The sequence below is a fragment of the Rhizobium sp. P1_B8 genome (assembly GCF_056406515.1).
Window position 1 is genome coordinate 1 of the sequence record NZ_JBFTZZ010000025.1, and the last position, 54,093, is coordinate 54,093.

57 protein-coding genes (1 of these 57 only partly in view) are annotated in these 54,093 nt (G+C 62.1%); 25 read left to right on the forward strand and 32 right to left on the reverse strand.

Translation table 11 applies throughout. From position 1 onward, the window contains the following. Window positions 1–165: 165 nt before the first annotated feature. The 7 genes from omp10 to AC1D2N_RS25595 form a co-directional block, all read right to left on the reverse strand. Window positions 166–534 carry an outer membrane lipoprotein Omp10 gene (gene omp10, locus AC1D2N_RS25565; protein WP_018243526.1) on the reverse strand — a complete coding sequence of 123 codons (369 nt, stop codon included), beginning with the start codon at window positions 532–534 and terminating at the stop codon, window positions 166–168. A gap of 171 nt (window positions 535–705) precedes the next feature. Beyond that, the gene (locus AC1D2N_RS25570; protein ID WP_018243525.1) at window positions 706–2,157 is read right to left on the reverse strand and encodes a homospermidine synthase; all 1,452 of its coding nucleotides are present in this window, start codon (window positions 2,155–2,157) and stop codon (window positions 706–708) included. Window positions 2,158–2,352: 195 nt separating this feature from the next. Then, window positions 2,353–2,718, reverse strand: a complete 366-nt coding sequence (locus tag AC1D2N_RS25575; protein WP_026188523.1) for a nuclear transport factor 2 family protein — start codon at window positions 2,716–2,718, stop codon at window positions 2,353–2,355. A gap of 17 nt (window positions 2,719–2,735) precedes the next feature. Further along, window positions 2,736–3,020 (reverse strand): YciI family protein, encoded by a 285-nt coding sequence (locus AC1D2N_RS25580; protein ID WP_130759008.1) that lies wholly within the window; start codon window positions 3,018–3,020, stop codon window positions 2,736–2,738. A gap of 2 nt (window positions 3,021–3,022) precedes the next feature. After that, a complete protein-coding gene (locus AC1D2N_RS25585; RefSeq protein ID WP_028734968.1) occupies window positions 3,023–3,652 on the reverse strand; it encodes an aminotransferase class IV family protein in 630 nt (209 codons plus the stop codon). Continuing rightward, window positions 3,649–4,809, reverse strand: coding sequence for an aminodeoxychorismate synthase component I (locus AC1D2N_RS25590; RefSeq protein ID WP_130759007.1), 1,161 nt, complete (start codon window positions 4,807–4,809; stop codon window positions 3,649–3,651). Before AC1D2N_RS25590 ends, AC1D2N_RS25585 begins: the two co-directional genes overlap by 4 nt. Before the next feature lie 92 nt (window positions 4,810–4,901). Next, entirely contained in the window at window positions 4,902–6,758 is a 1,857-nt protein-coding gene (locus AC1D2N_RS25595; RefSeq protein ID WP_028734966.1) for a M3 family oligoendopeptidase, read from the reverse strand. Between the two features lie 310 nt (window positions 6,759–7,068). Here AC1D2N_RS25595 and AC1D2N_RS25600 point away from each other — a divergent pair, with 310 nt between their 5' ends. Both AC1D2N_RS25600 and AC1D2N_RS25605 read left to right on the forward strand, forming a co-directional pair. Further along, complete coding sequence (locus AC1D2N_RS25600) at window positions 7,069–8,613, forward strand: sigma-54-dependent transcriptional regulator (RefSeq protein ID WP_130759006.1); 1,545 nt, start codon at window positions 7,069–7,071, stop codon at window positions 8,611–8,613. Window positions 8,614–8,791: 178 nt separating this feature from the next. Next, window positions 8,792–10,639, forward strand: a complete 1,848-nt coding sequence (locus AC1D2N_RS25605; RefSeq protein WP_130717822.1) for a peptidoglycan L,D-endopeptidase MepK — start codon at window positions 8,792–8,794, stop codon at window positions 10,637–10,639. A 160-nt stretch (window positions 10,640–10,799) separates the two neighbouring features. Here AC1D2N_RS25605 and AC1D2N_RS25610 read toward each other — a convergent pair whose 3' ends face one another. From AC1D2N_RS25610 to AC1D2N_RS25620, 3 genes are all read right to left on the reverse strand, one after another. Then, window positions 10,800–11,063, reverse strand: coding sequence for a DUF2312 domain-containing protein (locus AC1D2N_RS25610; protein WP_008533181.1), 264 nt, complete (start codon window positions 11,061–11,063; stop codon window positions 10,800–10,802). Window positions 11,064–11,154: 91 nt separating this feature from the next. Then, window positions 11,155–11,460 (reverse strand): DUF1244 domain-containing protein, encoded by a 306-nt coding sequence (locus AC1D2N_RS25615; RefSeq protein WP_003582233.1) that lies wholly within the window; start codon window positions 11,458–11,460, stop codon window positions 11,155–11,157. A 15-nt stretch (window positions 11,461–11,475) separates the two neighbouring features. Further along, window positions 11,476–12,264: an N-formylglutamate amidohydrolase gene (locus AC1D2N_RS25620; protein ID WP_130759093.1), complete on the reverse strand. Its 789-nt coding sequence runs from the start codon at window positions 12,262–12,264 to the stop codon at window positions 11,476–11,478. A gap of 201 nt (window positions 12,265–12,465) precedes the next feature. On the opposite strand from AC1D2N_RS25620, the gene AC1D2N_RS25625 reads away from it, so the two are divergent. The 3 genes from AC1D2N_RS25625 to AC1D2N_RS25635 all read left to right on the forward strand — a co-directional run bounded on the left by AC1D2N_RS25625 (window position 12,466) and on the right by AC1D2N_RS25635 (window position 15,164). Continuing rightward, the gene (locus tag AC1D2N_RS25625) at window positions 12,466–12,951 is read left to right on the forward strand and encodes a DUF1036 domain-containing protein (protein WP_017967841.1); all 486 of its coding nucleotides are present in this window, start codon (window positions 12,466–12,468) and stop codon (window positions 12,949–12,951) included. Next, on the forward strand, window positions 12,951–14,390 hold the full coding sequence (gene pyk / locus AC1D2N_RS25630) for a pyruvate kinase (protein WP_018243516.1): 1,440 nt from the start codon (window positions 12,951–12,953) through the stop codon (window positions 14,388–14,390). The genes AC1D2N_RS25625 and pyk overlap by 1 nt, the downstream gene beginning before the upstream one ends. Window positions 14,391–14,528: 138 nt before the next feature. After that, window positions 14,529–15,164: a LysE family translocator gene (locus AC1D2N_RS25635; protein WP_047623119.1), complete on the forward strand. Its 636-nt coding sequence runs from the start codon at window positions 14,529–14,531 to the stop codon at window positions 15,162–15,164. A gap of 2 nt (window positions 15,165–15,166) precedes the next feature. On the opposite strand, the gene AC1D2N_RS25640 is transcribed toward AC1D2N_RS25635, so the two are convergent. The 3 genes from AC1D2N_RS25640 to AC1D2N_RS25650 are packed head-to-tail and all read right to left on the reverse strand — an operon-like array spanning window position 15,167 to window position 16,541. Next, window positions 15,167–15,724, reverse strand: coding sequence for a DUF4865 family protein (locus AC1D2N_RS25640; protein ID WP_130759005.1), 558 nt, complete (start codon window positions 15,722–15,724; stop codon window positions 15,167–15,169). Next, window positions 15,721–16,125: a cupin domain-containing protein gene (locus AC1D2N_RS25645; protein ID WP_028734963.1), complete on the reverse strand. Its 405-nt coding sequence runs from the start codon at window positions 16,123–16,125 to the stop codon at window positions 15,721–15,723. The genes AC1D2N_RS25640 and AC1D2N_RS25645 overlap by 4 nt, the downstream gene beginning before the upstream one ends. Then, a complete protein-coding gene (locus tag AC1D2N_RS25650; RefSeq protein WP_130759004.1) occupies window positions 16,122–16,541 on the reverse strand; it encodes a tautomerase family protein in 420 nt (139 codons plus the stop codon). Before AC1D2N_RS25650 ends, AC1D2N_RS25645 begins: the two co-directional genes overlap by 4 nt. A gap of 117 nt (window positions 16,542–16,658) precedes the next feature. Here AC1D2N_RS25650 and AC1D2N_RS25655 point away from each other — a divergent pair, with 117 nt between their 5' ends. Then, entirely contained in the window at window positions 16,659–17,555 is an 897-nt protein-coding gene (locus AC1D2N_RS25655) for a LysR substrate-binding domain-containing protein (protein ID WP_130759003.1), read from the forward strand. Between the two features lie 229 nt (window positions 17,556–17,784). After that, window positions 17,785–18,591: a phytanoyl-CoA dioxygenase family protein gene (locus AC1D2N_RS25660; RefSeq protein WP_130759002.1), complete on the forward strand. Its 807-nt coding sequence runs from the start codon at window positions 17,785–17,787 to the stop codon at window positions 18,589–18,591. A gap of 39 nt (window positions 18,592–18,630) precedes the next feature. On the opposite strand, the gene AC1D2N_RS25665 is transcribed toward AC1D2N_RS25660, so the two are convergent. Further along, a complete protein-coding gene (locus AC1D2N_RS25665; protein ID WP_130759001.1) occupies window positions 18,631–19,575 on the reverse strand; it encodes a GlxA family transcriptional regulator in 945 nt (314 codons plus the stop codon). 116 nt (window positions 19,576–19,691) lie between these two features. On the opposite strand from AC1D2N_RS25665, the gene AC1D2N_RS25670 reads away from it, so the two are divergent. After that, entirely contained in the window at window positions 19,692–20,489 is a 798-nt protein-coding gene (locus AC1D2N_RS25670; RefSeq protein ID WP_018445963.1) for an SDR family NAD(P)-dependent oxidoreductase, read from the forward strand. Window positions 20,490–20,507: 18 nt separating this feature from the next. On the opposite strand, the gene AC1D2N_RS25675 is transcribed toward AC1D2N_RS25670, so the two are convergent. The 3 genes from AC1D2N_RS25675 to AC1D2N_RS25685 all read right to left on the reverse strand — a co-directional run bounded on the left by AC1D2N_RS25675 (window position 20,508) and on the right by AC1D2N_RS25685 (window position 24,369). Then, window positions 20,508–21,482, reverse strand: a complete 975-nt coding sequence (locus AC1D2N_RS25675) for a threonine ammonia-lyase (protein ID WP_130759000.1) — start codon at window positions 21,480–21,482, stop codon at window positions 20,508–20,510. A gap of 156 nt (window positions 21,483–21,638) precedes the next feature. Beyond that, complete coding sequence (gene ggt / locus AC1D2N_RS25680) at window positions 21,639–23,375, reverse strand: gamma-glutamyltransferase (RefSeq protein ID WP_018243506.1); 1,737 nt, start codon at window positions 23,373–23,375, stop codon at window positions 21,639–21,641. A gap of 136 nt (window positions 23,376–23,511) precedes the next feature. Then, complete coding sequence (locus AC1D2N_RS25685) at window positions 23,512–24,369, reverse strand: helix-turn-helix transcriptional regulator (RefSeq protein ID WP_130758999.1); 858 nt, start codon at window positions 24,367–24,369, stop codon at window positions 23,512–23,514. Between the two features lie 116 nt (window positions 24,370–24,485). Between AC1D2N_RS25685 and AC1D2N_RS25690 the strand changes: the two genes are divergently transcribed. Continuing rightward, entirely contained in the window at window positions 24,486–25,202 is a 717-nt protein-coding gene (locus AC1D2N_RS25690) for an SDR family oxidoreductase (protein ID WP_130758998.1), read from the forward strand. A gap of 58 nt (window positions 25,203–25,260) precedes the next feature. On the opposite strand, the gene AC1D2N_RS25695 is transcribed toward AC1D2N_RS25690, so the two are convergent. The 6 genes from AC1D2N_RS25695 to AC1D2N_RS25720 all read right to left on the reverse strand — a co-directional run bounded on the left by AC1D2N_RS25695 (window position 25,261) and on the right by AC1D2N_RS25720 (window position 29,335). Then, window positions 25,261–26,316, reverse strand: coding sequence for an alpha/beta hydrolase (locus AC1D2N_RS25695; RefSeq protein ID WP_130759092.1), 1,056 nt, complete (start codon window positions 26,314–26,316; stop codon window positions 25,261–25,263). Between the two features lie 192 nt (window positions 26,317–26,508). Then, window positions 26,509–27,144: a tetratricopeptide repeat protein gene (locus tag AC1D2N_RS25700; RefSeq protein ID WP_018243502.1), complete on the reverse strand. Its 636-nt coding sequence runs from the start codon at window positions 27,142–27,144 to the stop codon at window positions 26,509–26,511. A 111-nt stretch (window positions 27,145–27,255) separates the two neighbouring features. After that, on the reverse strand, window positions 27,256–27,381 hold the full coding sequence (gene ykgO, locus AC1D2N_RS25705; protein ID WP_003566454.1) for a type B 50S ribosomal protein L36: 126 nt from the start codon (window positions 27,379–27,381) through the stop codon (window positions 27,256–27,258). A gap of 164 nt (window positions 27,382–27,545) precedes the next feature. Continuing rightward, window positions 27,546–28,622 (reverse strand): 5-(carboxyamino)imidazole ribonucleotide synthase, encoded by a 1,077-nt coding sequence (locus AC1D2N_RS25710; RefSeq protein WP_130758996.1) that lies wholly within the window; start codon window positions 28,620–28,622, stop codon window positions 27,546–27,548. Then, on the reverse strand, window positions 28,619–29,113 hold the full coding sequence (gene purE, locus AC1D2N_RS25715) for a 5-(carboxyamino)imidazole ribonucleotide mutase (RefSeq protein WP_011653459.1): 495 nt from the start codon (window positions 29,111–29,113) through the stop codon (window positions 28,619–28,621). The genes AC1D2N_RS25710 and purE overlap by 4 nt, the downstream gene beginning before the upstream one ends. 18 nt (window positions 29,114–29,131) lie before the next feature. After that, entirely contained in the window at window positions 29,132–29,335 is a 204-nt protein-coding gene (locus tag AC1D2N_RS25720; protein ID WP_017968168.1) for a YdcH family protein, read from the reverse strand. A gap of 228 nt (window positions 29,336–29,563) precedes the next feature. Between AC1D2N_RS25720 and AC1D2N_RS25725 the strand changes: the two genes are divergently transcribed. After that, complete coding sequence (locus AC1D2N_RS25725; RefSeq protein WP_003542831.1) at window positions 29,564–29,737, forward strand: YdcH family protein; 174 nt, start codon at window positions 29,564–29,566, stop codon at window positions 29,735–29,737. Window positions 29,738–29,943: 206 nt separating this feature from the next. On the opposite strand, the gene AC1D2N_RS25730 is transcribed toward AC1D2N_RS25725, so the two are convergent. Together AC1D2N_RS25730 and AC1D2N_RS25735 are read right to left on the reverse strand one after the other, a co-directional pair. Continuing rightward, window positions 29,944–30,204, reverse strand: a complete 261-nt coding sequence (locus AC1D2N_RS25730; RefSeq protein ID WP_003542830.1) for an ArsR/SmtB family transcription factor — start codon at window positions 30,202–30,204, stop codon at window positions 29,944–29,946. A gap of 180 nt (window positions 30,205–30,384) precedes the next feature. Then, window positions 30,385–31,149 carry a sulfite exporter TauE/SafE family protein gene (locus AC1D2N_RS25735; protein WP_064651175.1) on the reverse strand — a complete coding sequence of 255 codons (765 nt, stop codon included), beginning with the start codon at window positions 31,147–31,149 and terminating at the stop codon, window positions 30,385–30,387. Window positions 31,150–31,256: 107 nt separating this feature from the next. Between AC1D2N_RS25735 and AC1D2N_RS25740 the strand changes: the two genes are divergently transcribed. Further along, on the forward strand, window positions 31,257–31,910 hold the full coding sequence (locus AC1D2N_RS25740) for a thiamine phosphate synthase (protein ID WP_018243499.1): 654 nt from the start codon (window positions 31,257–31,259) through the stop codon (window positions 31,908–31,910). 10 nt (window positions 31,911–31,920) lie between these two features. Continuing rightward, a complete protein-coding gene (locus tag AC1D2N_RS25745) occupies window positions 31,921–33,003 on the forward strand; it encodes a tetratricopeptide repeat protein (protein WP_130758995.1) in 1,083 nt (360 codons plus the stop codon). Window positions 33,004–33,018: 15 nt separating this feature from the next. On the opposite strand, the gene AC1D2N_RS25750 is transcribed toward AC1D2N_RS25745, so the two are convergent. Next, entirely contained in the window at window positions 33,019–34,761 is a 1,743-nt protein-coding gene (locus AC1D2N_RS25750; RefSeq protein WP_130758994.1) for a chemotaxis protein, read from the reverse strand. Between the two features lie 339 nt (window positions 34,762–35,100). On the opposite strand from AC1D2N_RS25750, the gene AC1D2N_RS25755 reads away from it, so the two are divergent. The 10 genes from AC1D2N_RS25755 (at window position 35,101) to AC1D2N_RS25800 (ending at window position 46,764) form a co-directional block, all read left to right on the forward strand. Continuing rightward, the gene (locus tag AC1D2N_RS25755) at window positions 35,101–35,430 is read left to right on the forward strand and encodes an STAS domain-containing protein (protein WP_130758993.1); all 330 of its coding nucleotides are present in this window, start codon (window positions 35,101–35,103) and stop codon (window positions 35,428–35,430) included. Continuing rightward, window positions 35,427–35,795, forward strand: a complete 369-nt coding sequence (locus tag AC1D2N_RS25760; RefSeq protein WP_003552634.1) for a response regulator — start codon at window positions 35,427–35,429, stop codon at window positions 35,793–35,795. Before AC1D2N_RS25755 ends, AC1D2N_RS25760 begins: the two co-directional genes overlap by 4 nt. Beyond that, on the forward strand, window positions 35,792–37,849 hold the full coding sequence (locus AC1D2N_RS25765; protein WP_130758992.1) for a chemotaxis protein CheA: 2,058 nt from the start codon (window positions 35,792–35,794) through the stop codon (window positions 37,847–37,849). Before AC1D2N_RS25760 ends, AC1D2N_RS25765 begins: the two co-directional genes overlap by 4 nt. After that, window positions 37,846–38,358 carry a chemotaxis protein CheW gene (locus AC1D2N_RS25770; protein ID WP_018243494.1) on the forward strand — a complete coding sequence of 171 codons (513 nt, stop codon included), beginning with the start codon at window positions 37,846–37,848 and terminating at the stop codon, window positions 38,356–38,358. The genes AC1D2N_RS25765 and AC1D2N_RS25770 overlap by 4 nt, the downstream gene beginning before the upstream one ends. A gap of 33 nt (window positions 38,359–38,391) precedes the next feature. After that, a complete protein-coding gene (locus AC1D2N_RS25775) occupies window positions 38,392–40,098 on the forward strand; it encodes a methyl-accepting chemotaxis protein (protein ID WP_018243493.1) in 1,707 nt (568 codons plus the stop codon). Between the two features lie 247 nt (window positions 40,099–40,345). Beyond that, entirely contained in the window at window positions 40,346–42,268 is a 1,923-nt protein-coding gene (locus AC1D2N_RS25780) for a HAMP domain-containing methyl-accepting chemotaxis protein (protein WP_130758990.1), read from the forward strand. 162 nt (window positions 42,269–42,430) lie between these two features. Next, window positions 42,431–44,239 carry a methyl-accepting chemotaxis protein gene (locus tag AC1D2N_RS25785; RefSeq protein ID WP_130758989.1) on the forward strand — a complete coding sequence of 603 codons (1,809 nt, stop codon included), beginning with the start codon at window positions 42,431–42,433 and terminating at the stop codon, window positions 44,237–44,239. Further along, window positions 44,236–44,718 (forward strand): chemotaxis protein CheW, encoded by a 483-nt coding sequence (locus AC1D2N_RS25790; protein ID WP_018072866.1) that lies wholly within the window; start codon window positions 44,236–44,238, stop codon window positions 44,716–44,718. Before AC1D2N_RS25785 ends, AC1D2N_RS25790 begins: the two co-directional genes overlap by 4 nt. Before the next feature lie 30 nt (window positions 44,719–44,748). Then, a complete protein-coding gene (locus AC1D2N_RS25795; protein ID WP_130758988.1) occupies window positions 44,749–45,606 on the forward strand; it encodes a CheR family methyltransferase in 858 nt (285 codons plus the stop codon). A 60-nt stretch (window positions 45,607–45,666) separates the two neighbouring features. Next, complete coding sequence (locus AC1D2N_RS25800; protein ID WP_130758987.1) at window positions 45,667–46,764, forward strand: protein-glutamate methylesterase/protein-glutamine glutaminase; 1,098 nt, start codon at window positions 45,667–45,669, stop codon at window positions 46,762–46,764. 82 nt (window positions 46,765–46,846) lie between these two features. Here the strand turns inward: AC1D2N_RS25800 and AC1D2N_RS25805 are convergent, their stop codons facing one another. Both AC1D2N_RS25805 and AC1D2N_RS25810 read right to left on the reverse strand, forming a co-directional pair. Further along, entirely contained in the window at window positions 46,847–47,587 is a 741-nt protein-coding gene (locus AC1D2N_RS25805; RefSeq protein ID WP_130758986.1) for a 3-oxoacyl-ACP reductase family protein, read from the reverse strand. Window positions 47,588–47,661: 74 nt separating this feature from the next. Further along, window positions 47,662–48,240, reverse strand: a complete 579-nt coding sequence (locus AC1D2N_RS25810; RefSeq protein ID WP_130758985.1) for a TetR/AcrR family transcriptional regulator — start codon at window positions 48,238–48,240, stop codon at window positions 47,662–47,664. 218 nt (window positions 48,241–48,458) lie between these two features. Here AC1D2N_RS25810 and AC1D2N_RS25815 point away from each other — a divergent pair, with 218 nt between their 5' ends. The 3 genes from AC1D2N_RS25815 to AC1D2N_RS25825 all read left to right on the forward strand — a co-directional run bounded on the left by AC1D2N_RS25815 (window position 48,459) and on the right by AC1D2N_RS25825 (window position 51,509). Continuing rightward, entirely contained in the window at window positions 48,459–49,259 is an 801-nt protein-coding gene (locus AC1D2N_RS25815; RefSeq protein WP_018243486.1) for an inositol monophosphatase family protein, read from the forward strand. Between the two features lie 111 nt (window positions 49,260–49,370). Next, a complete protein-coding gene (locus tag AC1D2N_RS25820; RefSeq protein ID WP_130758984.1) occupies window positions 49,371–50,474 on the forward strand; it encodes a MotA/TolQ/ExbB proton channel family protein in 1,104 nt (367 codons plus the stop codon). Window positions 50,475–50,477: 3 nt separating this feature from the next. Next, on the forward strand, window positions 50,478–51,509 hold the full coding sequence (locus AC1D2N_RS25825; RefSeq protein ID WP_018445945.1) for a peptidoglycan -binding protein: 1,032 nt from the start codon (window positions 50,478–50,480) through the stop codon (window positions 51,507–51,509). A gap of 84 nt (window positions 51,510–51,593) precedes the next feature. Here the strand turns inward: AC1D2N_RS25825 and AC1D2N_RS25830 are convergent, their stop codons facing one another. The 4 genes from AC1D2N_RS25830 to AC1D2N_RS25845 form a co-directional block, all read right to left on the reverse strand. Further along, window positions 51,594–52,859, reverse strand: a complete 1,266-nt coding sequence (locus AC1D2N_RS25830) for an RNA polymerase sigma factor (protein ID WP_130758983.1) — start codon at window positions 52,857–52,859, stop codon at window positions 51,594–51,596. A gap of 7 nt (window positions 52,860–52,866) precedes the next feature. Beyond that, a complete protein-coding gene (locus AC1D2N_RS25835; RefSeq protein ID WP_026188521.1) occupies window positions 52,867–53,205 on the reverse strand; it encodes a YciI family protein in 339 nt (112 codons plus the stop codon). Between the two features lie 265 nt (window positions 53,206–53,470). Beyond that, window positions 53,471–53,659, reverse strand: coding sequence for a YegP family protein (locus AC1D2N_RS25840; protein WP_017968150.1), 189 nt, complete (start codon window positions 53,657–53,659; stop codon window positions 53,471–53,473). A 287-nt stretch (window positions 53,660–53,946) separates the two neighbouring features. Next, a protein-coding gene (locus AC1D2N_RS25845; RefSeq protein ID WP_018243480.1) for a Bug family tripartite tricarboxylate transporter substrate binding protein crosses the window boundary here: on the reverse strand, window positions 53,947–54,093 show its end. 846 nt of this gene lie beyond the right edge of the window; only the last 147 of its 993 coding nucleotides appear in the window; its start codon lies off the right edge, out of view — the gene reads right to left on this strand; it ends in the stop codon at window positions 53,947–53,949.

Genomic DNA, 54,093 nt, shown 5'->3' on the forward strand with positions numbered 1-54,093 from the left:
TGCCCGGCCCTTCGGGTTGGCTGAAACGGGCCGGCTGATCGACCGGCCGGCTTGGCCGTAGAGCTGGGCTACGACGCGCGCCGGCCGGTCGACCATCCGACTCCGTTTGAGCCAACAGAATGCTTCAATCTAACCCGGAAAGGCTCTAGCCTATCGCCTCATTTTTCAGCCGCGGCGGGAAAGCGTGAACTGTGCGCCGGAATCGGAGGTGCAATTGAGCTGGCTCGGGTTGACGAGGGCGCAATTGACCTTGGACTGGGTCTTGCGCACCAGCGAGGTCATGTTGATCTCCACCAGGGTCGGTGAGGTATTGATATAGGTACCCGAGGCAAGAAGCTGGTTGCTGTCGGTCGTGCGGGTGGTGAAAGTACCGCCCTGGAAGGTGGAAACGATGCCGTTCGGATCGCTCCAGTTGCCTTCGACGCCGGTAGCGGCGGGCGCGGTTGCAACCGGCAGGCGGCGCGGCTCTGATGAAACGCAGGCGGCAAGAGCAGCCGCTGCACCGACAAGAACGAGACCAGTTCTGATTTTCATAAGGCTTCTCCCGGCGAATCGGCGCGGCGGACACCCGCCAAGTTCGGGCAAAAGATGGCGCGCGCCCGGCATGAAGGCAAGCCTTGGAAGGGCAGCGGGCGGCATTTAGACAGCCGGCGTTACAAAAATGCCCGCCTTGCGGCGGGCATTGTCAAAGCCGTACAGGCGATCTCAGCGAACGAGAATGTTCCTGAACTGCCACGGATCCTTGGTGTCGATATCCTCGGGGAAGAGGCCCGGACGGCCGTCGAGCGGGGTCCAGTCGGTGTAGTGGCCCTCGACCGGGCCGAGATAGGGCATCTGCACTTCGAGGCAGCGCTTGTAATCGATCTCGTCGGCTTCGACGATGCCGGCATTCGGGTTTTCCAGCGCCCAGACCATGCCGGCGAGGACGGCTGATGTGACCTGCAGGCCGGTGGCGTTCTGGTAGGGCGCGATGCGGCGGGTTTCTTCCAGCGACAGGCGCGAACCATACCAGTAGGCATTCTTCTCATGGCCGTAGAGCAGGACGCCGAGTTCGTCGATGCCGTCCTCCAGCTCGTCCTCATCGAGAACGTGGTGGACCGGCTGCGGCGTGCCGCCATTGCCGAACATCTCATGCAGCGAGAGCACGGCGTCGTTGGCCGGATGGTAGGCATAGTGGCAGGTCGGGCGGAAGGTCACTTCGCCGTCCTTGTCGCGGACCGTGAAAAAGTCGGCGATCGAGATCGACTCATTGTGGGTGACGAGGAAGCCATATTGCGGGCCGGGCGTCGGGCACCAGGTCCGCACGCGGGTGTTGGCGCCCGGCTGTTCCAGGTAGATCGCCGCCTTGTTGCCCTTCTTGTGCTTCTTGGCGTTCTTCGGCATCCATTCTTCATGCGTGCCCCAGCCGAGTTCGGCCGGCTGCAGGCCTTCAGAAATGAAGCCTTCGACCGACCAGGTGTTCCAGAAGACGTTGAGCGGCTTCGGATGCTTGGTACGCTGGGTATCGCGCTCGGCGATGTGGACGCCCTTGACGCCGAGCTTCTTCATCAGCTTTGCCCAGCCTTCGCGATCGTGCTGGTCCGGTTCCTCGAATTTGAGGCCGGTATCGTTGGCAAGGTTGACGAGCGCCTGCTTGACGAACCAGGAGACCATGCCCGGATTGGCGCCGCAGGTGGAGACGGCGGTGGCGCCGCCCGGGTTCTTCGCCTTTTCCTTGCGCATGGTTTCGCGCAGCGCATAGTTGGTGCGGTCGGCATTGCTCATGCCCTTGTCGAAATAGAAGCCGAGCCAGGGTTCGACGACGGTGTCGATATAGGGAACGTCGAGTTTGCGGCAGAGCTTGATGATGTCGAGCGAGGAGGTGTCGACCGAGAGGTTGACGCAGAAACCCTGGCCTTCGCCTTCCGTCAGCAGCGGCTTCAGCAGTTCCTTATAGTTGTCCTTGGTGACATATTCCTTGATATGGCGAACGCCGTGCTTCTTCAGGATCTCCATGTCGGAAGGCTCTTCACGCGGGTCAATGACGACCATCCGGCTCTTGTCGAATTTGAAATGGCGCTCGATCAGGGGCAATGTGCCGCGACCGATGGAGCCAAAGCCGATCATCACGATCGGACCGGTAATTTCGGCATATACCGGATAATTCTGTTCCGTCATTCTTTTCTCCTGTGGAAGGGGACGAAGGCGTTCAGCCAGAGAATTGTTTTGAAATTGCCGCAGAGAGTGCGAGGTGACCGGCTCTAACCATAAAACGACGTCACAATAAAGAGCATTGAGGGGGAAAGGCCAAATATCGAGCGGCGATAGAGGCCGGCGAAGCCGTCCTGGGATCGGCAGCCAGCATGGCTTGGCTTAACCGATGACGGTGCCCTGGTGGAAGAGCATGCGCCAATGCCCATCCTCTTCCAGCCGCCAGATGGAACTGCGCAGCGTTTGCCTTTCGCTTTCGTCGACGTCCGTGTAAATGGCGCGATAGGTGACGAGCGCGATATGCTCGGCAAGTCTTTGGGTTTCGAAATGCTCGCCGCGTGACGTTCCCGTCCGATGCTCGGCCAAAAGAGCGGGCACGATCATATCGAAGGTATAGAGCCGTCCGGAACTGCCGATTTCCCGGAAATCGCGAGAGAGCAGCGCAGTCAGCATCTCCCGCGAGGCGCGAACCGATGGGTCGAAGAGTTTTTCCTCGAGTTCTTTCAGATGGGCGGCGAGATCATCCACAATCGGCTCCTGCAAATTCAGCGCTTCAGGATTTCCAGTCCTTCGACCGCCGTCGTCACGGCTAGCTCGGTGATTTCGTATTCGGCGACGCCGTGGATGGTGAAGGGATCGGTGGCGACATTGGCCTCGACCGCGGCGCGATCGCCGATTGCGAGGATGACACCGCCGGTGCGCGGCACCTTGCGGCCGGAGGCGAGAAACCAGCCCTTGGCATAACCCTCCTTCACCCAGGCCATGTGCGGCTCCATGTGCCTGTCGGCTTCATCGTTGGATTTTACATAGGTGAGCGCGAGAATGAACATGGTCAGCTCCTGACGAGGTTTGCGCGGATCAGGCCGCGCAGCGAGTTGCCGATATAAAGCGTGCCGGCATCGAGATCGGCAAGCGCGAGGCGGCCGACGCGGGCCTGGCGCCGACAGATGAGCTCGGTGCGCAGCACACCGGCGAGCAGGCCGCAGGAGATGGGCGGGGTGCGCAGGATGCCGGTTCCGTCGTCCAGGAAGATCGAGGTGATGGTACCCTCGCAGACTTCGCCGCGCTCGTTCAAAAGGATGACTTCATCGGCCTCATCAGGCCTATATTCGGCCCGCGCGGCCTCGTAGACGGCGCGGCGCGTGGTCTTGACGCGCAGCAGCCTGTCGGCGGAATTCAGACGGGTTTCGGCGAGGCGGGTGATCCAGGTCGTATCGGGCGCCAGCGGGAGGAAGGCGGCGCTCGTCACCTCGATGCGGCCTTGCGCATCGAAGGTCAGGCGGATGCGCAGCGGACCGGCAGCACCCGCAACGGCTTCGTCGAGCTTGGCCGCCGCCTCGATCGGCTGCGGGAAGCCAAGGCGACGGGCGGAGCGGGAAAGCCGGGCGAGATGCAGCCGCAGCCGAATGAAGCCCTCGCCTGGCTGCCAGCGCAGCGTCTCGATCAGCGAAAAATCGATCATCGCGCAATCCATTGGTCGCCGACGGCGAAGCGGGCCTTGAGCAGGCATTCCTCATATTCGGCCTCGGCGGTGGAATCGAAGACGATGCCGCCGCCGACATTGAAGACGGCCCTGCCGCCCTCAAAAATCGTGATGGTGCGGATGGCGACGGAAAAACGCATGGCGCCGGTGGGCGAGATCATGCCGATCGCGCCGCAATAGGCGTCGCGTGGGACATCCTCGAGCGCATGGAGAATTTCCATTGCCCGCATCTTCGGCGCGCCGGTGATCGAACCGCAGGGGAAGAGCGCGGAGAAGATGTCATGGATCGAAAGATCGGGGCGGAGCCTTGCCTGCACATGGCTCACCATCTGGTGGACGGTCGGATAGGTCTCGATGTCGAAGAGCTTCGGGACGTCAAGCGTGCCGACCTCGGTGATGCGGGAGATATCGTTGCGCAGGAGATCGACGATCATGCGGTTTTCCGCTTGCGTCTTGATATCGCGGCGCATGGCCTCGATGATTTCGGCATCCTCGGCGGCGGTCGCGCCGCGTTTCGCCGTGCCCTTCATCGGATGGGTCTCGATCCAGCCCTCTTCATCGGTGCGGAAAAAAAGCTCGGGCGACCGCGAAAGGATGACCGGACCGCCGAGATCGACCAGCGCGCCGTATTTGACCGGCTGGCGTTCGATCAGCGACCAGAAGGCGGCACGGGGATCACCGTTCCAGCGGGCCTCGACCGGCATGGTGAGGTTCGCCTGATAGGCGTCGCCGAGCCGCAGGTGCTTATGGAGGCGGTCGAAGCGCTCCTTATATACAGGGAAATCCCAGGCGGCTTTCGGAGCGGTGAGAAATTCCTCGTTTTCGGGGCGCTGTTTTGGTTGGGCAAGCGGATGTGTATCCGGCTGTGGAGCGTCGAACACACCGAAACAGAGCAGCGGGGTTTCGCGATGTTCACCGGTGAAGGGAGCGAGTTTCTCTTCGAAGAGGTATCCGGCCTCATAGGCCATGTAGCCGGCAAGCCATTTGCCTGCGGTCTTGGCCTGCTCCATCCTGATAAGGCCTGCAAAGAACTCGGCGCGCGTCCTGGCAAGGATGATCTCTGCCGGCTCGGCGAAAAGCATCACCTGTCCGGTCGCGTCGTCGCGGAACAGAATATAGGGTTGGGTTTCGGCCATCGGCGTCTTTTCTTGGAGTGCGATCTCCCTGGTCCGCCAGCCGGCGCCTCTCCCCGCTTGCGGGAAGAGGTTTGGCGTGGGGACAGGGCTGATCAGGCCGCTCGGTCCAACGCTTCCAACTCGTCGATCAGCCCTTCGATCATCGACAGGCCCTGGCTCCAGAACGACGGATCGGTGGCGTCGAGGCCGAAAGGCTTCAGCAGTTCCGAGTGATGTTTGGTGCCGCCGGCCCTCAGCAGTTCGAAATACTTCTCCTGGAAGCCCTTCTCGGCCTTCTGGTAGACGGCATAGAGCGAATTCACGAGGCAATCGCCGAAGGCATAGGCGTAGACGTAGAAGGGCGAGTGGATGAAGTGGGGGATATAGGCCCAATAGGTCTCATATCCCTCGGAAATGCTGATCGCCGGCCCAAGGCTTTCCGATTGAACAGAGAGCCAGAGTTCACCGATGTCGTCAGCTGTGAGTTCACCTGATTTGCGGGCGGTGTGGAGCTTGCGCTCGAATTCGTAGAAGGCGATCTGGCGCACGACCGTGTTGATCATGTCCTCGACCTTCTGGGCAAGCATCGCCTTGCGCTCGCGCGTGTCGGTGGTCTTTTGCAGAAGCGCGCGGAAGGTCAGCATCTCGCCGAAGACGGACGCGGTTTCGGCAAGCGTCAGCGGCGTCTGGCACATCAGCGCCCCTTGCGCGCCCGCGAGAACCTGATGCACGCCGTGCCCGAGTTCGTGGGCGAGCGTCATCACGTCGCGCGGCTTGCCCATATAATTGACGAGCACATAAGGATGGGCCGAGGGAACCGTCGGATGGGCGAAGGCACCGGGCGCCTTGCCGGGACGGACCGGGGCGTCGATCCACTGTTCGTCGAAGAAGCGCCTGGCGATATCAGCCATCTCCGGGGCGAAATTGCCGTAGGCCGAAAGCACCGTGTCCTTCGCCTCCGGCCAGGAGATGATGGCGCTGGAGGTTTCAGGAAGGGGCGCGTTGCGGTCCCAGAAATTCATCTGTTCCATGCCGAGCCATTTCGCCTTCATCTTGTAATAGCGATGCGAGAGGCGGGGATAGGCTTCGCGGACGGCCGCGGCCAGCGCGTCGACGACCTCGCGCTCGACGCGGTTTGCCAAGTGGCGGCTGTCGGCGATGTCCTCGAAGCCGCGCCAGCGGTCGGCGATCTCCTTGTCCTTGGCAAGCGTGTTGGTGATCAGCGTGAAGGTGCGGATATTCGCCTTGAAGGTTTCGGCGAGCGCCATGGCTGCCTTGCGTCGTGCCTCAGGATCCTTTTCCTGCAGCCTGTTCAGCGCCACTTCGAGCGGCACTTTCTCGCCATCGATGTCGTAGCGAAGTTCCGCCATGGTTTCGTCGAAGAGGCGGTTGAAGGCGGCGGCCGATGTCATCGACTTCTCGAGGAAGAGCTGTTCCAGCCTGTCGTCGAGCTGGTAGGGCTTGTCCTTCCTGAGGTCGAGCAGCCAAGGACGATAGTGCCCGGCGGCGGGGTCATTCGCCATGCAGGCGTCGACGACCGCGTCGTCGATGCGGTTCAGTTCCAGTGCGAAGAACAGGAGATGGCCGGAAAATTCGGTGATCTTGGCCTGTACGTCGCCGTAGAGCTTGCCGTTTATCGGGTTGGTGGTGTCGGAGAAATAGGTGAGGCCGGCAAAGGAGCCGAGGCGGCCGATGATGTCGTCCAGCGCCTCATATTCCTTCAGGGCCGCGCCGATGCCCTCAGCGCCGGTCTTCGTCGCCGCCTCAGTGAGTTTGCCCTTCCACTTTTCTTCAAAGGCGATTGCGGCCTTGCCGGCCTTTTCCATGTCGGCGACGAAGGCGGTGGAGGTAGCGGAGGGATAAAGATCCTGCAGCTTCCAGACCGGCAGATCGCCGAGCGCCGGGTCGGCGGCCCCAGCCGGTGCTGCTGCCGACAAATGAAGGCCGGCATGCGGGAGCGTGATTTTCATGGGCGCAATTCCTCTCCACTTTCATAACAGGTCTGATTGTCTAGCGCATCGGCCCGAAAATCGGAATCGATTTTCGGAAAGCATGATGCGTTGATTGAAAGTGTTACAGCGACCTTTGCGCGCCTGAAAGACGCGCGGCGCTGTCAGCGTGCCAAGGCCCGGCATCGCGGGGCTTTCGGTGCATGAAAAGGCTCGCTTCGGCACGAAAACGACCCGTTGCAATTGTTAAAATGCAATTGTTTCTCAAAACTGGATGTTCAAGCCTTCCTGTCAGAGTGCGCTTTATGGTTTCGCATGAAGTGAGGCGACAATGACCGGTTACAATGAGCTCAAGGGAGCAGGGCAAATCCTCGTGGTCGAAGACGACCCCGTGCAGCGCCGCCTGCTCAAGAACGCAATCGAGCGTCACGGCCATGTCGTGCACCAGGCGGAAAACGGCCGCATCGGCCTGGAAATGGTCAAACGCGACAGCGGCCTTTTCAATGTCATCGTGCTCGACCTGATGATGCCGGAGATGACCGGCCTCGAATTCCTCGACGCGCTTCACGAATTCGGCACGCAGATCCCCGTCATCGTGCAGACGGGGCAGGGCGGCATCGAAACTGTGGTGCAGGCGATGCGCGCCGGCGCCTTCGATTTCGTCGTCAAGCCGGTCTCGCCCGAACGCATCGCCACGTCGATCTCGAACGCGATGAAGCTCGACCAGCGCGAGGTGAAGGCGCGGGCCGGACGCCGGTCGCGCTCAGGCTCCGTCGGCTTCGACGATATCGTCTCGGCAAGCCCGGCGATGCTCCGCGTTATTGATCTTGCCCAGCGGGCGGCTCAGTCCAACATCCCCGTCGTGCTCGAAGGCGAATCCGGCGTCGGCAAGGAGTTGGTGGCGCGGGCCATCCAGTCCGGCGGAGACCGCTCGAACAAGCCCTTCGTCACCGTCAATTGCGGGGCGATCCCACATAATCTGGTCGAGAGCATCCTCTTCGGTCACGAGAAGGGCGCGTTTACCGGCGCGACCGAGCGCCACATCGGCAAATTCATGGAAGCCGACGGCGGCACCATCTTCCTCGACGAAATCGGCGACCTGCCGCTCGAGGTGCAGGTGAAGCTCTTGCGTGCCGTGCAGCAGGGCGAGATCGAGACCGTCGGTGCCCGCACCGCACACAAGGTCAATGTCCGACTGATCTCGGCGACCAACAAGGATCTGATCGAGGAGGTCAAGAACGGCCATTTCCGCGAGGATCTCTATTATCGCCTCAACGTCTTCCCGATCACCATTCCGGCGCTGCGCAAACGCAAGGAAGACATTCCGCATCTCGTGCGCGTCTTTGCCGACCGCTTCTCCAGCGAGCAGAAGAGTGGCCGCCGCATGACGGTGAATGCCGGCACGCTGGCTTTGCTGACCGCCTATGACTGGCCGGGCAATATCCGACAGCTCGAAAACGCGATCTTCCGCGCGGTCGTTTTGGCCGAAGGGCCGGAGCTGACCGAGGCTGATTTCCCGCAGATCGCTGCCCAGCTTCCGGAATATGACGTGGTGGATCATCTGGCGCTCGTTGCCGACAATACCGGCCTCGATCCCGACAATGGCTATGGCGAGGACTTCAGGGCGTCAATGTCGGCAGAGGTGCACCACCGCCTGTCCGAAGTCTCGGAAAACGCGATCGCCAGCGTCAATCCTGCCGGAGACGTGCGTAGGCTTGCCGATGTCGAGGAGGAACTTATCCGATTCGCACTCAAATTCTATCGCGGACAGATGAGTCAAGTAGCGCGCAAGCTTGGCATCGGCCGATCCACACTTTATCGCAAGCTCAAGGATTACGGCATAGACCCTGACAATCCCCAGAAAGATGCGGCTTAAGCGCTTTTCGTTAAGATTAAGGCAACCACGTTTTGTTACTAGTCATAAACCACTTGTTAGTGGTGCGTTCACTATGTAAAGAAAAGGTTGATCATGTGTGGCATTTTTGCCATCGTGTGACCGCATTTGACAGTCATCTGAGACAGTACGGGACATTGTCTGTCTGACGGGGATCGAGTTGCCGAATCTGAATGGGAATTCCAAGCCTTCGCGCTTGAGCTGGCGTTTGTTGTGCGCCGACATTTGCGGAAAGGCAATAAGGACGGTAGCGGCCGCCCTTCTTGCGCTCGCGGTTTCCTCACCGGTATTCGTTGGTACGCCTTCGCAGGCAGCGGGCGACACCCGCAGTCTCAAGCTCTATTTCATTCATACCGGCGAAAAAGCCGTCATCACCTACAAGCGTAATGGCAAGTTCGACCCCAAGGGTCTGGAGCAGTTGAACCGCTTCCTGCGCGACTGGCGCAAGAACCAGCCGACGAAGATGGATCCGCGCCTGTTCGACCTGATCTGGGAAGTCTATCGCCAGAGCGGTTCGAGGGATTACATCAACGTCGTCTGCGGTTTCCGCTCGCCGGGAACCAACGAGATGCTGCGCGGCCGCTCGCGCAATTCCGGTGTCGCCGAAAAGAGCCAGCATATGCTTGGCAAGGCGATGGACTTCTTCATTCCTGACGTCAAGCTGGCGACGTTGCGCGGCATCGGCATGAAGATGCAGGTCGGCGGCGTCGGCTTCTATCCGAAGTCGGGCTCGCCCTTCGTGCATATGGATGTCGGCGGCGTTCGCGCCTGGCCGCGCATGAGCCGCGACGAGCTTGTCCGGCTTTTCCCGAACGGCAACACCATTCATATTCCGGCTGACGGCAAGCCGTTGCCGGGCTACCAGCAGGCGATGGCCGATTATAAGCGCCGCGCCAGCGGCACGCAGATCCAGATCGCCAGCGCTTCCGAATCGGAATCGCCGAAGCACAAGACGCTGTTTGAAGCGCTCTTTGGCGGCGGAGCGGACGAGCAGGAAGACGAGTCGGACGATTCCACGCCTGTTGCAGTTGCCAAGGCGACGCCGCCGAAGGCCGAGCCCGCCCCGGCCGAGCCGCAGCCGACCGAGGTCGCCGATGTGAATGCGCCGGTGCCGCAGGTTCGACCGGCATTCAGCAACCAGCCGGCAGGCAGCGAAGTGGCGAGTGCGCTCGTCGCGCCGCCTTCGGGTAATGCTGCCCAGCAGGCTCTTGCGGCGGCCCTTCCGGCCGATCAGGCTCAGCCGCAGCAGTTCGCCGATCTTAGCGCCTACAGCATTCCGGTTCCCTCGCTTCTCGGCCCGCGCCGCGCGCCTGGCGACGCCGAGGTCGCGTCGACCGATCCCGTGCTGACGGGCGCGAATGGACTGCCGGTTCCGACGCCGATCGAACGCCCTTCCGTTGCCGAGAACCTTCTTGCCGCGGCCGATGCCGATCCGGAAGCAGAGGCCGACGAAGCCGATCAGGACGCACTGTCTCCTGCCGTGGCCGATGCGCTCGACCAACAGCGGAACGAAGGGGAAAGCCAGATCGCATCGAAGGCGCCGCCGGTCACGGTGGAGCAGGCGATCAACGCTGCGATGACGCAAAAGACGCCTGCCGCAAAGCCGCCGCTCGAGCTCGCAGCATTGGCACCGATGACCAAATCGGCAAGCTTTGGCGACAGCTTCGACGAACCGGCGGCCGAAAGCGCCGTGGCGCAAGGACTTCCCGCCAAGGGTGGTCGCCCGACGCAGAAGGAAGCCGCGGCAGCGGATGCCAGCCGCACGACGGTACGCACCGAGCCGAAGCTGACGGAAAAGATGATCTCGCAGTGGGCGCTTACCAATGCCCGCCTGGAAATGGCCTCCAAGCAGGTCAAGGCGCCGCGGTTCGTCAGCCAGACGATGCGGGCTCAGCCGACCGCCGTCTATGCCGAGGGCTTCAACATCAAGACCGCTTCGGTCGATCCAGCTCGCTTCAGCGGCACGGCGGTGAACTTCATGGAAGTGCGCAAGTTCAACACGAACTGAGCCCGCCGATTACGGAATTTTGAAACCGCCGGAGCGATCCGGCGGTTTTTCTTTTTGCTGTTTCGATCCGGCAAGGTGGCCGTTTGGCCAAGCGTGTTCTACGCAAAAGAAAAGCCGCCGAAAGGCTCGGCGGCTTGTCGATATCGGCGATGTCGGCGGATCAGCCTTCCGGCGGCGCCTCGATCATGCCGAGCGCGTGCAGGTAGGTGTCGAGGATTGCTTCCTCTTCCATGCGCTCCTGCTCGTCCTTCTTGCGCAGCGCCACGACCTTCTTCAGGATCTTGGTATCGAAGCCCATTCCCTTGGCTTCGCCATAGACGTCCTTGATGTCGTCGGCGATGGTCTTCTTTTCTTCTTCCAGCCGTTCAATGCGCTCGATGAAAGCGCGAAGCTGATCGCGGGCGACGCCATGAGCATCAGACATCGTGTTCTCCTGATTTTTCGGTGATCAATTTTGGATGCCAGTGACTGCCGCGAAGCGGCGTCGTGGTCAAGCCTGTTCGCGGCCAGCCAAGCTATTTGTGTGGATTGTTCAGTTCAAAAGCAGCCTTTTGCACAGGCGAGGCTTCGTTCTGGTGAAGATTCTTCCAGTCCTCATAGGGCATGCCATAGACCATCTCGCGCGATTCGTCCCTGGTCACCGGGACACCTTCGGCCTCGGCGGCTTCGCGATACCAGTTCGACAGGCAGTTGCGGCAGAAGCCGGCCAGATTCATCAGATCGATGTTCTGAACGTCGCTGCGTTCGCGAAGATGTGCGACGAGGCGGCGGAAGGCGGCAGCTTCGAATTCGGTCTGTTGTTCCTTGCTGAGCGCGGTCATCTTGCTTCCTTTCGTTCAATAGGGGCCGGTGCGCGACAGGTGAACGTCGTATCCGTGCAAGGCGGGATCGGCATTCATCGCCGCAAAGATCGGCGCCAAGCGTTCGGCCCACGCCGATATGCCGGTCTCGTCTGCGATCAGATCCTGGCGCACCTCGAGCAGCGCATGCGGAATGCCGGTGATCATGCAGTGACGGTACATGGTATCGCCCTTCAGCGCGCCGTCATAGGGTTCGTTGTCGCCGACGGCGAGATCGGGATCGGCGCGCAGCATGTCGAGCAGCGGGCCGACGGCGCGATGGTCGCTATCCCAGAGCACGGCGGCGTGCCAGGGACGGGCAATACCTTTCCAGGCCGGCGTGAAGGAGTGCAGCGACAGCACCAGCGGCGCCCTGCCGGTGGCATTCGCCACTCTGTCGATCGTGGCGGCCACGGCGTCGTGATAGGGGCGATGGAAGGTTTCGATGCGGTAGTCCCATTCCTGCGGCGTGATCGGATGATTGCCTGATATGACGGCGCCGTCTGAAATTTTCATGATCAGCGTCGGATCGTCTTCGCCGCGGTTCGGGTCGATCAGCAGGCGCGAAAAACCGCCGAGCACGGCGGGAACGCCGAGTTTTGCCGAAAGCTGCCGCGTCAGGCCCTCGATACCGATGTCATAGGCAATGTGGCGGGCGAAGGCCGCGTCGGGCAGTCCGAGCCGGCCATATCGCGCGGGAAGGCGGTTCATCGCGTGATCTGCGAGGATCACCATGCCTTTGTCATGTTTACCGGATAGGATTTCGAAAGATTGGAAGTCGTCCATCAGGGAGTTGCCGTTCGTCATTGCGCCGCCAGGCGCAGTGATCGCATGCGCCTGCGGCAGGTTCAAGCGCGGCAGGCGGGGAGAGGTTGCGCCCGACCCTCGACGGGTGGTTATGAAAGGAAATATAATCGATTAGCATTGCGTTGACTTTCGCTTGACGGCGGCGCAAGAAGACACGGATACGAATAACCGTGGAGCTATTTGGGAGCCGTGTTGATCCAAGCCGCGCCAAGTTTCCTCACGCGGTCCGGACCGCTGGTCCGTCTCGCTCTGTTCGCTCTTGCAGCCGCCATGCCGTTTTTCATCGCAGACGCCGCACGCGCCGATTTTCGCGTCTGCAACGGAACACAGAATCTCGTCGGCGTCGCGATCGGATACCGGGCCAAGGATGGCTGGGTGACTGAGGGCTGGTGGCAGGTGCCGGCAACGACCTGCGCCACGCTGATCGAGGGAGAATTGCAGTCGCGCTATTACTACCTCTATGCAGAGGACGCCGCCCGGGGAGGACGATGGACGGGTGACGTGCAGATGTGCGTGGCGGAAAACGAATTCAAAATCACGGGTGTGCAGGACTGTTATGCCCGCGGTTACCAGAAGATGGGATTCAAGGAATATGATACGGGCCGCCAGGGTAGCTGGATGGTTCAGCTCTCCGACACCCCAGGGACGCAAGAAAGCCAGAATTGATGAAGCGTAATCGCAAAGTTAAAATCCTCGCCACCCTCGGGCCAGCCTCCTCCGAGGAATCGATGATCGAGAAGCTGCACCAGGCCGGTGCCGATGTCTTCCGCATCAATATGAGCCATGCGAGCCACGACCTGATGCGTACGCTTATCCAGCGCATTCGCTCGGTCGAGGCGCGCTCCGGCCGGCCGATCGGCATTCTCGCCGACCTGCAGGGACCAAAACTGCGTGTCGGCAAGTTCGTCGACAGCAAGGTCGACCTGAAGCCCGGCCAGACCTTCACGCTCGACAACAACGAAGCGCTCGGCGACCAGAACCGCGTCTATCTGCCGCACCCCGAGATCCTCGAGTCGGTCCAGCCCGGCCACCGTCTGCTGATCGATGACGGCAAGCTCGCCCTGCGCGCAGAAAAATGCGACGGCAAGAGCATCGTCACCACTGTTATTTCAGGCACGCGCATCTCCGACCGCAAGGGCGTCAGCCTTCCCGATACGCTGCTCGGCGTCGGCGCATTGACGGATAAGGACCGCGCCGACCTCGATGCGGTGCTCGCCACCGACGATGTCGACTGGGTGGCGCTTTCCTTCGTCCAGCGTCCCGACGACCTTGCCGAAGTGCGCAAGATCGCCCGTGGCCGTGTCGGCCTGATGTCGAAGATTGAAAAGCCGCAGGCTCTTGAGCGCATCGAGGAAATCATCGAGCTTTCCGACGCATTGATGGTCGCCCGCGGCGATCTCGGCGTCGAAATGCCGCTCGAATCGGTTCCCGGCATCCAGAAGCAGCTGATCCGTGCCTGCCGCCGTTCGGGCAAGCCGGTGGTCGTCGCCACGCAGATGCTGGAATCGATGATCTCAGCGCCGGTGCCGACACGCGCCGAAGTTTCCGACGTCGCGACCGCCGTCTTCGAAGGTGCGGATGCCGTCATGCTCTCGGCCGAGTCGGCCTCGGGCGACTATCCCGTCGAAGCTGTCGCGACGATGGCGTCGATTGCCACCGCCATCGAGCGCGAGCCGCATTATCCCGGCATCATCTATGCCCAGCGTGCCCAGCCGGAAGCGACCGGTGCCGATGCAATCTCGCTTGCTGCCCGTCAGATCGCCGAGACGCTGAAGCTGTCGGCGATCGTCTGTTACACCTCGTCGGGTACGACGGGCCTTCGCGCCTCGCGTGAGCGTCCGCAGGTGCCGATCCTGGCGTTGTCGCCGATCATCAAGACGGCACGCCGCCTTGCCGTCGTCTGGGGCCTGCATTGCGTGGTCACCCATGACGCGACCGATCTCGACGACATGGTCAACCGCGCCTGCCGCATCGTCGCGGACGAAGGCTTCGGCAAGCCGGGCGATCGAATCATCATCTCGGCCGGCGTGCCGCTCGGCACGCCCGGTGCCACCAATATGATCCGCATTGCCTATATCGGCTCCGACGGCCAGAGCGGCGTCTGATCCAATCGCATCCCTTCGAAGCCCGCTGCCTGAAGAGGCGGCGGGCTTTTTCGTTGACGGGTCGGCATTGCCAAGCTTGGCGGCGCATGCAAGTTTCGGTCCCTGGAGCAGGACATGCTCTGGGTTCGGAGGAGCATCATGGATATCGTCACGCTTCTGGCTTTTGCAGCCGTTTCCTTTGTCGGCATCGCGACGCCTGGGCCAACGGTGCTGCTTGCGCTGACCAATGGTTCTCGGCATGGCCTGCGCCGGGCAGTTGCCGGCATGATCGGCGCGGTGCTGTCCGATTTCGTGCTGATCGGCGCCGTCGCGATCGGGCTCGGTGCGCTGCTCGCTGCGTCGGAATTCTGGTTCTCGATGCTGAAATGGGCAGGTGCCGCCTATCTCGCCTTTCTCGGCATCATGCTGCTGCGTTCGAAGGGCACGATCGATGCGGCGTTGAAGTCCGGAGCGCCTGTGGGTGCGACTTCGCCCTTCTCGATTGGACTGAAGAGTTTCATGGTCGCGGCGACCAATCCGAAGGGCTACTTGTTCTTTTCGGCCTTCCTGCCGCAGTTCATCGACCCGAGCCTGCCGCAGGCAACGCAATATGCGCTGCTTGCGCTGGTCTTTGCCGTGCTCGATTTCCTCATCATGTTCGGCTACGCCTTCTTCGGTTCGCAGGCGGTACGGTTCCTCAAGACCTCAGGCGCCATGTGGCTGGAGCGGGCCTGCGGTGGCGCGCTACTGGCGCTTGCCGGCTCGCTGGCATTGTATCGCCGGGCAACCGTCTGAGTTCAGGGTCGAGCCAGGGATAGGTGGCCGACGCGATAGGCCTGCGTGTGCTCGCCGATCTCGGGAACTTCTCGCCACAGTCTGAAGCACACCCGCGTCCAGGTGGTCGGTTCGAAGCCGGAGACGGAGGCGAGCGCGTCGCCTGTCGCAACGTCGGCACCAGCCTGCGCGCTTTCGGCGCGGCGGATATCGGCGAGCGGCGCATAAGGCTCTGTCTGCAGGACATCGCGTGTGGCGAACTTGGCTGAGGCGATATCAGCTGAGATTTCTGCCTGCCAGACGATCCAAGTCCTCACCTGTGGCCAGCCGAAGGCGCTGGTGAGAGCCTCGAAACCTGGGCCGCAGAGGAAGTCGCTTGCTCCTTCCGGCCTCTGCCAGAGATAGAAGGGCGCATAGAGATTGTCGTGGCTGCCGAACTCTCCCTTGCGGGCGCTGAGATAGGCTTTGAAACCGAGATTGGGAAAGCCGTCGAGCAACGGACCCTTGTCGCGGATGCGGCGGTCGATGATCGACATGTCGTAATCGGCGGGCAGGGTGAAGCTGTACTGCATGGTGATCATGACTGTCCCTCCACCGGTTGCAGCCATTCGACGACGCTGCCGTTTTCCGTCGGCTGGACGCTGATATAGCTGAAGGGGCTGTCGTCGGCGGCGCCATGCCAGTGACGCTCGCCGGGCGCAAACCAGACGGCATCGCCGGCGCGCAATGCTTCGATCGGACCGCCGTCGTTCTGCGCCAACCCATGGCCCGAAAGCACATAGAGCAACTGGCCTCTGGGATGCGTGTGCCAGCGGGTAATGGTGCCGGGATCGAGCGCGGCGCGCATTGCGGTGTTCTCGCCATCGGCGCTGCCTTCGAGCAGCATCTCGACCCAGAAGGGCGCAGTCGCGACGCCCTCCGGCGAGCGGATTGCCTTGCCGGGGCGCCTGATGGTCATGGTCTTCGGGTTCGAAGCGCTCATTGCCGGCCTCCAGCCACACGAAGCCGCCAGTCTGGGTCAGTCATCTGGGCAATGCCGTCGCCGAAGGACCAGTCTTCCGGCGCGCTGGTGCTGATGACGATCATCACATCCTCAGGCCGGAGGCCCGGCGATTGCGTCAGGAGATCGGCGAGCCGCCGATAGAGCGCCGCCTTCATCTCGCCGGTGCGAGGCCTGCCGATCGTGATCGAGATATAGACGAAGTCGTCCGAGCGCGGGCCGGCGAGATAGCTGCGATCGAAGATCAACTCGTTGTCGTCATGCTGGTGAATGGCCTGGAAGCGGTCGTTTTCGGGCACGTCGAAGGTCTCGACCAGGGCGCGCTGGATGTTGTCGGCCAGCGCCATGAGGTAGTCCGGCGACTTGCCTCTGCGAAGGGAAATGCGAACGAAGGGCATCGGGATCTCCATGGTTCAGGCCGTCCGTCGGCCTTGACAGCTGAACCATTGCACGGCACGATGATGCCGAAAATCAGAATTTTATGAACTAATGATCCTGAAAAATGGGATTATGTAATGCGACGGACGATCTTCGATCTCGATGTGCTTCGAACCTTTTCAACCGGCATGGAACTCGGCAATTTCGCCAAGGCGGCCGAGCGGCTCGGGCGTTCGACCTCGGCAGTGAGTGCGCAGCTGAAGAAGCTGGAGGAACAGGCGGGCACGCCGATCTTCCGCAAGGTGGGGCGCGGGCTGGCGCTGACGGATGCCGGCGAGACGATGCTTGGTTATGCCAGGCGGCTGCTGGAGCTCAACGACGAGGCGGCTGCGGCCGTCAACAGCGTCGAGCTGGAAGGTTGGGTGCGGTTCGGCCTACAGGAGGATTTCGGTGAGACCCTGCTGCCTGATGTGCTCGGCCGCTTTGCGCGCGCGCATCCGAAGGTCCGGATCGAAGCGCGGGTGGTGCGCAATGCCGAACTGCTCGAGCGCGTCACGTCGGGCAAGCTCGATCTGGCGCTTACCTGGAGCGATGGCACGCTGACGGCGCATTGCGAGCGGATCGGCGAAGTGCCGATGCGCTGGATCGGGCCTTCGGAGGGCCAGCCGGGCTGGCAAGCCGCAAGCGGCGAGCCGATGCCGCTTGCCTCGCTGGAGGCACCGTGCCTGTTGCGGAGTGCAGCGACCAAGGCGCTTGATGAGGCGGGCATCTCCTGGCGGCTCGCCTTCGTCAGTCCCAGTCTCGGCGGTCTCTGGGCCGCGACCGCGGCAGGCCTCGGTCTCACCATCCGCACGCCGATCGGCCTGCCGGCGAAGGTCCGCCCATTGGCGCCGGAGACAGTCGGCTTGCCGGATTTGCCGAAGCTCGGTTTGGTCCTGCATCGGGCGGAGGCCGAACCGCAGCCGGCTGCGGCCCGGCTTGCCGAGCTCGTGCTTCAGTCGGTGCATGGCGCGCTGCGCGAGGTGTCGGCTTGACCTCTCCGCATTGACCCCTCGGGCGCAAGCCTGTAGCCTCGAACCCCTATGAAGACGTTCACCCTCAATATCGCTTCGGTCTTCTTCTTGAGCCTCTAAGGCTCTGCCTTCGGGCATCAGAAGATGCGGCCGCTGACCAGCCTTCGTGGCTGGTGCGTTGCCGTGGATGTAACCACCCTGCGTCTGGCCAAGGAAAGAGCCGGCAGGTTTGGCGATAGAGAGATATTTCATGACATCAGATGTTTACTCGCCGGCACTGAGTGCTGCGCAGATCGAGCGATTCATCGAGGACGGTTTCGTCAGGATCGACGACGCTTTTCCCCCCGCATTGGCCGAGGAAGCCCGTGCCATCATGTGGCGTGACATTCCCTTCGCTGCGGATGATCCAAGCACGTGGACGCAGCCCGTCGTGCGACTTGCCGGCTATGGCGGCGGGCCGTTTGAGAAAGCCGTCAACACGCCGGTATTGCATTCGGCCTTCGACCAGCTCGTCGGCACCGGTCGCTGGGAGCCGCGCAATGGACTTGGCAGTTTTCCGGTGCGCTTCCCCCATCCCGATGATCCCGGTGATGCCGGCTGGCATGTCGACCTCAGCTTTCCCGGCGAGGATTCCGATCCGAACGAGCAACGGGATTTTTCTGCGTGGCGGGTGAACATCACCTCGCGCGGGCGGGCGTTGCTGATGCTTTTCCTGTTCTCGGATGTCGGAGAGGAGGACGCGCCGACCCGCATCCGCGTCGGTTCGCACAAGGATATCGCACGCCTCCTGGCACCAGCGGGCGAGGCGGGAATGGCGTACCTCTGGCTGGAGCATGTGGGGGAGGGCCGGCCGCTGGCGTTAGCGACGGGCCCGGCTGGCACGGTCTATCTGTGCCATCCGTTCCTCATCCATGCAGCGCAGATGCATCGCGGCAGGCAGCCGCGCTTCATGGCGCAGCCCGGCCTTGCGCCTGCTGAACCTCTCCGGCTCGAACGGGAGGACGGCGCCTATTCGCCGATCGAGATCGCGATCCGCCGGGCGCTTCAGCAACAGTAGCGAGGACAGAAAGCACCCAGCCCGTCGCAGGCTGGGTGCTCACATCTGCAGTTCCTGCTGGGCGTTGCGGCGTATTGCCTGCGGCGGCTGGCCAAAGGCGCGCAGGAAAGCGCGGCGCATACGCTCGCGGTCGGCAAAGCCGGTCTCGTCGGCGACGACGTCAATCGGATGGCGACTCTGCTCCATCATCAGCCGGGCGGCTTCGAGCCTGAGATTTTCCACGGCCTTGGCCGGTGACTGCCCGGTTTCGGCGCGGAAAGCTCGGCTGAATTGGCGGGGGCTGAGATGGGCGGCTTCCGCCAGTTCTTCGACCGAAAGCTGCGATTTCAGATTGCCGCGGGCAAAGTCGAGCGCCTTCTGGATGCGGTCGGATTTCGGCTCCAGCTCCAGCAGCGCGGAAAATTGCGACTGGCCGCCGGAACGGCGGTGATAGACGACAAGCATTCGGGCCACGGCGCGGGCGACTTCAATGCCGTGGTCTTTCTCGACCATGGCGAGTGCCAAATCGATCCCGGCCGTCATGCCGGCCGATGTCCAGACCGAACCGTCGATGATGAAGATGCGATCCTCTTCCACCTTGATCTTTGGATAACGCGCCTTCATTTGGCGGGCGAGATACCAATGCGTCGTCGCGCGCCGGCCGTCGAGAATGCCGGCTTCGGCGAGGAAGAAGGTGCCGGTGCAAATCGAAGCGATGCGGCGAGAGGCGCCAAGAGCCGCGCGAATGAAGCCGCTTTCGCCGGGGCTTGGCAACGCAATGCCGGGTGCGCCGGTGACAATCAGCGTATCGAATCCGGGATCGCCGAAGGGCTCGGTCTCGATCGTCATGCCGAGCGAGGTGCGCAGCGACCCCCCGGCTTCCGAGAGGTAGCGGATGTCGTAGACCTTCTCGCGGAAATGCAGATTGGTGAATTCGAAGGCCGACACGGCCGCCAGGCCCATGATCTGGAAGCCGGGATAGAGCAGGAAAGCGATGGTCTGCATGGCTAAGCTCCTATGTCCTAAAAGGTGGTATATATGACATTCAGGACGCTGACAATCCGGAGTATGACTCTCCTCAAGTGCAGGGCAGACGCCGGCGCAATTGAAGGAGATGGATCATGACACAGGAATACAAGGGTACTGCGCTGGTAACCGGCGCATCCTCGGGCATCGGCGCAGTCTATGCGCACAGGCTGGCAAAGCAGGGTTACGACCTGATCATCGTTGCCCGTAACGGCGAGCGGCTGAAGGCCTTGGCAAGCGGGCTGACTGAGGAGACGGGCAGGGCGGTCGAGACCGTTGTGGCTGACCTCGGCAACACGGCCGACCTCGCCCGTGTCGAAGGCGTGCTGAAGCAAGACCGGAGCATCACGCTTCTGGTCAACAATGCCGGCGTCGGCGGAACGGCGCCGCTGCTCGCCGCCGATGTCGACAAGATGCAGAAGATGATCGAACTCAACGTCACGGCGCTGATGCGGCTGACCTATGCCGCCGTTCCCGGTTTCGTTGCCCGCGGCGGTGGCACGATCATTAACATTGCTTCCATCGTGGCGATCGCGCCAGAGCGCCTGAACGGCGTCTATGGCGCCACGAAAGCCTTCGTGCTCGCCTTCAGCCAGTCGCTGAAGCATGAGCTGGCGGAGAAGAACATCCGTATCCAGGCCGTGCTACCGGGGGCCACGGCGACGGAATTCTGGGGGATTGCCGGCACGCCGATAGAGCATCTGCCGAACGAGATCGTAATGTCGGCCGAAGACATGGTCGATGCATCGCTCGCCGGCCTTAAGCAGGGTGAGTTCGCAACGATTCCGGCGCTTGAGGATGCAGGCTTGCTGTCGGCCTACGAGCAGGCGCGCCAGGCATTGATGCCGAACCTGTCTCGCAGCATGCCGGCCAAGCGTTACAAGCTGGCATGATGGTTTGGGGCACTTACCTCAACCGAAGCGTTCCAGGGCGGTGGAGAAAATATCGGCATCGACGTTGCCGCCCGATGTGACGACAACGACGGTGTCGCTTTCCAGCGCGTCGCCGTGGAAAAGGGCGGCGGCGAGCGCCACGGCGCCGCCAGGCTCGACGACGATCTTCAACCGCGTGAAGGCGAGCGCCATGGCGCGCAGCGCCTCCTCGTCGGTGACAACGATGCCAGGGCCCGCGAGGCGCTTGAGGATCGGGAAGGTGATGTTGCCCGGCTGCGGCGTAACGATCGCATCGCAGATCGAGCCCGAAACCGTCGCGTTGCGTTCGATCTTGCCGGAGGCGAGCGAGCGGGTGGTGTCGTCGAAATCCTTGGGCTCGCAGGGGCGGACACGAAAGCCGGGGGAACTGGCTTCAAGGGCGAGCGCGATGCCGGAGGTCAATCCGCCGCCGCCGCAGGGAACGAGGACTTCGGCTGATATCACCCCTTCCTCCCCAGCCTGCTCGGAAATTTCGAGGCCGGTCGTGCCCTGGCCGGCGATGACAAGCGGTTCGTCGAAGGGCTTGATCAGTGTCAGGCCGCGCTCAGCAGAAAGCCTCGCGCCGATCTCGTCGCGATCCTCGTTGACGCGGTCGTAGAGCACCACCTCAGCACCGAAGGCACGGGTGTTGGCGATCTTCAGCTTCGGCGCATCGCTCGGCATGATGATGACGGAGGGGATATTGTGCAGCTTGGCAGCAAGCGCAACGCCCTGGGCGTGGTTGCCGGAGGAGAAGGCGATGACGCCCTTCGAGCGTACCGCAGCATCAAGGCCGGAGACGGCCGACCAGCCGCCGCGAAACTTGAATGAGCCGGAATGCTGCAGACATTCCGCTTTCACGAACAGACGCCGGCCGGCGATCTCATCGAGGAAAGGGGAGGAGAGAAGCGGCGTGCGCCTTGCATGACCGCGCAGACGGGCGCGAGCTGCGACAATCATTTCAATGCTGGCCATTCGGGAATCTTTCTGCTTGCGGGTTCGCCCATGCATAGGGCGCGGCAAGCCAATTGTGAACGGCGACTTTGTCACGGTGACATGAATGGTGCCACCGCTGCTTTTCGAGCCGCGTTGCGCTTCCGCCGACTGTTCGATCAGGCGATCCCCGAAGCGTCAGTAACCGCTTGCCGACCCTTCCGCTGCGCGGCTATCCATGGCGCCGTTGTAGCGGGCGCCGCCGCCTTTTGCGATGGCGGCAAGGCTTTTGCCGCCGACGAGGATGCCGGCGGCCTGGCCCCATTGCGGCGCGTCATTGCCGCCATCGAAGCTGTAGCCCATGGCGGCGAGCGTCTTTTCGGTATCGGGCGAAAGCGCATAGGGTTCGAGAAAGACCTTGTCGGGCTGCCATTGGTGGTGGAGACGCGGGGCGTTGACCGCCTGGCTGATATCCATGCCGAAATCGACGACATTGAGGATCGCTTCCAACGTGATGGTGATGATGCGCGAGCCGCCGGGGCTGCCGATCACCATGAAGGGCTTGCCGTCCCGGGTGACGATGGTCGGGCTCATCGAGGAGAGCGGCGTCTTCTTCGGCGCGATGGCATTGGCTTCGCCCTGCACCAGTCCGTAGAGGTTCGGCACGCCGGGCTTGGAGGTGAAATCGTCCATCTCGTTGTTGAGCAGGACGCCGGTGCCGGGTGCCACGACGCCGGCGCCGAAGGAGCCGTTCAGCGTATAGGTGACGGCGACCGCATTGCCCTCGTCGTCGATGATCGAATAATGCGTCGTCTCGGTGCTTTCCTTGCCGCCGAGCGGTTTGAGGTTCGCCGAGGTGCCAGACCTGTAGGGGTCGATCTTGGCGGCAGTCTCCAAGGCATATTTCTTGTCGAGAAGCTTGGCGACCGGGTTCTCGACAAAATCGGGATCGCCGAGTGCTGCATTGCGGTCGACATAGGCATAGCGCATCGCCTCGACCATGAGGTGCACGGTTTCGGCCGAGTTATAGCCAAGATAGGAGAGCGGATAGCCTTCCAGAACGTTGAGGATCTCGCAGATGATGACGCCGCCGGAGGAAGGTGGCGGCGAGGAGATGATGTCGTAGCCGCGGTAATTGCACTCGATCGGCTTCAATTCGCGCACGGCATATTGCTCGAAATCCTCCTTGGCAAGGATGCCGCCTTTGGCCTGGCTCGCCTTGACGATCGCCTCAGCGGGCGCGGCCTTGTAGAAGGCGTCGGAGCCTTTTTCGGAGATGCCTGCCAGGACCGAAGCAAGGTCCGGCTGCTGGAGTTTTTCGCCGGATGCATAGGGTTTGCCGTCCGGTTTCAGAAATATCTTTGCCGCCGCCTCATCCTTGGCGAGGCGCTTGGCGTTGCCGGCGAAACTTGCGGCGTCGCCCTGTTCCAGGGTGAAACCCTCTTTGGCGAAGCGAAGTGCCGGCGCGATCAGATCCTGGCGCGATTTGGTGCCGTATTTCTCGCGCGCGGTCTCGAAGCCCATGACGGAGCCCGGCACGCCGACCGAGAGATAACCGTCGAGGCTGGCGCGTGGCACGATATCGCCCTTGGCATCGAGATACATGGTCTTCGTTGCGGCAAGCGGTGCGCGTTCGCGAAAATCGAGGAAAGTCTTCGTGCCGTCCTTCAGGCGGATGGTCATGAAGCCGCCGCCGCCGAGATTGCCGGCCGCGGGATAGACGACTGCCAATGCATAGCCGACGGCAACTGCCGCATCGACGGCATTGCCGCCGCTTTTCAGCACCTCGACACCGACATCGGTCGCCAGATGCTGAGCGGTGACGACCATGCCGTGCTCGGCTTCTACGGGCGCAGGCGAGGCGGCGAAAGCCGAGGTAAGGCTCAGCGACAATGCTGATATGACGGAGATCGTCCCGATATGCAGGCGGCCCATGATTTCCCCTCCTATGGACAATGATGAAAAAACATATGGGGCTGCGACAGCCTGAGGCAATGCAAGGGGTTGGCTTTAAAGCATGTCGCGCAAAAGTGTGCAGCGGCTTTGCGACGACGATATGCGAAAACAAAACTTAAAGCGTGAGGAGTTCGGCGAGTTTCCGGTTGGTGTCATCGTGATCGAGCGGCGTATAGACGATGAGCTTCATCTCCGGCCGGCTTGTCAGTGTCAGGCCGGTATGCTCGAAGGACATGCGGCCCTTGAGGGGATGGTTGATGCGCTTTATGCCGGACAGCGGATTGACGACCTCGTGGCGCTGCCACCAATCACGAAATTCAGCGCTTGCCTGTTTCAGCAGCGCGATCAGCCGTTCGAAATCCGGATCGCCGGCATAACGCGCGCTGTCGGCGCGAAACATCGCCAGCGAGACGCGGGCAACCGCCTCCCAGTCGACGAGCAGCTTGCGATGCGCGGGGTCGGCAAAGAGGCGATGCATGGTATTGCGCTCGTCGCGGTCGAGCGTGTCGTAACCGCCGAACAGCACCTCGGCGGCACGGTTCCACGCGAGCACGTCCCACCGGCGGCCAAGTACATAAGCCGGTTGGTGGGTCAGGTTAGCGAGCATGCGCTGCAGCGGCTCGTCGACGCATTCGAGTGCGGATGAGACTGCCTGCGGCGCTTGGCGATTGTTGAGGGTGAAGAGATGTCGGCGCTCGGCCTCGTCGAGGCGCAGCGCATCGGCAAGGGCGTTGAGCACCTGCATGGAGGGCCTGATGTCGCGGCCCTGTTCCAGCCAGGTGTACCAGGTGGTGCCGACGCCGGCGAGCATGGCGAGCTCCTCACGCCGGAGACCCGGCGTGCGCCGGCGAAACCCCTCCGGCAAACCGACCTCGGAGGGCGTCAGCCGTTCGCGACGGGAGCGCAGGAAGGCTGCGAATTCACGGCGGCGGGCTTCGAATGTGTCGGATCTCTGGTCCATGGCGGGAATCATATCAGTATTGATACCAGGATAAAACCGGAACTGTTTGCCGTTTCCGGGCCGCGCATGATGCCGGTGTCGCAGGTGGTTGAAGCGTCTGCGGCTCGATCAATTCAAGGAGCAGCATCATGTCTTTGCAGCATGTGGTCGTCATCGGCGGTTCTTCCGGCATCGGCCTTGCCACGGCGAAATTACTTTTGAAACAGGGTTACACAGTCACCATTGCGGGCCGCGACGGCGAAAAGCTTGATGCGGCGACGGCATCGCTCGAGGGCGAGCGGCGCAGCCTCGTGCTCGATGCGGCGAAGCTTTCCGGCCTTGGGGAGGCTTTTGCCGGGATCGGCGCATTCGGTCATCTCGTGCTGGCGATGGGCAGCGGTCACGGCGCCGGACCCTTCGCGACGCTCGACATGGCGGATCTGCTTGCCGGGTTTCAGACCAAGCTCATCCCGCATGCCGCGACAGCCCAGGCGGCATTGCCGCTGCTGCAGCCGGGCGGCAGCATCACCTTCGTTTCGGCAGTCAGCGCGCAGGCAGCGATGCCTGGCACGGCTGGGCTTGCGGCCGTCAATGCCGGCATCGAGGCGATGGTGCCGGTGCTTGCCGCCGAGTTGAAGCCGCTGCGTGTCAACGGCGTTTCACCTGGGGTCGTCGATACGCCGTGGTGGAGTTTCCTGCCGCCGGAGCAGCGCGGCAGCGTTTTTGCGGATTTCGCCGGCCGCACGCCGGTCGGTCGTGTCGGCAGGCCGGAGGATATTGCAGAGGCGATCGCCTTCCTGATCGGAAACGGCTTCATGAGCGGCCATGTCATCACCTGCGACGGCGGTGTGCGTCTCAGCGCTTGAAGCAGCATTCAGGCGGACCGCCGACGGTCTCGCGGGCCGGAAATCCAAGCCGGAGAGGTCATGCGCCGTGCAGGGCGCCTGGCCCCAACGACGGCACGGTTACGACCGTCCGATTGCGTGATGCGGCGGCAAGTCTCTCCTCGGCCCTGCGGGCAACCGCCTGCAGGTCGAGCGGCTTTCCGGCGATTTTTTCCATGGCGGCGATGGCGACATCGGTCGCGAGATAATCCGGCTTGTGGCCGACGCCGCTGACGGTGATGAGTTCGGAGCCTGATATATCGCGGGCAAGGCCGCGCGAGTGCAAGTGTTCCCAGACGATCTCGTCGCTGTCGCCGGTTATGATGACGGTCGGCGCGGTGATCTGCGAATAGAGCAGCGACTGCTCCTTCACATAGGCGAGCAGCCTTTTGAAATCGGCGGCGTTGTTTTGGAAGGCGCCGGGGCGCAATACGAGCGACGGACCGGTTCTTTCGATGTAGTCGGCCGGGCGCGGATTAGGGCGGAAAACGTTCCGCGTGCCGCGCTCCAGCCGGCTCAGCCCGAGCGGCACGACGATCGCATGGTTGAAGAGCCAGCCGACGATCGGCACGGTCGCCACGTGATAGTACCAGTCGATGCCGCCCGGCCAGGGATGGGTGGCGGGCGCGAGGAAGAGCAGGCCTGATGTCTTGTCAGGATGGCGCAGGCCGAAGGCGGCGGTGATCGCGCCGCCGAAGGAATGGCCGACAATGATCGCCTTTTCGATGCCGCGCTTTTCCATCAGCCTGGCGATCGCATCGGCCTGGCCGGAGGGGACGGCATTCTCGGGGCCGCCGCGCTCGGAATAACCATGGCCGGGACGATCGACGAACAGCATTTCTGCCCGGCCTTCGAGTGCGGCGCGGAAGGCGACGACCTGATCGAGCAGATTGCCGCTGGCGCCGTGAATGAAGACCAGTGCCGGCAGATCCGCATTTTCGGGACGCTCGATGTGGACGGCATTCATGCGGTAGCCGCCGACATCCGTCAGTTCGCCGATATTCGGATAAGCCTGTTCGAATTGCCGCGCCTTATAAGTGGAGTAACCGATGGCGGCGGCGAGCGGGGCGAGAAGAGCGGAAACTTCTGCAAGCATGATCTCAACGAGCGATAATTGCGGGATGACCTGCATGCGGACAAACCGCTACATCGTTCCCTCTAGATTCTAAAGCGCGTCGCGCTCAGGTCTTTGTTTTACGCATGTCGCTATCGCAAACCGCTGCACACTTCTGCGCGACATGCTTTAAATTGCGCGGCACGATCCGACGTCAAGATATCAGCCCGGGAATCAGGTGCGATTGCCGGCGAGTTTTTCCGCCAGCGTGTTGACCTGTTCCTGCGCGGTGCGTTCGGCGGGATAGACATCGAGGAAACGCTCCCAAGCCTTCAAGGTCAGCTGGTCGTTGCCGGAATTGCTGAGGATCGCTGCCATGCCGGAGAGCGCGCCGAAATGGCGCGGTTCGAGATCGAGCACACGTTCGATGTCGGACATCGACTTGCGGTAATTGCCCATGACGAAATTCAGCGTGGCGCGGCGGTTCCAGCTTTCGGCATAATCTGGTTTCAGCGCGATCGCCTCATCGAGGAAATCGAGGGCAGCGGGATTGCGCTTTTCCTCGATCGCCTTGTCGGCCCACTGCATCAGCAGATTGACGGTGGCACTGCCGGAATCGTTCCATTCCATGCGGATTTCATTGGCGATGCCGCTGGCCTTGTCGGGGTCGCGTTCACGCTTCAATTGGCTGAAGAGTTGGTCGAGGTGCTGCTTGGGCGAACCGTTGACATCCGTCTGCTCGACGATGACATCTTTTTTCGTGGCGGCAGCCGACTGTTCCGCGGCGGCGGCCGGAAAGGGGGAGGTGAGCAGGATGAGGGCGAGCGGCAGTGCCGCTGACGTCAAAGCAAAAAAGCGCATGGCGGACATATTAGCCCGCCAACGCCGAAGATCAAACAAATTTGACGTGATCGCCGCAGCGACCCACCGGATATATCTGCCGGCGTAACCTGCGCGGCAAGGCGATCCGGACGCGCGAAATCAGCCCTGACGAGCCTTGAAGCGCGGGTTCAGCTTGTTGATGATGTAGATGCGGCCCTTGCGGCGAACCAGACGGTTGTCACGGTGACGAGCCTTGAGCGACTTGAGCGAATTCTTGATCTTCATTTTTCTGATCCGCGATCTCTATGGGGGAATTCACATTCGCCCGTATCTTTAACAATCAAAAGCGCGCCATCGGGCGCGCTGTTTAGGTGGGGGAGCAGATACCTCGTCACCTTTTCCGTGTCAACCACATGAAGGTGTTTTTCCCAAGGCACAAGGGTGTTTTCTCAGGCCAAAACCAGCGATTTCGGCGTCAAGGTGGTGACGTGACCCATCTTGCGGCCGGGGCGCCACTCGGTCTTGCCATAGAGATGAACCAGCGTGTCGGGGCGCCGCAACCAGTCGGGAACGGCAAGGATATCGTCGCCGATCAGGTTCTGCAGGATGCAGTCGGAATGGCGCTCGGCACTGCCGAGCGGCAGGCCGGCGACGGCCCGGATATGCTGCTCGAACTGGCTGACGACGCAGGCGGCTTCCGTCCAGTGACCGGAGTTGTGGACACGCGGCGCCATCTCGTTGGCGATCAGGCCGCCATCGGCCAGCACGAAGAATTCGATGCCGATGACGCCGACATAGTTCAACGCGGCAAGGATCTTTTCGGCCGATTGGCGCGCCGCGTCCGCTGTCGCTGCAGAGATCGCGGCAGGAACCATCGAGGTGTGGAGGATGCCGTTGCGGTGCACGTTCTCGGCGGGATCGAAGCAGACGACCGTCCCGTCGGTGGCGCGCGCGGCGATGATCGAGACCTCGCGTTCGAAAGCGACGAAACTTTCGAGGATGAGCGGCACGCCGCCGAGTGCGGCATAGGCGCCCTCCGGGCTGTCGGCGGCCGAGCGGAAAACCTTCTGGCCCTTGCCGTCATAACCGAGACGCCGGGTCTTCAGCACGCCCTGGCCGCCGAAATCCTTCAGTGCCGTCTCGAGATCGGCCTGGCTGTCGATCGCGTGGAAGCGGGCGGTTGATATGCCGCAGTCATTGAGAAAGCGCTTTTCGACGAGGCGGTCCTGGGCGGCTTCCAGCGCCTTCGGCGGCGGATAGACCGATACGGTCGCCGAGAGCCTTTCGGCGGCTGCGACGGGCACGTTTTCGAATTCGTAGGTGACGACATCACAGATATCGGCGAGTTCGGCCAGTGCCGCCGGATCGTCGTAGGCGGCGGTAATCTGCCGGTTGGCGAGCTGGGCGGCCGGGCAGTCCGCCTGCGGCTCGAGGATGACCGTGCGAAAATTCAACCGGGCGGCGGCAATCGCCAGCATGCGGCCGAGCTGGCCGCCGCCGATAATGCCGATCGTTCTTGCCGTCATAGGTCGTCCATCGGGTATTCGGCGACGGCAGCACTCTGGCGCTCGCGCCATTCGTCGAGCCGGTCGGCGATTTCTTCGTCGGAAAGGGCAAGCACGGCGGCGGCGAGAAGGGCGGCGTTGACCGCGCCGGCCTTGCCGATGGCAAGCGTGCCCACAGGAATACCGGCCGGCATCTGCACGATGGAAAGGAGGCTGTCCTGGCCGGACAGGGCTTTCGACTGGACCGGCACGCCGAAAACCGGCAGCGGTGTCATCGCGGCGGTCATGCCCGGCAGGTGGGCAGCGCCGCCGGCGCCGGCGATGATGACCTTGAAGCCCTCCGCACGTGCGCCCTTGGCGAAATTGACCAATCGGTCCACTGTGCGGTGCGCCGAAATGATGCGCGCATCATAAGGGATCTCAAGCGCCTCCAGCGTGTCGGCGGCGTTTTTCATGGTCTCCCAGTCGGACTGGCTGCCCATGATGATGGCGACGGGTGGTCTGTCTGTCATCGTTGCTGCTATTCCCTCTCAGGCGATGATGTCAGGGATGATCTGATCTTCCAGCTTGGAGAGCCTGTCCTTGATGACGAGCTTTTTCTTTTTCATACGCTGGATCCGCAGAGCATCGCATCCGGTCTGGATCATGGCGTTGATCGCGGCATCGAAATCCTCGTGCTCCTGACGCAGACGCGCCACCGTGAGCCTGATTTCCGCCTGTTCCTGATCGGCCATATGCATTCCCCGTTACCGTCCCTGGACCTTGTCCGATCTGCCGATGATTTCCGCAAGCTCCTATCACCAAATACAGGTAACGGCTAGTTAGTCTTGATCATGAAATTGCCATCCAGTCTCCATCTTTTGGCCTTCGACAAGCCTTCAAAAATATGTCACAGTCCGGCCGTTGACACCTTGATCCCCGACGATGATGGCCGGGGAGGGTAAAGAGGAAGGAAGGGTCATATGACTGTTCAAGCTCATCTTGAGTCACTCCAGAAAAAGCATGTTGCTCTCGAGGAGGAGTTGCACGCGCTCAGAACATCTCCCTCTATTTCCGATACGGAACTTGCCGAATGCAAGCGCCGCAAGCTGCGCATCAAGGACGAGATTCAGCGTCTTAAGTCATCCGTCCACTAATCTTCCCAAGGGTCGCCGGGCGATCATCTTGCGCAACAAGGTAAATCCATCCATTCCGCCAAAAATTAGCAAGAACCGGTGATTTGACACCAGATTTGCGCCAGTCCGATGCATCCGGCATCGTGGCTGGCGCTTTTGGGTCCGCTGCGTCTCACATCGCGTTCTTATGATTTGCATCGTATCCCCAGATCTCATGGGGACCTGCCTCAGGCCCAGAACTGATCCAGCCACAAATTGAGCTTGTCGAAGCCGCGGTTGTTGACCGTATAGATACGTTTGGTGCCTTCCGAGGTCACGGAGACGAGATTGCTGTCGAGTAGCGCCTTCAGATGCTGCGAAACAGCAGGGCGGCTGATCGGTAGGCCCTCGGCGAGCTCATTGACCGTCCGTGGCGCGCGACGCAATTCCTCCAGCAGAAACCGCCGGTTCGGATCGGCAATCGCAGAGAAAGGGTCCGTGTTCGACATGGCAGGAACGCTACGTCAAACCGGCCGCGCCAGCAAGGAAATTGTGCATTGCAGCGTGCCGTGATTTCTAAAGCGCGTCGCGATCTTTCGGATTCGCGCCTCGCGCTTTAGCTCTTTGTTTTACGCATGTCGTTATCGCAAAACCGCTGCACAGTTTTGCGCGACATGCTTTAGTTGTTTCTACCAGCCAAGGCCCTCGCGCACGATCAGGAAGGCGGCGATCAGCGCCATTGCATACATGAAGGGATAGAAGATCTGTGGCCTCATGCGGCGCACGCACCAGGCGCCGGCAATGGTGGCGAGCGGGGCAAAGGGCAGAAGCGTCGCGGAGGTCGCAAGGTTCTGGGTATCGAGCTGGCCGAGTGCAAAATAGGGGATCAGCTTGATGGCGTTAAGGATCGCGAAGAAGCGCACGCTGGTGCCGGTATATTCGCGCGGCTGCAGTTTGAGCGGCAGGGCATAGATCTGGAAGGGCGCACCGCCGGCATGGGCGACGAAGCTGCCGTAACCGGAAAATGTCCCCCAGAGGCTGGCAGCCACCGGCCGCTGGCCGCGCGGCGGGATCACCTTGCCGGCGCCGGGGCCGAAATTGTTCCAGAAATAGCGCAGGCAGAAGAAGATGGTCACCGCGCCGATGACGATGCGCAGCATGTTGCCCGGAACCAGGGCCGAGGTCGCCCAGCCCAGCGCGATACCGAAGACGGCGCCCGGCAGCATGATCTTCAGCGTCGCCCAGTCGCCATGTTTGCGCCAGATGACGAGCGAGATCATGTCCATGAAGACCAGGATCGGCAGCAGGATGGCGGCCGCCTCGACCGGCGAGACGACGAGGGCGAGGAAGGGCAGGCCGATCAGCGACAAAGCGTCGCCCATGCCACCCTTTGCGAGGCCCACCAGCAGAACGGCGGGCACGGCGGCGTAGTAGAATGACAAATCCTGCGGCATGCTTTCGACGTCCTCCTCTTGCAAGCCTCGTCTAACGGAACTACTCACACAAAACGAGTGCGGATCCCTCATTTCGAAGGGGAATTCGCCGGAAACGGAAAGACCTCATGACCGAACCGGAAAATCGCTGCCGCCTTGTGCTCATCGTGCCTGATATCGCCGATGCCGATGAACAGGCAAAGATCGTCGCCGATGCGCTGAAGGGCGGCGATGTCGCCTCGGTGATCGTGCCGCAATACGGGCTCGACGACGGCACCTTCCAGAAACATGCCGAAAAGCTGGTGCCATTGATCCAGAATGCTGGAGCAGCCGCGCTGATTGCAGGTGACAGCCGTGTCGCAGGCCGGGCAAAGGCCGATGGCCTGCACCTTTCCAGCAATGCCGAGGCGCTTTCGGAAGCGATCGACAAACATGCGCCGAAGCTGATCGTCGGCGGTGGCAACGCGGCCGACCGGCACCATGCGCTGGAGATCGGCGAAGTCAGGCCGGACTATATCTTCTTCGGCAAGCTCGATGGCGACATCAAGCCGGAGGCGCATCCGAAGAACCTTGCGCTCGGCGAATGGTGGGCCTCGATGATCGAGATTCCCTGCATCGTCATGGGCGGCACTGATCCGGCCTCGGCGCTCGCCGTCGCCGAGACTGGTGCGGAGTTCGTGGCGCTGCGGCTGGCGGTCTTTGGTGAGCCCGGCCGGGCGCCGTCGGTCGTTGCCGAAATCAACGCGTTGCTTGACGAAAAAGCGCCACGGTTTGAGGATTGAAATCGCGCTCATGCCGATCCTGCCCGCCCGCCTTTTGAAATATATCCTTGCCAGCGTGACCGCCCTCGTTGCGGCCGGGCCGAATGTCGCCCTGGCGCAGGCGCCGGACAGCGTCATCAGCCAGCCGGGCACGGCGCCGGCTTCGACCTTCCGCACGGACCGGCCCTCCGCCTCGGACGTCGGGCCCTCCGACGGCGTCGGCGTGTTCGACCGCATGGGCGCGAAGTTGCCGGATCTGCCGCCGGAGAAGGATTACAAGGGGCCGATCGACGAAGCTTACGGCGCCTTCCAACGCGGTTATTACCTGACGGCAATGGACAAGGCGCTGCCGCGCGCCCAGCTCGGCGATCCGGCGGCGCAGACGCTGATCGGCGAAATCCTCTCGCAGGGTCTCGGCGTCAAGAAGGACGTGAAGAATGCTGCCTTCTGGTACGGCAAGGCGGCCGAAGGCGGCGATGCGGCGGCCATGTTCAAATATGCGCTGATCCTGATGGAAGGCGAGGGCGTGCCGCGTGACAAGGTCAAGGCCGACGACTACATGCGCAAGGCGGCCGAGGGCGGCAATCCTTCGGCGGAATTCAACTGGGCGCAGCTTCTCGTCGCCGACAATCCCGGCGAGAAGGGACTGAAGCTCGCGCTGCCGTTCTACGAGAAATCGGCCGAGCAGGGCATTGCCGATTCGCAATATGCCGTAGCGCAGATCTATGCGACGCTGAAGGACCTGCCGGAGGAAAAGAAAAAGCTTGCCCGCGAGTGGATGGCACGTGCAGCGCGCGCCGGTTTCGACACGGCCCAGCTCGATCTCGGCATCTGGCTGGTCAACGGCGTGGGTGGGCCGAAGGATTACGTCAAGGGTTTCGAATGGCTGAAACTTGCCGCCAATGGCGGCAACGTCGTCGCGCAGAACAAGCTCGCCCATCTCTATATCAATGCGATCGGCACGCCGCCCAATCCGGTCGAGGCGGCGAAGTGGTACGTGCTGTCGCGCCGGGCCGGGCTTGCCGATCCGTCGCTCGAGGATTTCTATCTCGGCATCGAGGACGATCAGCAGAAGGCGGCGATCGAGGCCGCCAACAAGTTCCGGCGGCGATAGCGACCGTATCCTAACTTAGAAAAGCGCATCGGCGAACAGATCCTCATCGTTTTCGGCTTTGGCGGTCTCGGCGGGAACGGGGGTGCTGTCCTCGCTCGCCGGAATTATGCCGCGATGAATGTTGCGTTCCTGGACCATCGTGTAGTGCTTGAAGATCTTGCGGTCGAGCGGCGCGATCGTCTCGGCGAGATCGGAGATATCGGCGACCTCAGTGCCGGCGACGCCTTCGAGCAGACCGGCGCAGCCGGCAAGGACTTCACCGAGATCATGCTGGAAATCGAGCTTGCCGATCAGCAGGCTGATCTTGGTGGCGACCTCGCGACCGTTCTCGGCGAGCACCTTCAACTCGTTTTCCATCACGTTGGCTGCCGAGCGGATGTTGCCGACGGCCGACGTCAGGCTTTCTCCCAGGCTGCCGGCTGCGGCATCCGTGGCGGGAGCGACGCGCCCGGCCGCGGCTTCGAGCGCCGGCAGGCCGTTGACGATGGCGTCGGCAGAATCGTCGAGCTTGCCGGCGAAGATGCGCAGTTCGGCGGTGACGACGTTGATCGACTTGCCTTCCTCGCCGAGGCGGCTGCAGCGCAGGTTGGTATTCAAAGCCATATAGTGAATGTCGGTCTTGACGGCGCGGATGTTGCCGATCGCTTCGGAGAGCTTGGCGGCTGTGCCGATCGTCGACTGGCTCACCTGATCGGCCTGGCGGCTTGCCGTGTCGACCTGCTTGACGATTTCGTGGGCGGCCGAAACGCTGGATTCCAGCGCGCGCATGAAGTTGCCGCCGGCCTCGCCGCTCTGACCGCTCATCTGATCGCGCAGCTTGAGGATCTCTCGCATGTCGTGGTCGAAACTCGCGATCGTCTTGACGACGTTCTCAGAATCCCGCTGGAAATTTGCGCACATGTCGCTCATCTGCGCTGCGGTCAGATGGTGAATGACGTTCTGGAGGCGCTGGCGGGCGCCGGCGTCGAGGCTGGCGCCATCCTCGCCGGCAAAGAAATCCTCAAGGAGCGAAAAGGTAGCCTGTACATGCTCGATGCGCTGGCGGGTGATATCGCCGATCTGCAGGGCAGACAGCGTCGAGGCGACCTTGCCCTGGACGGCGCGGGCAATCGCACCGACCTCGCGGGCGATGACGCCGAGATCCTTGCGATGTTGGGCGATCTTGGCGGCATCATCGCGCAGGGCTCCGGCGACGGCCGGAACGGTATCGGCATAACCCTTGGAAACGCTGGCGCCAAAGGAGGTGGCGAGCTTGACCTCCTTATCGAGACTGTCGAGATGCGTGGCGAAACGGTTGACCTCATCGGTGCCGGAATAGATGCGCTCCAGGATCTCCTGGGCGAAGCCGGCGAATTCGGCAAGGCCGGCACCGGTGATCTTCACGGTCACGGCGAAGGTTCTGAGATAACGCATCGTCTCCTGCATGTCGGAGACGTGCTTGCGCAGCTCCCTGCCGGTATGCGCCAGCGAGACGAGCGCCTGCTGGCGGTTTTCCTCGGTGACCGGCAGCGCCGTCAAGCTCTCGACCGTGGCGCGAAGATCGGCGCTGGTGTCGCTCGCATCCTTGTTGTCGAGCGTCGTGGTGACACTCTCGAGCGAGTTCAACAGACGGTTGAGGACATCCATCACCGACAGCAGCACGGTGCCGCCTTCGAGGAACCGTTCCTCGACCTGGCCGCGGGCGGATTCCAGGGTCTGGCTGATGTCCCGTCCTGATGTGTAGGCTGCAGCGTTCGGTGATACCAGAGCGTGTGCCACTTTTATACCTTTTCTTAAGATCCAGGCGATTCAACTCTATTTTTACGGGCAGGATGGAAACGTCCGGTAAACGCGCCGGACTCGCCAGCGTTGTGATTAACGAAAGATGTCGATGGCGTGTCGGTGAAAGCGTAACGCTCGACTTGATGATTCAACATATTGTTTTTATTTTATTTATTTCTAAATTTTGAGAAAAAAATACAACTTATCCCGGATGAGAATTGGGAGTCGCGGAACGCGCTATACGGCAGTTTCCTACAACCGCTGTTTACCCCGCATTAACGCTGCCGTGAGAGTCCTTTTAGGGTCGTCAAGTATTTTCTGGCCCAGGAGGCTGCATTGGATACTCAGAAACAATATTACGAATCTATAAATTTGCCAGACGTGCTCAGCATTCGTAATGTGACCGAACTATATTCCAAGTTTAATGATGAATTTCATAGCCGCGATACAATCATCGTCAGCATTCCAGAAGGTGCGGAAGCGGATCTGAGTTTCGTTCAACTCATCGAATCCTCGCGCCGCCAAGCAAAATCCAAGGGAAAGACGTTCAAGCTTTCTTCGCCGGCCAATGGATCGGTCTTGAAGGTACTTGAGCGCGCAGGTTTCATCGAATCCTTCGATCAAGAAGACGCAAATTTCTGGTTGCATAAAGAGGTGACGTTATGAGTGCAAATATCCTGACCGTCGACGATTCCGCCAGCATTCGTTTGACCACCAAGGTCACGCTGACCAATGCCGGCTATAGCGTCACCGAGGCGGTCAATGGGGCAGAGGGCCTCGCGACCGCCAAGGGCAGCAGCTTCGATCTGATCGTGACCGATCTCAACATGCCTGTCATGGACGGGCTGACGATGATCGAGGAACTGCGCAAGCTGCCGGCGCAGGCCGGCGTTCCGATCATCTTCCTGACGACGGAATCGGACGCCGATCTCAAGGCGCGCGCCAAGGCCGCCGGCGCGACGGGCTGGCTGACCAAGCCGTTCGACCCGGAAAGTCTGGTGAAGATCGTGAAGAAGGTTCTCGGACGATGAGTACACTCGATCCGGTCGCCGTATTCCGCACGGAAGCTGCCGAATGCCTCGAAGCGATCGAGGCCGGTCTTCTCGACCTGACCCACCAGCTCGACAACAAGGATCTGGTCGACGCCGTGTTCCGCGGGCTCCACACGCTCAAGGGCTCCGGCGCGATGTTCGGTTTCGAGGCGCTCGCCGCCTTCACCCATCATTGCGAAACAGCCTTCGACCGCGTCCGCAAGGGCGAGGTCGCGGCGACCAGTGAACTCGTCGCCGCCGTTCTCGCCGCCCAGGACCATATGCGTGCCCTCGTCGACCAGCCGGATGCCGATCACGGCGATACCGGGAATAAGCTTCTGGCGCAGCTGCAGGCTGCCGTCGGTGGCAAGCAAGCGGCGGCTGCAGCAGCGCCCGCCGCTGTTCCCCCGCCCGCGGCCGTGCTCGACGCACCGGCGAAGATGAAGAACAGCTGGCGCATCCGCTTCAGCCTGCCCGCCAATTCGATGGCCAACGGCACCAACCCGCTCGGCCTGCTGGACGAGCTGCGCGATCTCGGCGAATGCAGCGTGCGCGCCAACACCTCGGCCATTCCGGCCCTCGACGATCTGGTTCCGACGGAGCTCCATATTTCCTGGGACGTGACGCTGACCAGCGAGCAGGATCGTTCAGCGATCGACGACGTTTTCATCTTTGTGCTCGATGACATGGAACTCAGCGTCGAGGAGATCAGTGATACGGCAGCGGCAACCGCCGCTCCGGTCGAGGAAAGGGCTGCCCCTGTCCCCGTCGCCGCAACATCGACCGCCCCCCCTTCGTCGACCACGGCCCCGGAATTCCGTCCAGTCGAGGCGGTTCCCGCCAAGCGCGAGGCGCCCGCCGTCGTCAGCCAGGCAAAGGCGGCCGAGAATGTCCGCGTTCCGGCCGAACGTCTCGATGAGCTGATGGACCGCGTCGGCGAGCTCGTCATCGCGCAGTCGCGCCTCAGCCAGCTCGCCAGCGCCAGCACCGATATCGCGCTGCGTTCCGTTTCGGAAGAAATCGAACGCCTGTCCGGCGAATTGCGCGACACGATGATGGTGCTGCGCATGGTGCCGGTCGCCACCCTCTTCTCCCGCTTCCGCCGCCTCGTCCACGATCTCGCCCGCGAGACCGGCAAGGTGATCGAGCTGGTGACGGAGGGCGAGAGCACCGAAGTCGACAAGACGGTCATCGAGCGTCTGGCCGATCCGCTGGTGCATCTGGTGCGCAACTCGATTGATCATGGCCTCGAAACGCCCGCCGAACGGCTTGCCTCCGGCAAGACCGAAGCCGGGACGGTGACGCTTTCGGCCCGCCAGGCCGGCGGCGAGGTGATCATCTCGATCAAGGACGACGGCCGCGGCATCAATCGTGAACGGGTTCGCGCCAAGGCCGAATCCTCCGGCCTTATCCAGCCCGGCCAGCCGCTTTCCGACTCAGAGCTGCTGCAGCTGATCTTCGCCCCCGGCTTCTCGACGGCAGCAGCTATCACCAATCTGTCCGGCCGCGGCGTCGGCATGGACGTGGTCAAGAAGACGGTCGAAGCCCTCCGCGGCGCAATCGACATCGTCAGCATGCCGGGACAGGGTTCGGAAGTGTCGCTGCGCATCCCGCTGACGCTCGCCATCATCGACGGCCTGCTGGTGCGCGTCGGTTCCGGCCGCTACGTCATCCCACTTTCGGCGGTCGAGGAATGCCTCGAACTGTCGCTCGAGGAAGATCTCCGCTCGCGCGGCCGCAGCTTCATCTCGCTGCGCGACAGCCTGGTGCCGTTCCTGCGCCTGCGCGACCTCTTCCGCACCGGCACCAAGCCCGATGTGCATCAGAAGGTCGTCGTCATCTCGACCGGCACGGAGCGCGTCGGCCTCGTCGTTGACCAGATCATCGGCGACCACCAGACGGTCATCAAGTCGATGTCGAAGCTGCACAATAACGTCGCGACCTTCTCGGGCGCCACCATTCTCGGCGACGGCAGCGTCGCTCTCATTCTCGACGTCGGGCACCTGGTTGCCGCGGGTCAACAACAGGAGGCGCAATTGCGTGTAGCAGGATGAGCGCAACAGCAGCAACGGCCGAACGATTCGACAATCACTGGAGCTATGCCGAGGAAGTCGAGGTCCTGACCTTTGATCTCAATGGCGAAACCTTCGCACTTGAAGCGGTCATCGTCCAGGAGATCCTGGACCTGCTTCCTGAGACCGCGGTGCCGGGCAGCCAGCCCTTCGTCGCCAGCGTCATCAACTTTCGCGGCAAGGTCATTCCGCTCGCCGATCTGCGTCTCGCCTTCGGGATGGAAGCGGCAGAGGCGACGATCGACAGCCGCATCATCGTCATCGAGATCGATCTGCAGGGCGAGCAGACGCTCGTCGGCCTCAGAACCGACAAGGTGAACGAGGTGACGACACTTGCAAAGTCCGCGAGCGAGGCACCGCCGAGCATCGGCATGCGCTGGCGCGCCGATTACATCAACTGCCTGGTGAAGAGGGGCGGAGAATTCATCATTCTCCCTAATCTGCAGGCGATTTTTTCATCGAGGCACGACGCGGCTGGAGCCGCCAATTGACGCTGGATGAATTCAACGAGGGGTTTGGGGACCATGCGACTGACAATCAAGACGAAACTGGTGACCGCGTTCACCTTCATCATTGTAATGCTCGTGGGCACTGCCGCTTACGGTGTCTTCAGCCTTGGATCGCTGAACGACACGATCGATAAGCTTCTCGCCGGCCCGGCTGCCCGCCTGGATTTCGCGCAGCAGATCAACATCGCTCAGCTCGAGGCGATCCGCCAGCAGAAGAACCTGCTCACCGCCCGCAGCGCAGACGAGACGGCCGGGGCAATCGCCAAGGGCAATCAGGCTCGCAAGGAATTCGCCGACGCCTTCAGCCAGGTGTTGGCGCTGGCAACGGAAGAAGGCAAGGCGCGTTGGGCCCGCATCGCCGAACTTTCCAAGACCTTCAATGGAGCCGACGATCAGATCCGCGAATATGTGAAGGCCGGCAATGCCGAAGGCGCAAATGCCATCTCCGTCACGACGGCGCGCGCCGCTGCCAACGACATCGACTCGACGCTCAGCGAGATCCTGGCACTTGAAAAGCAGCGCATGAAGGCTGCTGACGACGGCGCCGAAGCGCAATACACGACGACGCGCACAATGATGGTTGCGGTCGCCGCGGTCGCCCTGCTGATTGCTGCCTTTACCGCCTTCTGGATCGCCAGCACGATCAGCAAGGGCCTCAGTCGTGCCAACACCGTGGTTCGCGAAGTGTCGGAAGGCGATCTGACAAAGATGGCCGATATCACCAGCCATGACGAAATCGGCGAACTTCTAGGCAACGTCAACACGATGATCGAACGCCTGCGCGGCGTCGTCGCCGACGCACTGTCGGCCGCCGAAAACGTCTCTTCCGGCAGCCAGCAGCTTTCGGCAAGCTCGGAACAGGTCTCGCAGGGTGCTACCGAACAGGCGGCTTCGGCCGAAGAGGCTTCCGCCTCGATGGAAGAGATGGCCGCCAACATCAAGCAGAACGCCGACAATGCGGCGCAGACCGAAAAAATCGCCCGCCAGTCGGCCAAGGATGCGGAAGCCAGCGGTGAAGCGGTGACGCGCGCCGTCGACGCTATGCGCACGATCGCCCAGAAGATCGGCATCGTCCAGGAAATCGCCCGCCAGACCGATCTACTCGCCCTCAACGCCGCCGTCGAAGCGGCACGCGCCGGCGAGCACGGCAAGGGTTTTGCGGTCGTCGCTTCGGAGGTGCGCAAACTTGCCGAACGCAGCCAATCGGCTGCCGCCGAAATCAGCTCGATGTCGAGCGACACGGTCAAGGCTGCCGCCGATGCCGGCGACATGCTCGGCCGGCTGGTGCCCGACATTCGCAAAACGGCGGAACTGGTCTCCGAGATCAGCGCCGCTTGCCGCGAACAGGATATCGGCGCCTCGCAGATCAATGAAGCGATCCAGCAGCTCGACAAGGTGACGCAGCAGAATGCCGGCGCCTCCGAGCAGATGTCGGCAACCTCGGAGGAACTCGCCTCCCAGGCCGAAGAGCTGCAGACGTCGATCGCCTTCTTCAAGGTCGATACGGCAGGCAGCGCGCGGTCCGGCGCCAACAAAGCGCAGCCAAAAGCTTCCGCCAAGGTGAAGGCCCCGGCCGCTGTCCGCAAGGCTGCCCCGCAGGCCCATAGCCAAGGCCGCGCCCAGACGATTTCGGCTCAGCAGCAGCGTCTCAAAGGCTTTGCTCTCGATATGTCGATGGGTGGTCCGGATGCCAGCGATGACGATTTCAGGGAGAGCGCATAAGCGCTCCCCGGGGGAAGCGCTTATGCGCCTTCGCCGCAAACTGATCCCTCGGGCTGCTCCGGCGGCCCGAGACGGGAATATCCCCCAACGCATGTAGGCGTTGGCGCTGCGATCGATAGATGTCCGGCTGCCGGGAAGTGAATGTAGTCGCTTTCCCCCTTTTCAGACACATCACTTTCAAGCTCGACGTCCCGCCGATGGGACGCGTTTCTATCCATTCGTTTTGACCGCATAGAGGGGGTACCACATGCGTTTCACCATCAAGCTCAAGCTGGGGCTTGCCTTCGGCATCATGACATTGCTGTTGATTGGCATCGCCATCTACGGAAGCATGAGCCTCGGCACCTTGAATGACGCCAGCGGCAAGATGATCGACGGGCCGATGCGCCGCCTGGAACTGGCACTGACCGCCAATGTCGCCGAAGTCAACGCCATACGCGCTCAGAAGAACGCACTGCTTTCCACGGATCCCGACAGCGCTGCCGGTTTCTACAAGGAGGCCGACCAGAACTTGCAGGCCATGTTTGAGGCCGTCGATGCCGGCCACGCCATCGCTTCGCCGGAAGGAAAACCCTATTGGGAAAAGCTGCAGACGATCGGCGCGAAATTCCGCGACAGATCCGCCGAGCTGCAGCAGCTTGACGCCAGGGGCGATCAAGCCGGCGCACTGGCGCTGTCGCTCGGCGACCTGCGCACGATGACCAACGACATGGGTGACGCGATTGCCGCACTCATCGAGATCCAGCGCAAGGGCATGAAGACGACCGATCAGTCGAACACCGATCTTTATAACTCGACCAAGCTGATCCTCAGCACTGCTTCCGGCATCGCCGTGCTTGTGGCGCTCGGTGCTGCATTGTGGATCATGCTCGGAATCAACAACGGCCTGAGGAAAATCACGACCGTCGCAAATGCCGTCGCAATCGGTGACCTTAACCAGACGGTCGATGTCAAGACCAATGACGAGATCAAGGACCTCATCAATACGGTCAACAGCATGACTGCCAATCTGCGCACCACGGCAGCTCTTGCCGATCAGATTGCCATGGGCGACCTCAGCACAGATGCCAAGCCGCTCTCGGATAAGGATACGCTCGGCATCGCGATGCAGAGCATGATCTCCAACCTGCGGACCACCGCCGGCATCGCCGATCAGATCGCAAACGGCGACCTGACGGTGTCTCCAAAGCCGCTCTCCGACAAGGATGCGCTGGGCCTCGCGCTCGAACAGATGGTCGAGCGGCTGCGCGGCGTCGTCGCCGATGCGATCTCCGCCGCCGAGAACGTCTCCTCCGGCAGCCAGGAACTTTCGGCAAGCTCGGAGCAGGTGTCGCAGGGCGCCACCGAACAGGCCGCTTCCGCCGAAGAGGCTTCCGCCTCGATGGAAGAGATGGCCGCCAACATCAAGCAGAACGCCGACAACGCTGCCCAGACCGAAAAGATCGCCCGCCAGTCGGCCAAGGATGCGGAAGCCAGCGGCGAGGCGGTTTCCCGCGCTGTCGAAGCCATGCGCACGATCGCCCAGAAGATCGGCATCGTCCAGGAAATCGCCCGCCAGACCGATCTTCTGGCTCTCAACGCCGCCGTCGAAGCTGCTCGTGCGGGTGAACACGGCAAGGGTTTTGCGGTCGTCGCATCTGAAGTGCGCAAACTTGCCGAACGCAGCCAGTCGGCTGCTGCCGAGATCAGTGCCATGTCGAGCGATACCGTGACGGCGGCCCAGGATGCAGGCGACATGCTCGGCCGGCTGGTGCCCGACATTCGCAAAACGGCCGAACTGGTCTCCGAGATCAGTGCCGCCTGCCGCGAACAGGATATCGGTGCTGCCCAGATCAACGAGGCGATCCAGCAGCTCGACAAGGTGACGCAGCAGAATGCCGGCGCCTCCGAGCAGATGTCGGCGACCTCCGAGGAACTCGCCTCCCAGGCCGAAGAGCTGCAGACGTCGATCGCCTTCTTCAAGGTCGATATGGCGGGTGGGCGCCGCGAGCGCGCGCCGGCTGTAAAACTCACCGCCCGCAGCCGGGCCTCGGCCGCACCGCGCAAACCGGTCAGCAAGGCGCCGGCCAATACGATCGCTGGTCAGCAGGCCCGCGTGAAGGGGTTTGCCCTCGACATGTCGATGGGCGGTCCCGATACGGCCGATGACGAGTTTAGGGAGAGCGCATAGCGCTCCCCTGGGGAAAGCGCATGACCGCTCCCCGTTCGCAATTGTCGTGGGCCAATCAGGATGGCCCGCGACGCACGCTTCGCCTACCGGAATGTCTTCGCTGCATGATGCCGCGCCCCCTGGTCCACATTTATTGCTTCGCTCTCGGAGAGGTATATTGAGATGCGTATTACGATTAAACTTAAGCTCGCAGCCGCATTCGGCTTTGTCATATTGTTGCTGGTGGGCAGCGCGGTCTATGGAATCATCAGCCTCAGTTCCCTGAACGATGCTGTCGGCAACCTTATTTCGGGTCCGGCAAAGAGGCTGGAACTGGCTCTAGAGGCAAAGACTGCGGAGCTTAATGCTGTTCGCTGGCAGAAGAATGCCCTTCTGGAAATGGATCCGGAAGTAGCCAGGAAGGACTACCAGAATTCGGCGAAGAGCCTGGATGAAATGGTAGTTTTCGCCACGGGCGGCCAACAGCTCGCAACTGCCGAGGGCAAGCCCACCTGGGACAGGCTGGTCGAGTTGGCCAAACGCTTCAGTGAGGGGTCCAACAAAGTCGCCTCTATCCAGGAAAGTGGCGACAGGGCAGCGGCAGCGGCGCTTTCGTCCGGAGAGGTTCGCGCTCTCGTCATGGAACTCGAAGATGTTTTCGAGACGCTCGTCACGCTTCAGCAGAAGTCGATGACGCAAGCCGATAACGATACAGACATTCTTTATAGTTCGACGAAAAACATGCTGATCGGCATCGCTATCGGGGCTTCCGTCATCGCGTTCGCTGCTGCGCTGTGGATCGCGCTCGGTGTCAACAGCGGCCTGCGCAAGATCATGAACGTTGCCAGCGCCGTCGCCATCGGTGACCTGAACCAGAAGATCGAGATCAAGAGCAACGACGAGATCAAGGATCTGGTCAACACGATCAACGTCATGACGGACAATCTTCGCAGCACTGCTGAGATCGCCAACCAGATCGCGAACGGCGACCTGACGGTGTCTCCGAAGCCGCTTTCGGAGAAGGACACGCTCGGCATTGCCCTCGAACAGATGGTTGAGCGCCTGCGTGGCGTCGTCTCCGATGCGGCTGCTGCCGCAGAAAATGTCTCGGCCGGCAGCCAGGAACTGTCCTCGAGCTCCGAGCAGGTGTCGCAGGGCGCCACCGAACAGGCGGCTTCGGCCGAAGAGGCTTCCGCCTCGATGGAAGAGATGGCCGCTAACATCAAGCAGAATGCCGATAACGCCGCCCAGACCGAGAAGATCGCCCGTCAGTCGGCCAAGGACGCGGAAGCCAGTGGTGACGCGGTGACGCGCGCCGTACAGGCGATGCGAACCATTGCCGAGAAGATCGGCATCGTCCAGGAAATCGCCCGCCAGACCGATCTGTTGGCGCTCAACGCTGCCGTCGAAGCGGCGCGCGCCGGGGAACACGGCAAGGGGTTTGCGGTCGTCGCCTCGGAAGTGCGCAAGCTTGCCGAACGCAGCCAGTCGGCTGCTGCCGAAATCAGCTCTATGTCGGGCGATACGGTCAAGGCCGCTCAGGAGGCCGGCGACATGCTCGGCCGGCTGGTGCCCGACATCCGCAAGACGGCGGAACTAGTCTCCGAGATCAGCGCCGCATGCCGCGAACAGGATGTCGGCGCCTCGCAGATCAACGAGGCGATCCAGCAGCTCGACAAGGTGACGCAGCAGAATGCCGGTGCTTCCGAGCAGATGTCGGCGACCTCGGAAGAGCTCGCGACCCAAGCGGAAGAGCTGCAGGCTTCGATTGCCTTCTTCAAGGTCGATACAGCAAGCAATCGCCAGTCCCGCACGCCGGCCGCCAAGGTCTCGGTCCGCAGTCCGGCACGGGCCGCCGGTCGCACGCCCAGCACCAGGAAGCCGGCTGCCAACAGCGTTGCCGGCCAGCAGGCGCGGGTAAAAGGCTTCGCTCTCGATCTCTCCATGGGCGGTCCCGACGATGGGGACGCCGAATTCAAGGAAAGCGCATGATCATGGCCACGACATCCCTGGAAGCGCAATTCGTGACCTTCAGCCTCGGCGAGGAGATTTTCGCCGTGCCGGTTGAGGTCGTACGGGAAATCCTTGACTATGCGGAAGCTTTCAAGATTCCGAATGGTCCAGACTATCTGCTCGGCCTGCGCGACGTGCGCGGGCAGGGCGTGCCGACGATCGATCTTCGATTGAAGCTCGGCATGACGAAGACCGTGCCGACGCCGCATACGCGCGTGCTCGTCCTCGACGTGCCGATGGAAAGCCGGCTCCTGACCCTCGGCCTCGTCGCCGACCGCGTCTTCGAGGTCACGCCGTTCCGGCGCGAGCAGATCGAGGCGGCGCCTGACATCGGCGTGCGCTGGCGCTCGGACTATATCGCCGGCGTCGTTCGCCGTGAAAACGGCTTCGTCGTCATCATCGATCTTGCACGGTTGCTGTCGCGCGAGGACGCCTCGGCACTGCAATCGGCGGCCTGACCCGCGCATCAACTCGGAGTACTGCGTTCTATGAGTATGGCAGCAGCTGTGGAAACCCAATTGCCGGGCGACCGGATCAGCAAGCGCAATTTCGACAAGCTTGCCCGGTTCATCTACGATTACAGCGGCATCAAGATGCCGCCGACCAAGCTGACGATGCTCGAAGGGCGGCTGAGGCGCCGCCTTCGCGCAACCAACCATGCGACCTTCGACGATTATTGCGACTTCCTGTTCAATCACGACGGGCTCGACCAGGAAACCGTCTACCTGATCGACGTGGTGACGACGAATAAGACCGACTTCTTCCGCGAAGCCAAGCATTTCGACTATCTGCAGACGGTAGCGCTGCCAACGATCGCCAACAGCGGCGTTCGGACCATCCGCATCTGGAGCTCTGCCTGCTCGACGGGAGCCGAGCCCTACACGATGGCGATGGTACTGGCTGAATTCACCGAAGGCCGCAACGACATCTCCTACAGCGTTCTGGCCACCGACCTTTCCACCGACGTGTTGCAGACGGCGCGCCGCGGCATCTACCCGGAAGACCTCATCGCGCCCGTGCCGCGCGACCTGCAGCGTAAATACGTGCTGACGGCCAAGCAGCCGGATCGGCGGGAGGTGCGCATCACGCCGAAACTGCGCAGCAAGATTGGTTTTGCCCGCATGAACCTGATGGACGAGAAATACCAGATCGGCGAGGCGATGAACGTCATCTTCTGCCGCAACGTGCTAATCTACTTCGACAAGCAGACTCAGGCCGGCGTGCTCAACCGCCTCTGCGACTGCCTGGCGAAGGGCGGCTACATGTTCATCGGCCATTCTGAATCGATCACCGGCTTCGATCTGCCGTTGAAGCAAGTCTCGAATACGGTATTTCAGCGTATCTAAGCGCATGGCGTCATCCCAAAACCGCTGCGCACTTCTGGACGGCATGCATTAGGGGCATTCATGGCTAAGAAAATCCGCGTTCTCATCATCGACGATTCCGCCAGCGTCCGCCAGACGCTGACCCACGTGCTGGAGCAGGATCCCGATATCGAGATCATGGCGGTCGCATCCGACCCCTTCATGGCGGCGCGGAAGCTGCAGGAGGAGATCCCCGATGTCATCACGCTCGATGTGGAGATGCCGCGCATGGATGGCATTACCTTCCTGCGCAAGCTGATGGCGCAGCGGCCGATCCCTGTCGTGATGTGTTCGTCGCTGACGGAGGCGGGTTCGGAGACGCTGATCCAGGCGCTGGAGGCCGGTGCGGTCGACGTCATTCTGAAATCGAAGATCGGGGCCGCCGACAGCCTTGCCGATGATGCGATGCGTATTCGCGAAGTCGTCAAGAGCGCCTCGCATGCACGGCTTTCCAATGTCCGCCGCGCCGCCGGAACCATCCGCTCGGCTTCGGCGGAGGGGCCAGCCAAGAAACTGACGGCGGATGTGATGCTGCCGCCACCGACGGGGCGGGCCATGGCGAAGACGACGGAGATGGTCGTCTGCGTCGGAGCTTCCACCGGCGGCACCGAAGCACTGCGCGAGTTCATCGAGGAACTGCCGGCCAATGCGCCTGGTATGGTGATCGTCCAGCACATGCCGGAGAAATTCACCGCCGCCTTCGCCAAGCGGCTGAACGGGCTCTGCGAGGTCGAGGTCAAGGAAGCCATCGATGGCGATCCGGTGTTGCGCGGCCATGTCTTGATCGCGCCAGGTGACAAGCACATGCTGCTCGAGCGCCAGGGTGCGCGCTACTATGTGAGTGTGAAGACCGGGCCGCTGGTGTCGCGACACCGGCCTTCCGTCGACGTGCTCTTCCGCTCAGCGGCGCGCTCGGCCGGCTCGAATGCCATGGGCATCATCATGACCGGCATGGGCGACGACGGTGCGCGCGGCATGCTGGAAATGCACCAGGCGGGCGCCTACACGGTGGCGCAGGACGAGGCGAGTTCCGTCGTTTTCGGCATGCCGAAGGAGGCGATCGCCAAAGGCGGCGTCGACCGGGTCCTGCCGCTCGATCAGATCGCCCGCGAAGTGCTGATGACGCAGCAGAAGTTCTAGGACCTGCTTGAACAGCCAGACCGAAGCCGGCGGTATCGCAGAATGCCGCCGGTTTTTGGTTGTAGCCCTGCAGGCTCTCTATTCAGGCGAGGTAACCGCCGTCGATCGTCAGGCTGGCGCCGGTGACGAAAGCGGCCTCGGCACTGGCGAGATAGGCGGCGAGGCCGGCGATCTCGCGGTCCTCACCCAGGCGGCCAAGCGCCATCAGCGGCTTGAGGCGCACATGATCGTCCTCATTGGGGTTCATGTCGGTCGCCGTCGGGCCGGGCTGGATGTTGTTGACGGTGATGCCGCGTGGGCCGAGATCGCGGGCGAGGCCGCGGGTCATCGAGGCGATCGCGCCTTTCGTCATGCTATAGACCGAGGAGGTCGGAAAGCCGCTGCGATCGGCGGTGACGCTGCCGATGGTGATGACGCGGCCGCCTTCCTTCATGTGTCTTGCCGCTGCCTGGATGCCGACGAAGGCAGCGCGGACGTTGACGGCGAACATCCGGTCGAAATCTTCGAGCGAATAGTCGTCGAGCGGGTTGAGGATGAGAATGCCGGCATTGCTGACGAGAATGTCGAGACCGCCAAAATGCCCGGCTGTCAGCGCGACGGCATCCTGTACGGCCTTCGCATCGGCACTGTCGGCCCGGATCGCCAGCGCCCTGCCGCCAGCAGCCTCCAGCTCGGCGACGATCGCCTTCGCCTTGTGCTCGGAGCTGGAATAGGTGAAGGCGACGGCGGCGCCGTCAGCGGCGAGTCTTCGAACGATGGCGGCACCGATGCCGCGCGAGCCGCCGGTGACGAGGGCGATCTTGGTGGAAAGGGGTTGAGACATGCAGGTTTCCTTTGTTTTTGGATTAATCAGTCTAGAATTGGCCGTGGAAAGGCCGCTTCGGAGTTGCCCCATCGTCAGCGGAGGCTTCTGATTGCCATGCGTGCGATACCGCGGAGCGTCTCGGGTGGGACGCCGTTTCGGGCGCTGACTTTCATGCCCGACAAAGCAGCGCCGAGAAATGGGATGGCGTCGGCGATATCGATCTCTGTTGCGAGATCTCCGGTCCTGCGAGCCTCTGCGAGAAGGCTCTCGATCGCCGCGTGAAGCGCGTGGCCGGCGCTGTCGGTAAGAGCTGCGATCTCGGCATCGGTACGGCCGAATTCACAGATGGCGCTGACACCGAGGCAGCCGCGCCGCGCCTCGGCAGCGGGACGCGAGGCGAAAGCGACAAGAGCACCTTCCAGCGCCTCGATCGGCCGGTTTTCGCGGCGAAGATCGGCGATGATCTTATCGATGCTCTCCACATTGTAGCGCTTCAGCGCTTCCAGATAGAGACCGCGCTTATCGCCGAAGGTGTCGTACATGCTTTGCCGGCTGATCTTCATCGCCGTCAGCAATTGCTCGGTCGAGGTGCCTTCATAGCCATGCTCGGAAAATACGCCGATGGCGGCATGAAGGGCGGTGTCGCGATCGAATTCCTTGTGTCGTGCCATGAACAGGCTTCTACTCTTATTGGACTGATCTGTCCAGAATAAAATGAATGGTTTCCGCCGCCGCAGGGCAGCCATGCGCGCCTCCCCTTGAAATTTCCCTGATTTTGTGGTCTTGAGGCCGCCAATCTTCGCAGCGCTGCCTGTCATGCATGTTCAGGGACACTTCCCGCCCCTGGCAGCGCGCGCGCCCCGTATCAGTCCCAAGGAAAAATGCGCCGATGGCCCGTTCAGCTCTTCTCAATGTCATGGTTCAGGCTGCCCTCAAGGCAGGAAAGTCGCTGGGACGTGATTTCGGCGAAGTGCAGAACCTGCAGGTGTCCGTGAAAGGACCGGGTGACTTCGTTTCCACCGCCGACCGCAAGGCCGAAAAGATCGTCAGGGAAGAGCTGCTCAAGGCGCGTCCGACCTATGGCTTCCTCGGCGAGGAAAGCGAGGAAATCAAGGGCACCGACGGCGCGCATCGCTGGATCGTCGACCCGCTCGACGGCACGACGAACTTCTTGCACGGCATCCCGGCCTTTGCTGTCTCGATCGCGCTCGAACGCAACGGCGAGATCGTTGCCGCCGTCGTTTTCAATCCGGCAACCGACGAGCTTTATACCGCCGAACGCGGGGGCGGCGCCTTCCTGAACGACCGACGCCTGCGCGTCGCCGCGCGTCGCGCGCTGTCGGATTGCGTCATCGGCTGCGGTGTGCCGGCGCTCGGCAAGCGCAATCACGGCAAGTTCCTGGTCGAGCTTCGCCACGTGATGGGCGAAGTGGCGGGCATCCGCCGTCTGGGTTCGCCGACGCTCGATCTTGCCTATGTCGCTGCCGGGCGGTTCGACGGTTTCTGGGAAGCGGAGCTTGCGCCGTGGGACATGGCTGCCGGCATCCTGCTCATCCGCGAAGCCGGCGGTTTCGCCACCGACTGGGACGGTGGCGCGACGATGCTGGAGAGCGGCGCGATCGTCGCCGGCAACGAGATCATCCACAAGGCGCTGATCGAAGTCGTCAAGCGGCCGGTTCCGGCCAAGTGACCGAACGAAAATCTGGCTGTTGTAAAGTCACGGTTTTCGCCCCGGCATACTTCAATTCGGCACAATGTTGCTCTAGTCTCCGCCAGCAATGACTCCGGAGGCAGCGACCCTATGGAAAATGTGAATGTGGCGGAGATCGGCTCCACCGAAAAGACGGCTGGCACTTATGCCAACAGGCTTTCGAGTCCCATGCCCTTCCTCTGGACGATGCTGCTTTTCCTCGTCATCGTCGGCTTTATCGCCGCCATCCTCTTCCGGCAGACGCAGACCGCCTTCATGCACAATCCGGGCCTCAACGGCCTGATCGTCGGCGTTCTCGCGGTCGGAATCATTCTTGTTTTCAACCATGTACTGGCGCTTCGCCCTGAGGTGCGCTGGTTTAATTCGTTCCGCGCCGCCGGCAGCGCCGACAAGGTGAACCGCAATCCGCGGCTGCTTGCGCCAATGCGGGCGCTGCTCGGCAGCCGCAAGTCCTCAGTGGCGCTGTCGACGACGGCGCTGCGCTCGATCCTCGATTCGATCGCTACCCGCCTCGACGAATCGCGCGATGTTTCACGCTACTTGATCGGCCTCTTGGTCTTCCTCGGCCTGCTCGGCACCTTCTGGGGCCTCATCGGCACGATCAGTTCGATCAGCATTGTCATTCAGTCCCTCGATGCCGGCTCGAACGGCACCGGAGACGTGCTCTCGGCGCTGAAGGAAGGGCTTTCCACGCCGCTTTCCGGCATGGGCCAGGCCTTCTCCTCCTCGCTGCTCGGCCTTTCCGGTTCGCTCATTCTTGGCTTCCTCGACCTGCAGGCCGGCCGCGCGCAAAACCGCTTCTACATGGAGCTGGAAAACTGGCTTTCCTCGGTCACGGATGTCGGCTCCGAGCTTGCCCCGGCTCTCGAGGCCGTTTCCGGCGGTTCCTCGGACGACATGCGCGCGCTCTCCGATTATCTGCGCAAGGTCTCCGAAGAGGGCGGCGCCGGCAGCCAGCGCTCCGTCGCCGCCATGGCGAGCCTTGCCGAAGGTATTCAGGGCCTCGTCAAGAACATGCGCAACGAGCAGCAGATGCTGCGCGACTGGATCGAGGCACAGCAGGACGAGGCGAAGGCAATGCGCCGCACGCTCGACCGGCTTGCCGAGCGCATCGGCGTGCAGGAGCGCGCAGGCGAGAGGGGCGAGCGCATGCGCGACCGCGCCAGCCAGACAGAAAAGAGCGAGGGCAAGTAAGCTATGGCTCTTGCCCGCAACCGGCGCCGCGAACGCACGGTGGATTATTGGCCGGGCTTCGTCGATGCGCTGTCGACGCTGCTCATCTCAATCATGTTCCTGCTGACGGTCTTCGTCGTCGGGCAGTTCATCCTCAGCCGCGAGATCACCGGACGCGATGAGGTGCTCAATCGCCTGAACAGCCAGATCAACGAGCTGACGCAGCTTCTCGCGCTCGAAAAGGGTAGCAATCAGGATCTCCAGGATTCTGTCGCCAACCTGCAGGCCTCGCTTGCCAGCGCCGAAGGCGACCGTTCGCGGCTGCAGGCGCTGCTGAATGCCGGTTCGGGCGGTCAGGATGCGGCGCAGAAGCGGATCGGCTCGATGACGCAGGAGCTTGACGAGCAGAAGCAGGTGAGCGAACGGGCGCTCAGCCAAGTAGAACTGCTGAACCAGCAGATATCAGCGCTTCGCAGCCAGATCGCCGCCGTCGAGGCAGCCCTTCAGGCGTCGGAGGAGAAAGACCGGGTCTCGCAGACCAAGATCGCCGATCTCGGCAGTCGCCTCAACGTGGCGCTCGCCGCGCGCGTGCAGGAGCTGAACCGCTACCGTTCCGACTTCTTCGGCCGTCTGCGCGAAATCCTCTCGGACCGCGAGAATATCCGCATCGTCGGCGACCGGTTCGTCTTCCAGTCGGAAGTGCTGTTTCCGTCGGGCGGCGCCGATCTCAACCCGGAGGGGCAGACCGAAATGGCGAAGCTTGCCGCCGCCCTTCTCGATCTCGCCAAGGAAATTCCGCCGGAGATCAATTGGGTGCTGCGCGTCGATGGCCATACCGACAATGTGCCGCTTGCCGGAACGGGTCGCTATCGCGACAATTGGGAGCTCTCCTCGGCGCGCGCGATTTCGGTCGTCAAGTTTCTGATTGCACAGGGCGTGCCGGCCGATCGGCTGGTTGCCGCCGGCTTCGGCGAGTTCCAGCCGATCGCGCCAGGCGATACGCCGGATGCGCACTCTACCAATCGCCGCATCGAGCTGAAGCTGACCGAGAAATGATTACAGCGCCGCGCGTCTTTTCAGACGCGCAATGGACGCTGTAACACTTTGAATTGCTGCATAATTCCCTAAATCGATTCCGATTTAGGGAATTATGCAGTGGCCCGACATTCCCTGCTGCGCGCCCTTCAGGCGGCCGGCGAGGAAATCGCGCACGGCGGGGCTGTCGCTGAGGCCGATCGCTGTCATATAGGCATCGGCTGCCGCGGTATCATCGCCGGCCTGGGTCAGGAGAAAAGCACGGACAGCCCAGTAGGGCTGGTAGCTTGCGACGTCGCGCGGATCGAGCCGGTCGAGCACTTCCAGCCCGGCAGCGGCGCTCAAGGCCCTGCCGATCACCGCAGCTTGGCTGACGCGTGCACCCAGCGTCGGCTTCATCATCACCAGCGCCGCGTACAGTGTCGTCAGCGCCTGCCAGTCGGTCGTACCTGACAGCCGGCGCGCCGCATGCACGGACTGGATCGCCGCCTGACACTGGAAGGGGCCGAAACGGTCGAAGCCGCCGGCCTTGCGCAACAGTGCATCCGCCTCGGCAATCATGATCGCGTTCCACGCGGCCATATCCTGCTCGTCCAGCGGCACATATCGGCCGCTACCGTCGCGCCGGGCGCTGCGGCGAGCTTCGCAATGAAGCATCAAGGAGAGCAGCCCGACCGCTTCCGGTTCGTCCGGCAGCACCGCCAGAAGCGCGCGGCCGAGCCAGATCGCCTCGCCGGCAAGTGAAGGGTGTTCGTCCTCTCCGTCGAGACCGTCCCAGCCGAGACCGTAAGCCGCGTAGATCGCCGAGAGCACCGCCGCAAGCCGCTCCGGCAAGGTGGGGCGAGGCGGGACGGCGAAGGGAATGCCGGCATCGCGGATCTTTACCTTGGCCCGCACCAGCCGCTGGCTCATCGCCTCAGGTGAGACGACGAAGGTCCGCGCGATAGTCTTTGCCTCGATGCCGAGAACGGTCTGCAGCATCAGCGCCGTATGCACGGAGCGGTCGATGGCGGGATGGGTGCAGGCGAAGAGCAGCTTCAGCCGCTCATCGGGAAAGATGGCGTTGCCGGCCTCGTTCATGCGTTCCTCCGCCTCCTCAAAGGGGATCGATATCGTCGTTTGCGCATTGGCCTCGACAGTGCGATGGCGGGCCGCCTGCATGAGATTGCGGCGGGCGGCAACCAGCAGCCAGGCTTCCGGATTGCCGGGAATGCCGCGCTCCGGCCAGACGCGAAGCGCCGAAGCCAGCGCTTCCGACAATGCGTCCTCTGCTGCCGCCACGTCGCGCGAGCGGGCGGTGAGGAAGGCGATCAGCTTGCCGTAGGACTGACGCGCCACCTTTTCGGCAGCGCGTCCGGCATCGGGCGGCATTACCGCCTCACATCTGCAAGCGCGGACGGACCTCGACCGAACCCTTGTCGGAGATCGGGACGCGGGTCGCCCATTCGAGTGCTGTATCGATGTCGGGGACGTCGATCAGATAGAAGCCGCCGAGCTGTTCCTTGCCTTCCGGATAGGGCCCGTCCTGAACATCGTGTTCCTCGCCTTTGCGGCGCACGATCGTGCCGGTTTCCGGGCCTGTCAGCCCGGCGCCGCCGGTCATGATCCCTGCCTGAGCGAGCGCCTTGCTGTAGGCGACCCAGCCGTCGCGATAAGCGGGATCGCCGCGGCGGGCGAAATCCTCGGCGGCCTCGCGAATGATGAGAGCATATTGCATGGAAAACTCCTGATCTCGTTGTTGCGTTGATCCGGGCATGCCGATAGCGGGGATCGAGATCCCGAAAATCGTAAAGCCCGGCGGAGCGGCGCGGCCGTTCCGAAACAATGAGGCGCGACCACCGGTCGTTTCGACATGGCTTAAAAAAATATGCGAAAAAGAAAAAGGGCACCGAAAATCGCAAGCGGGCCGGGCTCAAGGGCGCCGGCGCTGCTCAAGGGTGCGAAAGGGCAGGGCGGCAATCACGCCGCCGCTGCCGGTCTGCTCAGGACTCGGCCTTCGTCTGGTCGACGACCTCGGCGCTTGGCGTGTTCTTCTTGATGGATTCGATGGCACTCATGGCGGACGCCTTCGCCTTGTAGCCCTCAGACGAGAACATAGCTTCCCCGTTCGATGCCTTGAAGCGGAAGCGGAACTCGCCGGCCTTATCCTTATAGACTTCGAATTTATACATAGATGTCTCCCGAAATCCCAAAACGCTGAATTGCAACCATCAGCTTAGCGGAGGCTAGATCAAAATGGCGAGCTTTTCCACTGCCTTAATCAGGATTGGGTTGCTTAGCGTCCAATTGTCACCGTTTCCATTGGACACAAGCGAATGAGGGCGCCAGCGGCTATGCCCCGAGAACAGGATGATTTCAGGCCGGGTCGGCCTAAAATCTGAATCCTGTTCTAAGTTAAATAGTGAGAGCATGATGTCGTCCGAAAACCGCTCACACTTTTCGGCATCGTGCTCCGGCATCACTCCATCTGGATGTTGGCGCCCTTGACGACCGGTCCCCATTTGGCGAGTTCGGCCTTCACATGGGTGGCGAGTTCCTCCGGCGTCGAGCCGACGATGGTGGCGCTGAATTCCTTCATGCGTTCAGCGACGGCAGGGTCGGCAAG

What these genes read in the sequence shown, in the direction of transcription:
- AC1D2N_RS25735 (WP_064651175.1), bottom strand. Translation starts at nt 31,149, where the DNA reads ATGCCGCAGGATTTGTCATTCTACTACGCCGCCGTGCCCGCCGTTCTG.
- AC1D2N_RS25655 (WP_130759003.1), top strand. Translation starts at nt 16,659, where the DNA reads ATGCGACGGACGATCTTCGATCTCGATGTGCTTCGAACCTTTTCAACC.
- AC1D2N_RS25570 (WP_018243525.1), bottom strand. Translation starts at nt 2,157, where the DNA reads ATGACGGAACAGAATTATCCGGTATATGCCGAAATTACCGGTCCGATC.
- AC1D2N_RS25665 (WP_130759001.1), bottom strand. Translation starts at nt 19,575, where the DNA reads ATGCAGACCATCGCTTTCCTGCTCTATCCCGGCTTCCAGATCATGGGC.
- AC1D2N_RS25585 (WP_028734968.1), bottom strand. Translation starts at nt 3,652, where the DNA reads ATGATCGATTTTTCGCTGATCGAGACGCTGCGCTGGCAGCCAGGCGAG.
- AC1D2N_RS25800 (WP_130758987.1), top strand. Translation starts at nt 45,667, where the DNA reads ATGGCTAAGAAAATCCGCGTTCTCATCATCGACGATTCCGCCAGCGTC.
- AC1D2N_RS25600 (WP_130759006.1), top strand. Translation starts at nt 7,069, where the DNA reads ATGACCGGTTACAATGAGCTCAAGGGAGCAGGGCAAATCCTCGTGGTC.
- AC1D2N_RS25675 (WP_130759000.1), bottom strand. Translation starts at nt 21,482, where the DNA reads ATGGCCAGCATTGAAATGATTGTCGCAGCTCGCGCCCGTCTGCGCGGT.
- AC1D2N_RS25725 (WP_003542831.1), top strand. Translation starts at nt 29,564, where the DNA reads ATGACTGTTCAAGCTCATCTTGAGTCACTCCAGAAAAAGCATGTTGCT.
- ggt (WP_018243506.1), bottom strand. Translation starts at nt 23,375, where the DNA reads ATGGGCCGCCTGCATATCGGGACGATCTCCGTCATATCAGCATTGTCG.
- AC1D2N_RS25820 (WP_130758984.1), top strand. Translation starts at nt 49,371, where the DNA reads ATGGAAAATGTGAATGTGGCGGAGATCGGCTCCACCGAAAAGACGGCT.
- AC1D2N_RS25825 (WP_018445945.1), top strand. Translation starts at nt 50,478, where the DNA reads ATGGCTCTTGCCCGCAACCGGCGCCGCGAACGCACGGTGGATTATTGG.
- purE (WP_011653459.1), bottom strand. Translation starts at nt 29,113, where the DNA reads ATGACAGACAGACCACCCGTCGCCATCATCATGGGCAGCCAGTCCGAC.
- AC1D2N_RS25730 (WP_003542830.1), bottom strand. Translation starts at nt 30,204, where the DNA reads ATGTCGAACACGGACCCTTTCTCTGCGATTGCCGATCCGAACCGGCGG.
- AC1D2N_RS25780 (WP_130758990.1), top strand. Translation starts at nt 40,346, where the DNA reads ATGCGTTTCACCATCAAGCTCAAGCTGGGGCTTGCCTTCGGCATCATG.
- AC1D2N_RS25765 (WP_130758992.1), top strand. Translation starts at nt 35,792, where the DNA reads ATGAGTACACTCGATCCGGTCGCCGTATTCCGCACGGAAGCTGCCGAA.
- ykgO (WP_003566454.1), bottom strand. Translation starts at nt 27,381, where the DNA reads ATGAAGATCAAGAATTCGCTCAAGTCGCTCAAGGCTCGTCACCGTGAC.
- AC1D2N_RS25690 (WP_130758998.1), top strand. Translation starts at nt 24,486, where the DNA reads ATGTCTTTGCAGCATGTGGTCGTCATCGGCGGTTCTTCCGGCATCGGC.
- AC1D2N_RS25595 (WP_028734966.1), bottom strand. Translation starts at nt 6,758, where the DNA reads ATGAAAATCACGCTCCCGCATGCCGGCCTTCATTTGTCGGCAGCAGCA.
- AC1D2N_RS25615 (WP_003582233.1), bottom strand. Translation starts at nt 11,460, where the DNA reads ATGACCGCGCTCAGCAAGGAACAACAGACCGAATTCGAAGCTGCCGCC.
- AC1D2N_RS25815 (WP_018243486.1), top strand. Translation starts at nt 48,459, where the DNA reads ATGGCCCGTTCAGCTCTTCTCAATGTCATGGTTCAGGCTGCCCTCAAG.
- AC1D2N_RS25685 (WP_130758999.1), bottom strand. Translation starts at nt 24,369, where the DNA reads ATGATTCCCGCCATGGACCAGAGATCCGACACATTCGAAGCCCGCCGC.
- omp10 (WP_018243526.1), bottom strand. Translation starts at nt 534, where the DNA reads ATGAAAATCAGAACTGGTCTCGTTCTTGTCGGTGCAGCGGCTGCTCTT.
- AC1D2N_RS25580 (WP_130759008.1), bottom strand. Translation starts at nt 3,020, where the DNA reads ATGTTCATTCTCGCGCTCACCTATGTAAAATCCAACGATGAAGCCGAC.
- AC1D2N_RS25790 (WP_018072866.1), top strand. Translation starts at nt 44,236, where the DNA reads ATGATCATGGCCACGACATCCCTGGAAGCGCAATTCGTGACCTTCAGC.
- AC1D2N_RS25635 (WP_047623119.1), top strand. Translation starts at nt 14,529, where the DNA reads ATGGATATCGTCACGCTTCTGGCTTTTGCAGCCGTTTCCTTTGTCGGC.
- AC1D2N_RS25775 (WP_018243493.1), top strand. Translation starts at nt 38,392, where the DNA reads ATGCGACTGACAATCAAGACGAAACTGGTGACCGCGTTCACCTTCATC.
- AC1D2N_RS25770 (WP_018243494.1), top strand. Translation starts at nt 37,846, where the DNA reads ATGAGCGCAACAGCAGCAACGGCCGAACGATTCGACAATCACTGGAGC.
- AC1D2N_RS25740 (WP_018243499.1), top strand. Translation starts at nt 31,257, where the DNA reads ATGACCGAACCGGAAAATCGCTGCCGCCTTGTGCTCATCGTGCCTGAT.
- AC1D2N_RS25795 (WP_130758988.1), top strand. Translation starts at nt 44,749, where the DNA reads ATGAGTATGGCAGCAGCTGTGGAAACCCAATTGCCGGGCGACCGGATC.
- pyk (WP_018243516.1), top strand. Translation starts at nt 12,951, where the DNA reads ATGAAGCGTAATCGCAAAGTTAAAATCCTCGCCACCCTCGGGCCAGCC.
- AC1D2N_RS25610 (WP_008533181.1), bottom strand. Translation starts at nt 11,063, where the DNA reads ATGTCTGATGCTCATGGCGTCGCCCGCGATCAGCTTCGCGCTTTCATC.
- AC1D2N_RS25840 (WP_017968150.1), bottom strand. Translation starts at nt 53,659, where the DNA reads ATGTATAAATTCGAAGTCTATAAGGATAAGGCCGGCGAGTTCCGCTTC.
- AC1D2N_RS25720 (WP_017968168.1), bottom strand. Translation starts at nt 29,335, where the DNA reads ATGGCCGATCAGGAACAGGCGGAAATCAGGCTCACGGTGGCGCGTCTG.
- AC1D2N_RS25645 (WP_028734963.1), bottom strand. Translation starts at nt 16,125, where the DNA reads ATGAGCGCTTCGAACCCGAAGACCATGACCATCAGGCGCCCCGGCAAG.
- AC1D2N_RS25760 (WP_003552634.1), top strand. Translation starts at nt 35,427, where the DNA reads ATGAGTGCAAATATCCTGACCGTCGACGATTCCGCCAGCATTCGTTTG.
- AC1D2N_RS25835 (WP_026188521.1), bottom strand. Translation starts at nt 53,205, where the DNA reads ATGCAATATGCTCTCATCATTCGCGAGGCCGCCGAGGATTTCGCCCGC.
- AC1D2N_RS25650 (WP_130759004.1), bottom strand. Translation starts at nt 16,541, where the DNA reads ATGCCCTTCGTTCGCATTTCCCTTCGCAGAGGCAAGTCGCCGGACTAC.
- AC1D2N_RS25590 (WP_130759007.1), bottom strand. Translation starts at nt 4,809, where the DNA reads ATGGCCGAAACCCAACCCTATATTCTGTTCCGCGACGACGCGACCGGA.
- AC1D2N_RS25710 (WP_130758996.1), bottom strand. Translation starts at nt 28,622, where the DNA reads ATGACGGCAAGAACGATCGGCATTATCGGCGGCGGCCAGCTCGGCCGC.
- AC1D2N_RS25810 (WP_130758985.1), bottom strand. Translation starts at nt 48,240, where the DNA reads ATGGCACGACACAAGGAATTCGATCGCGACACCGCCCTTCATGCCGCC.
- AC1D2N_RS25830 (WP_130758983.1), bottom strand. Translation starts at nt 52,859, where the DNA reads ATGCCGCCCGATGCCGGACGCGCTGCCGAAAAGGTGGCGCGTCAGTCC.
- AC1D2N_RS25745 (WP_130758995.1), top strand. Translation starts at nt 31,921, where the DNA reads ATGCCGATCCTGCCCGCCCGCCTTTTGAAATATATCCTTGCCAGCGTG.
- AC1D2N_RS25660 (WP_130759002.1), top strand. Translation starts at nt 17,785, where the DNA reads ATGACATCAGATGTTTACTCGCCGGCACTGAGTGCTGCGCAGATCGAG.
- AC1D2N_RS25620 (WP_130759093.1), bottom strand. Translation starts at nt 12,264, where the DNA reads ATGGACGACTTCCAATCTTTCGAAATCCTATCCGGTAAACATGACAAA.
- AC1D2N_RS25695 (WP_130759092.1), bottom strand. Translation starts at nt 26,316, where the DNA reads ATGCTTGCAGAAGTTTCCGCTCTTCTCGCCCCGCTCGCCGCCGCCATC.
- AC1D2N_RS25805 (WP_130758986.1), bottom strand. Translation starts at nt 47,587, where the DNA reads ATGTCTCAACCCCTTTCCACCAAGATCGCCCTCGTCACCGGCGGCTCG.
- AC1D2N_RS25640 (WP_130759005.1), bottom strand. Translation starts at nt 15,724, where the DNA reads ATGATCACCATGCAGTACAGCTTCACCCTGCCCGCCGATTACGACATG.
- AC1D2N_RS25670 (WP_018445963.1), top strand. Translation starts at nt 19,692, where the DNA reads ATGACACAGGAATACAAGGGTACTGCGCTGGTAACCGGCGCATCCTCG.
- AC1D2N_RS25785 (WP_130758989.1), top strand. Translation starts at nt 42,431, where the DNA reads ATGCGTATTACGATTAAACTTAAGCTCGCAGCCGCATTCGGCTTTGTC.
- AC1D2N_RS25700 (WP_018243502.1), bottom strand. Translation starts at nt 27,144, where the DNA reads ATGTCCGCCATGCGCTTTTTTGCTTTGACGTCAGCGGCACTGCCGCTC.